Below are 46,191 nucleotides of genomic sequence, written 5' to 3'. Positions count from 1 at the left end.
TAAAAACAGCGGTGTTTAACGATACCAACGCGGATACTTTTGCACAGGTAGGTGAGACAATTACCTATACCTTTACCGTAACCAATACGGGTAACGTAACGGTTAACGGTCTTGTGATCAACGATGCCTTATTAGGTGTAACTAACTTAGCGGTAACGCCGGCTACATTAGCACCGGGCGCTATCGGAACGGCTACAGCTACTTATGTATTGACGCAATCAGACATTAATAATGGTCAGATTAGTAACACGGCTATTGCAAGTGGTACATCGCCACAGGGTAATCCGGTTCAGGATACCTCAGGAACCAGTACAACGAACGATACGCCAACGGTAACGACTTTACCGCAAAATCCACAGTTGGCTTTATATAAAGACGGAGTATATCAGGATACCAATGGCGATGGAATTGTAAACGTTGGTGATACAATTGCCTATACGTTCACCGTAACCAATACCGGAAATGTAACGATCACAAACATCACAATCAGTGATCCGATAGTAGCGGTAACCGGTGGACCTTTAAGTAGTCTGGAGCCGGGTATGACAAATAGCACGACATTTACAGCGTTATACACGATCACACAATCTGACATTGATGAAGGAGCAGTTTATAACCTGGCATTTGTTGAAGGTACGGCTCCGGATGGAAGTACGGTAGTAGAGGATTCGGAAGATCCGACACCTATTGATCCGAACGATCCGTTGGTAGATCCAGCTTGTCCGGATTGTACCGTAACACCGTTAATTCAGACACCGGGTATTGCATTGATCAAAACAGGTGTGTTTAACGATAACAACCACGATGGTATTGCTCAGGCCGGAGAAACCATAACCTACAGCTTTACGGTTACCAATACCGGAAATACAAGCTTGTCAAATGTAATGGTTACCGATCCGCTACCAGGTGTGGTCGTAAGTGGTGGGCCAATTAATCTGGCAGTAGGAGCAAGTGATAGTACGACGTTTACTGCGGTTTATGTAATCACTCAGGCGGACATTATTGCCGGTTCGGTAAGCAATCAGGCTTTTGTAAACGGAACGAGCCCGCAAGGTGAAGTGGTAACCGACAGTTCGGATGATCACGACCTGGTAGGAAACAATCCAACCGTAATAAAAGTAGATGGTTGTACGATCAATGTGTTTAATGCGATTTCTCCAAACGGAGATGGAAGCAACGATATCTTATATATCGCCGGTATCGAATGTTATCCGAATAACGAAGTATTGATCTTTAACCGTTGGGGTGTTCAGGTATTCGAAACCAAAGGATACAACAACAACGATAAAGTATTCAAAGGCTACTCAGACGGAAGATCGACGATTAGTTCGTCCGAACCATTACCGGACGGAACCTACTTCTATATCCTGAAGTATACCACAGCCGATGGGGTGACACATGAGAAAAACGGATACCTGTATAGTAATAGATAAATGAAGTCCCGGGGGAAATTACAGTACCCCGGGTTTATAAAACAAAATAAAAATGAGAACAAAATTTATACTTTTCGTTTTACTGTTAACCGGTATCGGTGGATTTGCCCAGCAGGATGCTCAGTATACCCAATATATGTACAATACCATTAATGTCAACCCGGCCTATGCCGGTTCCCGTGGCGTGATGAGTATTTTCGGATTACACCGTACACAATGGGTAGGATTGGAAGGGGCACCGGTAACAAATGCCGTGTCGCTCAATACACCACTTAATAATAGTAATCTCGGATTGGGTCTGTCTTTTGTAAATGACAGAATCGGGCCGGCAGATGAAAATGCGATTTCAGCAGATTTTTCATATACCATCAATACATCCGAACGCTTTAAGTTGTCTTTCGGTTTAAAAGCCACGGCACATTTATTAAATGTCGACTTTACAAAACTGAATATTTATGATGGGGCAGATCCACGTTTTCAGAATAATATTGATCATAAGTTTTCTCCCAATTTCGGTGCCGGAATCTATTTGCATTCCGATAAAACCTATGTAGGGATTTCAGTGCCGAATTTTTTGGAAACCAAACATTACGACAAAAGCTCACAATCGACAGCCAAAGAGAATATGCATTACTACCTGATCGCCGGACATGTGTTCGAATTGGGTTCCGATGTAAAATTCAAACCGGCTTTACTAACCAAAGTAGTAAAAGGAGCACCGTTACAGGTAGACCTGTCGGCCAATTTCCTGTTGTATGAGAAATTTACAGCCGGATTAGCCTACCGTTGGGATGCAGCTTGCAGTGCTATGGTTGGATTTCAGATTACAAACGGTTTGTTTGCCGGATATGCTTACGATATGGAAACCACAAAACTGGCTGACTATAATTCAGGATCGCATGAAATTTTCCTGAGATTCGAATTGTTTAACAGAAATAACAGAATAACGTCTCCGAGATTCTTCTAATTAATAAAAGGATTATGAAAAAAATAGTATTGCAATTCGGCTTGATGATGTTGGTTTCGACCGGAGTCTATTCACAAAGCGGGAAAATAAAAACAGCGAATAAGGAATATGATAATTATGCCTATATCGATGCGATTAAAACCTACGAAAAAATAGCCGACAAAGGTTATAAATCGGTAGAAGTGTTAGAAAAACTGGGCGATTCCTATTATTTTAACGGGAAATTGGATCAGGCTGCAAAATGGTATGGCGAATTATTTGCGCTGTCGCAGGATGTGGAAGCGGAATATTATTACCGCTATGCCCAATCGCTAAAATCGGTTGGGGATTATGAAAAAGCGAACCGGATGCTGGCTAAATTCCACGAGAAAAATGCCAGTGATATCCGGGGAAAAATGTACCAGAACCAAACGGATTATCTGGAAGTGATTAAACGGAATTCCGGACGGTTTACCATCGATAATGCCGGAATCAATTCACAATATTCCGATTACGGAAGTGCTTTTACCGGTGATAAAATGGTATTTGTTTCGGCTCGGGATACGTCTGGAGTGTTTAGCAAAAGAGTACACACCTGGACTGGCGAATCGTTCACCAATATGTATGCGGTAACGATCAATCAGGATGGCTCACTATCACAACCGGAGCGTTTTGCCAGAGAAATCAATACCCGCTTTCACGAAGCCACTCCGGTTTTTACCAAAGACGGAAATACCATGTACTTTACCCGTAATAACTTTAACAACGGAAAGAAAGGTAAAGATAATGCGAAAACAACCTTGCTAAAAGTTTACAGAGCGACGTTAAAAGATGGAAAGTGGACAAATGTGACGGAGTTACCGTTTAATAGCGACAGTTATAGTGTGGCGCACCCGACTTTAAGTCCGGATGAAAAAACACTGTATTTTGTTTCGAATATGCCGGGAACCTTAGGACAGTCGGATATCTTTAAAGTCGAAATTAAAACTGACGGAAGTTTTGGAACACCGCAAAACCTTGGGCCAACCATCAATACACCCGGGCGGGAAACCTTTCCGTTTGTGTCGGAAAATAATGAATTGTATTTTGCTTCCGACGGACATTTAGGTTTGGGTGGACTGGATATTTTTGTTTCAAAACCGACAAACGATGGTACTTATAAAAAGGTAATGAATATCGGTGCACCAGCAAATAGTCCGAAAGATGATTTTGCTTTCTTGATCAATCCTTCTACCAAAAAAGGATTCCTGACTTCAAACCGCGATGGCGGACAAGGAGCGGATGATATTTACACCTTTATCGAAAACATTCCGTTGCAATATGCCTGTGAGCAGTTGTTAGCCGGCGTGGTAACCGATTCGGAAACCGGTGCGCCTTTGCAAAATGCTACGGTTACTTTGTTTGACGAAAATTTTAAAGTTTTAAAAACGATCACGACGGATGCTAACGGAAATTACAATTTCGGAGAAGTGGATTGTAAACACAAGTATTTTGTAAAAGCCGAATTGCCAGAGTACAACACCCGTGAAATTAGTGTAATCATTCCGGAAGTTTCCGGAACAACCAATTTACCGGTTGCCTTGGATAAAACCGTTAAACCAGTACAAACCGGAGACGATTTAGCAAAAACATTCGGAATCAAAATCATCTATTTCGATTTGGATAAATGGAATATTCGTCCGGATGCTGCGGTAGATCTGGCGAAGATTGTAGAAGTGATGAAAGACTATCCGAAGATGAAAATCGATGTACGTTCGCATACCGATAGTCGTCAGACACATCAATATAATGAACGTTTGTCCGATAGAAGAGCAAAATCGACTATCGCATGGATGGTGAAACAAGGCATTGATCCTTCCCGTTTAACCGGGAAAGGCTATGGTGAGACACAACTGCTGAACAAATGTGCCGATGGCGTGCCATGTTCCGAAGCAGAACACCAGCTAAACCGCAGAAGTGAATTCATCATTATTTCAATGTAAGACAATAATAGATGAGTTTAGGACAATTAGTATCGTTACTCCTGCTTGTTTTCCTCTTTGTCTGTTCCGGACTAATAGTTGTTAACGGAATGATACACGATCGGGAAAAGGCTATGAAAATTGGTTTTGCAGGAGTCATTATTGCACTAATACTACTGCTCGGAAGCTATTGTGTCATTTTTAAATTCTGAACATACACCATTAAGTATATGTTATAAATTAGGTGCTAACAGAGTCGGGTTTTTCCGGCTCTGTTTATTTTTATAAAAACCGGAAGCCACCGTAAAACAATCCCAAATTATTATGATGGCATATAATAAATAACTACTTTTGGCACGTTTTTAATATACTTAACATAGAATAGTATGGTAAAAGATTTATTCGAAAGAATTCAAAGTAACAAAGGTCCTTTAGGAAAATGGGCTTCTCAGGCTGAAGGATATTATGTATTTCCGAAATTGGAAGGACAATTAGGACCTAGAATGCAATTTCACGGAAAAGAAATTTTAAACTGGAGTATCAACGATTATTTAGGATTGGCAAACCACCCGGAGGTTCGTAAAGTAGATGCGCAAGCGGCTTTAGACTATGGTGCGGCCTACCCAATGGGCGCGCGGATGATGAGTGGACATACCACTATTCACGAGCAATTGCAAAATGAATTAGCAGCTTTTGTTCAAAAAGAAGCTGCGTATCTGTTGAATTTTGGTTATCAGGGAATGGTGTCTATTATTGATGCTTTGGTAACTAAAAATGATGTGATTGTTTATGATGTGGATTCACATGCCTGTATCATTGACGGAGTACGTTTGCATATGGGCAAACGATTTACCTATAAGCACAACGATGTTGCCAGTCTGGAAAAAAACCTGGAACGGGCTACCAAAATGGCTACGGAAAACGGAGGAGGAATCCTGGTGATTACGGAAGGTGTTTTCGGAATGCGGGGACAACAAGGGAAGCTGAAAGAAATCGTAGCTTTAAAGGAAAAATATAACTTCCGTTTATTGGTAGACGATGCACACGGATTCGGAACACTGGGTAAAACCGGAGCCGGAGCCGGAGAAGAGCAGGGATGTCAGGATGGTATCGATGTGTATTTCTCTACTTTTGCCAAATCGATGGCCAGTATCGGAGCGTTTGTAGCGGCCGATAAAGACATTATCGATTACCTGAAGTACAATTTACGTTCGCAGATGTTTGCAAAGTCATTACCGATGATTATGACGGTTGGTGCTTTAAAACGTTTGGATATGTTGCGTTCCATGCCCGAATTGAAAGACAAATTGTGGGAAAATGTAAATGCACTACAAAACGGTTTACAATCAAGAGGGTTTAATATTGGCGATACCAATACCTGTGTAACTCCGGTTTACCTGGAAGGTAGTATTCCGGAAGCAATGGTAATGGTAAACGATTTACGTGAAAATTACGGTATATTCCTATCGATCGTAGTATATCCGGTAATCCCGAAAGGAATTATCTTATTGCGTATGATTCCAACCGCTTCACATACCTTACAGGATATCGAAGAGACGTTAAGTGCTTTCGAAGCTATTCGCGAAAAACTAACAAACGGAACCTATAAAAAAATCGCTGCAGAGACAACAGTTGACGTTAGCGCACAATAAGGTTTTTTTACATATAAATTTACGCGGCACCGGGAAATTTTTCGGTGTCGCGCTTTTTTTTACGATAAACAACCCTTTTTTTTAACATGAATTGGCTTAAAAAAGTCTTAGTTTTGCAACAAATAAATTAACTATGAAATTAAATAAATTAACAGGGATTGCCGTTTTGGCCCTTTTTGCAACTGTAATCGGGTGTCAGTCTGACGATACGAACGGTGTAAATCCTAACGGAGATGCTGATAAAGTTATCTTAAATTCAGACATTAATACTTTAAATCAACGTATTAGTTATTCTAATTCCGGAGTTTTAGATTTAGTTAATGGAGAAGGTAAAATGGCAGCTGCAGCTGCTAACGATTTTCCATTAGCTTTAGTAGCCGAAGTAAATCCTCCTTCCTACAACGGGAAAACATTAAAAGCAACGCACGTTGATATCAACGGAGTATATGCTTATGTTTCGTACAATACAGAAGGAGATACATATTTAGGTGCTATTGATGTGATCAATATCTCAAAACCGAATAACCCGCAGTTAGTGGTTCAGGCAATTTTCCCGAATAGCGACATTAACGCGATTTCATACAACGATGGATTTCTATACATTGCCGGTGCTTCTGGTGTGAATGCAAATTCTGGTATAAGTCCTGCTTTTGTAGCAAAAATGCCATTACAAAACGGATTGTTAACCAATAACTATGCAGCAACAAGCATTTTAGGTAATGTAACGATGGATATCTTCGCAAACAGCTCTAAATATTTTGCCGTTTCCGGAAATAATGGAGAATTGGTTCGTTATAATAAATCAAACAATACTTTCGAAGCTTCAATCCCGGTTTCTGATTTAAGAGCTTTAGGAAGTACCAACAATAAAATTGTAGTATTGAGTGGTACGCAAGGTGTTAAAGTGTATGATCAAAATTCATTCGCTTTACAAACATCTTTCGCAACCTCTCAGGATGTAGCCGAAGCAAAAAGAACAATCGATTTCTCTGATAGCCGCATATTGGTATCAGAAGGCTACAATGGTTTAGGGGTATATAACCTTAGCAACGGTACAAAAACGCAAACTATTGCTGTTCCTACGAATGTTGCTGGTGCCAGTACTCAGGATATCGTAACCAATGCGGTATCGGTTAACAACAATAAAGCATTTGTTGCCAATGGGGCTGCCGGTTTATATATCTACAACACTTCAGGATCGTTAGCACTTTTAGGATCATTAGGTTTAAATGCTTCTACTCCTAACGGTTCGGCTAACTATGTAAAAAGTTCTGGTGACTATATTTTCGTAGCAAACGGTAACGGTGGATTGAAAATCATCAAAATGATGGCTGCACCGGTTAGCTCAATTGACTGTACTAGTTTCCCTGCTTATCCAGGAGACCAATGGTTAAATGTGAACTCAGGTCAAAACCTACAATACCAGGGTTCTGCTGCTGTTCAAGGTGTTAACGTAAATGCAAACCTTACTTTCTGTGGTTCGATGTCGGTATCACAAGGTTTAAATATCAACAGTGGTGGCGTATTCTATATGAAAGGAAGTTTAGCACAAGGCCAGGCAAATAACCCTTATCAATCGTTAAATATTAATGCTAACGCAAAACTTAAAGTAGAAGGTAGTGTAGTAATTTATGGTAACTTAGTACTTAATAGTGGTGCAACATTAGAATTCGTAGGAACCGGATCTTCGATCACAATCCACGGAACGGTAACTAAAGGAAATAACGTAACAATTACAGGAACTTATACCGATACAAATAATAAATTAAATTAAGAATATCGGAACTCTCAAAAAAGGAAAAAGACTGTCGGAAGACAGTCTTTTTTTTGTTAAAACCTGACAGGTCTCTCAGCGTTTGGAATATAGACCTGTCAGGTTTAGTTTTTAGATTGAATAGGGTAAAAGGAAATGATCATCCTAATAGTTATTAAACCTGACAGGTCTTCTAGCGTTTGCAATATAGACCTGTCAGGTTTGGCATTTTAGTATAAAAAAGCTTTAAAACAAAAAAGAGACTATTATCTAATAGTCTCTTTTTATTATAAATCTTTACGGAAAGTTTTACGTCTTTTATGGATAATCGGACTAAAATTCTTCCAGAGTTGTTGTATCTTTTTGTTTTCTTCCAACTGCGGATTGGTTTCTACGGTAAGAATACCACGCTTGGTAAAAACTTCATACATCCTCTTTAAAATCAGAGCAGTTACACCTTTATTCTGATATTCCGGATCCACGCCAATCAGATAAAACTCAGCATGATCATTCTTTTTCATAGCGCGTAACAAATACAGGAAACCAAATGGGAAGAGTTTTCCATTGGCTTTCTGAAACGCTTTGGAAAATGAAGGCATTGTAATACCAAAGGCAATCATTTTGCCGTCTTTATCGGTTACGCAGGTGATAAAATCGGGATGGATAAACGAGATGTATTTTTCTTTATAATGATCAATTTGAAATTGTTCGATCGGAACAAAACTCTGTAATTCGGCGTAGGTTTTGTTTAAAAGTCCAAACATCTCATCGACATACGGAATAATATCTTTTGTCGATTTAAAATTCAGACTTTTTACGGCATAGCGTTGCTCGATAATACGCGACAATGGCTCAATTTTACCTAAGTCAACCTGTTTGGCATCGATTTTATATTCCAACCATTCCGCTTCTTTGGTAAAACCTAATTTTTCCAGATGTTCCGGATAATAGGCGTGATTATAAAGTCCAATCATTGTTGCTATCTGATCAAAACCTTCGGTTAGCATTCCGGCTTTGTCCATGTTCGAAAAACCCACAGGACCTTCCATATACTCAAGGTTGTGTTCTTTGCCCAGTTCGATCACTTTATCCAGCAGAGCTTTGGTAACTTCGATGTTATCGATCACGTCAAACCAGCCAAAGCGCACTTTCGATTTGTGTAGTGTGTTGACTTCCGTCCAGTTGATAATCGCAGCAATCCGACCGGCTAGTTTTCCGTCTTGATACGCCAGAAAATAGCGGGCGGTTACGCTTTTAAAAATATCATTTTTGGGATTAAAACTCTTTAGTTCATCTTTGATCAACGGAGGAACCCAATAGGGATTGTTTTTATATAACTGAAAAGGAAAGGTAACGAAATCGGTCATTTCCTTTTGAGTGAGGGCTTCTTTTATTGTAATCATTTTAAAATCTATTCGGGTTGCACTTCGTCAACACGTTTTTTCTTCTCTTCTTTTTTACCGCCTTTTTTGCCTTTTTCTTCTTTTCCGCTTTTGATTTCTACCGGTTTGTAGTTTTTATCAAAACGCCATGAAAATCCGATCCCGCCTACGATTAAAGCCGGTGTGTCTTTGATGTTTGCCCCGATGGAAGCATCGATCTGCATGTTTTTCTGAAGTAAATAAGCCGCACCACCTCTAAAAATCATATCGGAATAGTAATCGCTCTGATAACCCTGGTTTTCCAGAAAAGCCGACCATTTGGCGTTGATTCCGCGTGTTAACGTTAGGATATAGCCATAACTCTTATAATCGGAAATAAACTTGTCAGCGATAAAGTTTCCAACCAACACCCATTGAGCACCAAAATGGTTTTGGGTAATTAACATCACCCGCGGGCTAATAGACGGTTCGTCCGGTATTTTATAATTGTCGGATAAGGCAAAATTCGCTCCGGCATATACACCAACGGCCGGAATAAACTGACGCCATTTAAAACGATGATTGGCTTTCCAACTATAGATGTTTACTTTGTCTTCATAATTTTTAAAGGGATCGTAAACCAGGTATTTGGCACCGATTAAAGCTTGTTTGATTCCCGAACGACTCGTTTCGGAATAATCGGTTTTGTAGTTGTCAAATTGATATTGAATGTCACCGATAAACTCCAATTGCTCCAGAATCGCGCCGTAACGCAAGCTCAATTCGCCCCCAAAACCGGACGATTTATACCCTAAGTATTTGTGTTTGTCGTTAATATAGTAGGTGCCGGCTTCGGCCTGAATTACCGTTTTTCCAACCGAAAAGGCACCGTGGGATTTACCCGGACGATTCGAGTTGATCTCGTCGGTAAACTGGGCGTAATGGACGGAAGTGGAAAACAGAAGCAGACCTGCTATCTTAAGTTTAAAATGCTTTATCATGGGTAAAAAGAGTTTTCAGTAACGTATAAACGTAAAATCAAATGTAGTTATTTTATTATTATTTTAAGAAATAGAATTTATTTTTAACCATTGGATTTAGTAAATTTGGAAAAAATTATAGATTATGGATACGGCATCATTTAGCGGTCTTGTAAAAACGTTGTTGTGGATTATTGTAATTTACTATGCCCTGAAATTTGTAATGAAACTATTGGCACCTTACTTTTTACAGCAGGTGGTGAAAAAAGCAGAAGAAAATTTCCAGCAGCAACAACACTATTATAACCAACAGCAAACGCAACAGCAACAAAATACACAATCCAACTTTTCGTCTGATAAACCAAAGGAAAAGAAAAAAGTTGGAGAATATATCGATTTCGAAGAATTAGAGTAGTGCTTAAAGCTACTCTTTTTCTTTTTTTACAATACTTTTATTTCTATTTTAGCCTACTATTATTAGGCTAAATTCGTTTTATGAAAAACCTTTCTAAATTTTATCCCCATGTACTGGCAGTACTAGGCTTTGTACTTATCTCTTTATTGTATTTTCATCCTGTATTGCAAGGGAAAAAAGTGTTCCAGTCCGATATTGCACAATATATCGGTATGGCAAAAGAGCAAAACGATTTTAGAAAAACGACCGGTGATGAACCGTATTGGACGGATAGCGCTTTTGGCGGAATGCCAACGTACCAGTTGGGGGCCAATTATCCTAATAATTTTATCAAACAACTGGATTCGGTAATCCGTTTTTTGCCGCGTCCGGCCGATTATCTGTTTCTGTATTTCCTTGGATTCTATATCCTGTTGCGCGTATTTCGTGTTGACAGTCTGAAGGCCTTTTTTGGAGCCTTGGCGTTTGGTTTTTCAACCTATCTGATCATCATTCTTGGTGTCGGACATAATGCAAAAGCCCATGCCATCGCCTATATGCCTATGGTAGTGGCCGGAGTGATTCTCGTATTCCGAAAACGCTATTTGGCAGGCGGAATACTCACCATGCTTGCTGCTGCGTTGGAAATCAATGCAAATCACTTCCAGATGACCTATTACCTGTTGTTATTCCTATTGGTAATCGGAATTTATTATCTGGTTCAGTATATTAAAAATAAAGAATACAAAGATCTTGGAATCATTGCCGCCACGTTTGCGATTGCCGGTATTTTAAGTATTGGTGTGAATGCCACGAATTTAATGGCTACTTCGGAATATGCCAAATACAGTACCCGAAGTGATAGTGAATTGACTTTTAATCCGGATGGGACTAAAAAGGAAAGCAGCAATGCGATGACCTACGAGTACATCACCGAATATAGTTACGGTATTGCCGAAAGTTTGAACCTGATTGCACCGCGATTATTTGGTGGTTCCAACCACGAAAATGTAGGTGTAAATTCACCGATGTATGAGTTTATCTCCAATCAGGGAGCTTCTCCGGAACAGGCAAAAGATTTTGTGTCGAGTGTGCCAACCTATTGGGGCGCACAACCTATTGTAGCTGCACCAGCCTATATCGGAGCGATTGTTTTCTTCCTGGCTGTATTAGCGTTGTTTATTGATAACCGAAAAATTAAATATGCCTTTCTGGCCGGAGCATTAATGTCGTTGTTTTTGTCGTGGGGGAAATATTTCCCGGCGTTAACCAACTTCTTTATCGATTATGTGCCAATGTATAATAAATTCCGCGCCGTGTCTTCAATTCAGGTAATTCTGGAATTGTGTATGCCCGTTTTGGCGGTTTTAGGATTGCAGTCTTTCTTTAAAGCCGAAGAAAAAGAACGTTGGAATGCCCTATGGAAATCGGGTGCTACGGCATTGGGTGTGGTAGTGGTATTGTTGTTTGCCAAAGGAATGTTCGACTTTACCGGTGGTAGTGACAGTATGTATTTAAAAGCCTACGGCGAAATGGGGCCTCCGTTTATCGACGCCTTAAAAGAACAACGTGCAGCGATGTATGTATCCGATTTATTCCGTTCGGGAGTATTGATTTTGCTAGCGGCTGCTATTTTATGGTTGTTCTCTAAAAACAAATTGTCTCAGGTAACAGCAGTGGTTTTGGTAGGCGTACTAATGGTTGGTGATTTATTCTTTGTGGATAAAAATTATGTAAACAGCGATAGTTTTGTATCGGCGCGTCAGGCGGATGTTCCGTTTGAAGCGACTCCGGCCGACGAACAGATTCTAAAAGACACCACGCACTACCGTGTGTTTGAAGTCGAAGGAAACATGTCGAGCGCACGAACGTCCTATTTCCACAGCTCGATTGGTGGTTACCACGCGGCCAAACCGCGAAAAATGCAACAGCTTTTTGACTATCAGATTGCGAAAAATAACATCGGTGTGTTAAACATGCTGAATGTAAAATATATCATCCAAAAAGACGACCAGGGTCAGGATATTCCACTCAAAAATGCGGAAGCCAATGGAAATGCCTGGTTTGTGAGTGAGGTGAAAAAAGTAGACACTCCGGATGCCGAAATGAAAGCACTGGACAAATTGGATACCAAAAAGACAGCCGTACTCAATCAGAAAGAATTTGCCAATGCGGTAAAAGAAAATTCATTCGTAACCGATTCGACAGCGACGATCAAATTAACACAATACAAACCAAACTACCTGAAATATACAGCCAATAATCCGAATACAGGATTGGCGGTTTTCTCGGAAGTGTATTACCCGAAAGGATGGAAAGCGACAATCGATGGTAAGGAAGTGCCACATTTTGCAGTAAATTATGTACTGCGTGCGATGGAAGTTCCAGCCGGAAAACATACGATTGAATTCAAATTCGAACCGGAAGTGATCAAAAAAGGAAGTATGATTTCATTGATCAGTTTTATCGCGATGGTAGCGTTAATCGTGGCCGGTATTTATTTTGACAAGAAAAACAAACAGCAGATCCCGTCGTAGTGATAATGAAGAAAGTACTGATTGTAACCTATTATTGGCCTCCGGCCGGAGGACCCGGTGTACAGCGTTGGCTGAAGTTTGTCAAGTACTTGCCGGAATTCGGCGTGGAACCGATCGTGTATATTCCTGAAAATCCAACCTATCCGTTACAGGATACTAAATTACGGGATGAAGTACCGCAAGGGGTAACGGTATTACAAAAGAAAATTACAGAACCGTATGCCTGGGCATCGGTGTTTTCTAAAAATAAAACCAAAAAAATCAGTTCCGGAATCATCCCGAACAAAAGGAAACAATCCTTCCTCGAACGACTGATGTTATGGACCAGAGGGAATTTGTTTATTCCGGATGCACGGGTGTTATGGGTAAAACCTTCGGTAACCTATTTACAACGGTATATTAAAGAAAACGGAATCGATACGGTTATTACTACCGGCCCACCGCATAGTTTGCATCTTATCGGGATGCATTTAAAAGAGAAAACGGGCATTCGATGGGTGGCCGATTTTCGCGATCCGTGGACGACTATTGGGTATCATAAAGCCTTGAAATTATCGGATTATGCCGCTCAAAAGCATAAAGATCTGGAGCGTAAGGTGATGCAGGAAGCCGATTTTCTATTGGTGACAAGTCGTACGACGCAAAAGGAGTTTGAGGCGATTACATCCAAGCCGATTCATGTGATTACAAATGGTTATGACGTGGAAAACGTAAACCGACTTCCATTGGATGAGAAGTTTTCATTGGCACATATCGGTTCGTTTTTGTCCGAACGCAATCCGCGGATTTTATGGAAAGCGCTTAGCGAACTAATCAAAGAGGAACCGGGTTTTAAGGAGCATTTTGAATTGAAGTTAATCGGTGCCACCAGTCAGGAAGTACTCGAAACCATCGAGGAGTTCCGACTTTCGCCGTATGTGAATAACCTCGGCTATGTTTCCCATCAGGAAGCGGTGCAACAGCAACGAAGTTCGCAGGTTTTATTGTTGGTTGAAATCGACTCGGAAGAAACCAAAAGTATTATCCCGGGCAAATTGTTCGAATATATGGTTTCCGAGCGACCGATTCTGGCAATTGGCCCGGAAGATGCCGATTTTGCCGGAATCATAAAACAAACCAATACGGGTGTTTTTGCCTTATACGATAATAAAGATTTGGTCAAAGAGACGTTATTGTCGTATTACAGACTTTATTTGGCGCAAAACCTAAAAGTATATCCGGTAGGCTTACAACAATACAGCCGTAGGAATCTAACCAAACAACTGGCCGATTTATTGAAATAGTATGGGAATTGTTATTAATCAATCCATAAAAAACACCATTATTACCTATATCGGTTTTGCAATCGGTGCGGCGAATACGTTGTTTATGTATCCGAAGTTCCTGGGTGAAACCTATTACGGATTAACGGGCTATTTGTTATCGTCGGCCAATATCATTATGCCTTTGATGGCTTTTGGCGTACATAACACCCTGATCAAATATTTTACCCATTATAAAACGGAAAAAGAAAAAGAAGAATTTCTGACACTGGTGTTGTTTCTTCCTTTTTTACTGATCATTCCGATGATGCTATTCGGGACTTTTGGCTATTCGGCTATAGCTTCCTTTTTATCCCGAAAAAATCCGATCATTTATGAATATGTCTGGCAAATTCCGGTTATCGGATTGTGTATGGGATATTTCGAGATTTTTTATGCCTGGGTGAAAGTGCATATGCAATCGGTTTTCGGAAGTTTTATAAAAGAAATTGCACTTCGTATTTTTATTACCGTTTTCCTGTTTTTGGTTTATTTTAAATGGATAACACCTGAGGCTTTTGTAAATTTCCTGATGCTGATTTACCTGGCGGTCATGTTGCTCATGCTGTTTTATGCTTTTAAAGTCAAACCGATCGTATTCCGGTTTAAATTGCCACACAATACCCGCGCCGTATTAGTGTATTCGTCGTTTATTATCCTGTCGGGTAGTATTGCAAATATGTTATTGGACGTCGACAAAAACATGATTGGTCAATATATCGCGATTGAGAATATCGCCTATTATTCGGTGGCGATTTTTATAGCGACGGTGATCTCCGTTCCGAGTCGGGCGATGCACCAAATTACCTATCCGATTACAGCCAAATTGATGACCGAAAACAAGCACGACGAATTAAACGATCTGTATAAAAAGACGTCAATCTCCTTACAGGTTGTGGGCGGATTGGTGTTTTTGGGAATTTTGGTCAATGTAAAAGAATTGTATACGCTTTTGCCGGCCAATTATAGCGGTGGGATTTTTGTGGTTTTTGTGATCGGATTGTCGAAATATTTCGATCTTCTTTTGGGGAATAACAATGCCATTATTTTTAATTCAAAATATTACCGGGCCGTTTTGTTTTTAGGATTGCTGTTGGTTTTCCTTACCGTAAGTCTGAATATGTATTTTATTCCACGGATGGGAATCGAAGGAGCGGCCATTGCCACACTGATTTCAATTACCTTGTATAGTCTGGCAAAATTACTTTTTGTGGTCGTTCGGATGAAGTTATTTCCGTTTTCGAAAAAAACATTGTATTCCTTAGCCATCTCATTAGGATGCTTTTTTGCGTTCTATTACTGGGATTTTCCGTTTCATGCGGTGATCGGCATTCTGTTAAAATCAACATTGATTTCAGCGGTGTATTTGTATCTGAATTATATCTTTAAAATCTCCGATGATATTAATTTCGTATTGGATAAAGTCCTGACGATGGTTCGGTTAAAACGAAAATAAGAAAACCCGTTCGGCCAAAAAAGCGTCGCGGGTTTCTTCAAACTAACCAACCAAAATTTTAATATAAAATCGTCTTATTTATTTGTCTTTTATTTCTTTGATGTCACTATCGGTCATTTTCGCTTTCGTACCGTCGGCTCTGTAATAATAGTAATCATCGTTATTGTTTTGCCATGATCCGCCGGTGTTATAATCGTCTTCCGGGTAATAACCGTTGTTCGTATTGTTACCAGCCGGAATATAGGCATATCCTTGAGAATCACGGTTTACATATCCGCTGATGTCTACGATTTGTCCTCTTCTGTTATAGAAAATACGCAAACCACCTACCTGAGATAAAGCAAAGCTGTTATAACTCATATAAACGGTTCCTACTCGTTTTACGCGGTTCGCACTGTCGTAGTTGATAAAAACGTTACCTACGCGACGTACGCGTCCGAAGTTGTCATGTTCGATACGGATGCCATAGTTTGCAGCCGTATTGTAATAACGCGGATTACGTGGATCGGGTGTACCATAAGTGGTATTGATCACACCGCGTCTTCCGTTTCGGTATACTACGGTTCCGCTGGTTTCCGGTTGGGTGTTGAAATCGAATTCCCCATTCGGAAAGATGTAAAACGCAATACCACGTTCCATAAACATAATCGGTTCGGCATTTCTGTAATCGATTCCATAACGCGGACCGTTGGTTTTTGCATCAGAAAAAACGGGATTTTCAGATGCCTGAGCCATACTTCCCACCAGGAAGATACTGGCTACTAAAAGTGTAATTTTTTTCATAATACCTAATTTTAATAGTTTCCTACTCGTATAGTTTTTCGGATCCACTTACCGGAATCGTTGTTGAAGTATTCCGTTGCTTACCTAAATTCAATTTGCGTGCCAAAACAATAATGGAAATGTGACTTTTTTTAGAAATCCCTGTAATTGCTTGTGTTCCAACTGCTGTTAAAAATGAAAAAAAAATATTTTGTAAGTTTTTTAATAAATTCACGTAAATGTGAAATTAAAATTTACTATATTCGTTAACCGATATATCGAGAATAACCTATTAAAAAACCTAAATCTTTACCAATAAAATGAAAAACTTAACTAAAAGCGTGATGCTTTCTTTAGTCGCGGCCGTGTGCGGTACGGCGACCCAGGCGCAGACCTTTAAACAGGAGTACGCCGACATTGCAAATCAGGCGTCGCAATCCGGAATTATAACGAATCTGACGGAATTTGAAAATTTCGGTCTGAAATACCGGGGTACCGTAAATCAGGCAAATACTTTACAATGGCTTAAAAATAAATACCTGAGTTATGGCTATACAACGAGTGAATTATCGGAAGATACCTTTAGCTATTCGGGATCCACGTGTAAAAATTTAATTGTGACTAAAATGGGTACGGTTTATCCAAATACCTACGTAATTGTTTGCGGACACTATGATACGGCAGTTGGAAGTGGTACCAACGATAACGGTAGTGGTGTAGTTACCATTCTTGAAATCGCCCGATTGTTGCAAAATATCCCGACGGAATATTCGATCAAATTTATCAATTTTAGTGGGGAAGAAGACGGATTATTAGGAAGTACGCATTATGTGACGTCGGTGGTTAATGGAACAACGCCTAAGATGGATATTAAGTTGGTCTTTAATATTGACGAAATCGGAAGTGTTGCCGGTATCGTAAACGATAAGATTGTTTGCGAACGCGACCTTTTTGCACCAACTTCAAATAATGTGGCTTCCGATGTGGTTACAAGAGAATTAATGGCTTGTACGGAGCTTTATTCGCCTTTAAAAGCAGAATTGTCGTATGCATATGGATCGGATTATATGCCATTTCAGGAAAACGGAGAAGTGATCACCGGATTTTTCGAACATTATTATTCTCCTCATGCCCATACTACCCAGGATTTATTGGTTAATCTGGATACCACATATGTGTATAATGTGGCGAAAGCGGCTATTGGAGCGACGCTTCACTTTGCCAAAGCTACTATTCCGACTCCGGAAACAGAAAATGCTACTAAGGATTTTAATGTGAGCTTTTTCCCGAATCCGGTTAAAGATCGTCTAACGATTAATAAAGGAAAACTAACAGCCAATGCGTATACCTTTACCATTGTGGATATCCATGGAAATCGGGTGTTGAACCAACACGTTACCAATGCGGAGTTGTTGGAAACGGTTGATATTTCAACACTGAAAAGAGGAATCTATATGGCTGTTCTGGAAGCCGATACGCATAAAATTACAAAAAAGATTATGATTGAATAAAAAATACAAAACTGATAAAAACGATCCGGCTTATGTCGGATCGTTTGCTTTTATCTGAAGCTTATAACAGTTTCGTTTTTAGTGATTTGAAAAAAGTAGTTACTATTTTTAATGCAAAATACAGCTAGTCTGAAAAATTAGTATCTTCGTTGACCGGTTTACCGGTAATAACCCATTAAAAAAAGAAGAACTAACTAAAAAAATGAAAAACTTAACTAAAAGTTTAATGATTTCATTGCTGGCAACTGTATATGGGAATACAACCCAAGCCCAAACCTATATACAGTCCTATGGCAATGTTGTCAATCAGGTTTCTCAATCCGGAATTCTGACGAATCTTACGGAGTTTGAAAACCTTGGGGTCAAGTACCGCGGAACCTTGGCACAGGCCAATACGTTGCAATGGCTCAAAAACAAGTACCTGAGCTACGGCTATACGGCGAGCCAATTAACGGAAGATACTTTTACCTATTCGGGGGCGACCTGTAAAAACCTGATTGTTACAAAAATCGGAACGGTTTATCCGAATACCTATGTAATTGTTTGTGGCCATTATGATACGATTACCGGAACGGGAACGAACGACAACGGTAGTGGTGTATCAACAATACTGGAAATCGCCCGACTGTTGCAAAATATTCCAACCGAATATTCGATTAAGTTTATCAATTTCAGTGGCGAAGAAGACGGATTACGTGGAAGTCAGAATTATGTGAGTACCGTTGTGAACGGAACCACGCCAAAAATGAGTATCAAATTGGTATTCAATATCGATGAAGTTGGAGGAGTTGCCGGAATGTTGAATAATACGATTACCTGCGAAAGAGATACCGGAAATCCATCGGCTAATAATGCGGCTTCGAATACGATCACTAATGAGTTGATCAAATGTACACAGTTGTATTCGCCTTTACAGACAAAATTGTCGTATGCCTATGCGTCCGATTATATGCCTTTCCAGTCGAACGGCGAGATCATCACCGGTTTTTTCGAAACCAATGAAACCACACATGCGCATACCACTCAGGATTTGTTGGTGAATATGGATCCGGCTTATGTGTATAAGGTGGCTAAAGCGGCTACAGGTGCTACGTTGCATTTTGCGAAAGCAACTACTACAGCAAGTTTAGGAACCGATGCCTTTGAAAAAGATTTTAATGTGAGCTTTTTTCCGAATCCGGTAAAAGATTACCTAACGATCAATAAAGGAAAACTGGAAGTAAACGAGTATGTTTTTACTTTGGTGGATCTTAACGGAAAACAAGTGTTGCAACAAAATGTTACTAATGCCAAACTGTTGGAATCGGTTGATATCAGTAAGCTAAGCAAAGGAATCTATATGGGAATACTCGAAACCGGAGAATATCGTATTTCGAAAAAAATAGTAATTGAATAAAAAAATGGCCGATTTTTAATCGGCCATTTTTTTTATCTTATAATTCTGGTTTTTTCAGAGATTTTCTCATCGTAATTTTTTATAAAAAGATCGATTTGACTTTCATCCAATGTGCCTTCTGGAGTTAAAACGCCATTTTTTAAAAGTAATTTGATCGCGTTATAAATGTTTCCGCCTCGAATTTCGGCTTGTTCTCCTTTTGTTAAGAATTTAATCTGTGTATAGTCATCAGCTATTTCCATATGAGTACCACCATCATTCTGTACCAATATTATGATACGCTTATTCGTGTTTAATTCGGACAGTTCATATGCAACGGCACCGAAAGCACCACCTTTCTCACAGGATAAAAATTCTTTGTCATCCAAAAAGATTTTTTCCTTTTTCAGTTTGATTTTTTGAGAAAAGCCCAAAGAGGTGATAAGGCATAATAAAAAAGTTAAAAAATAACGATTCATAATTTGTTTTTTAGGTTTAATGTTTTTTTTGTCAAAAAATACTTTCTTTTTTGAAAGATTGCAAATTAAAACAATTTTGAAAAGTCTGGCAATTAAATTTATCGGAATTAATTTAAACCTGACAGGTTTCTTATTACCATAAAAAAATCCCGTTTCATTTGAAACGGGATTTTTTTATGGTTACAATTTCTCTTTTAGATACTTACCGGTTTCGGAGTTTTTGTTTTTGGCAACTTCTTCCGGCGTACCGAAAGCGATCAGTTTTCCGCCATTTTCACCACCTTCGGGACCAATGTCGATAATATAATCGGCACATTTGATCAGATCCAGATTGTGTTCAATTACAATAATGGAATGACCTTTATCGAGTAGGGCATCAAAAGAAGCCAATAGTTTTTTGATATCGTGGAAATGCAAACCGGTTGTTGGTTCGTCAAATACGAATAATGCCTTTTCTTTGGTAACCCCTTTAACCAGAAACGAAGCCAGTTTGATCCGTTGTGCTTCTCCACCGGAAAGGGTAGAAGACGACTGACCCAATTGTACATATCCTAATCCTACATCCTGTAAGGGTTGCAGCTTTTGTGTAATTTTGGTTTGTTTATGCTCATTAAAAAAAGCAATCGCATCGTCGATAGTCATCGTTAACACATCGTCGATATTTTTGTTTTCAAAGTTTACTTCGAGTATTTCTTTTTTAAAGCGTTTTCCATTACAGGTTTCACATTCCAAATGGACATCGGCCATAAACTGCATTTCAATCGTCACAGAACCTTCTCCTTTACAGGTTTCACAGCGTCCACCATCTACGTTAAACGAAAAATGTTTGGGTTGATACGCGCGCATTTTCGAAACCGCTTGTTTGGAAAACAAATCCCGGATATCGTCATACGCCTTGATATAGGTAACCGGATTGGAACGGGAACTCCGACCAATAGGATTCTGATCTACATATTCGATATGTTTGATATGCGAATAACTACCTTTTAATTCGCTAAACTGACCGGCTTTTTCGCCCACGCCTTCCAGTTGTTTTTGCAAGGCCGGGAAAAGTATCTTTTTGACCAGTGTACTTTTGCCACTTCCGGAAACTCCGGTGATTACCGTAAGGCATTCCAATGGGAAGGTGACATCGATGTTTTTAAGGTTGTTTTCACGCGCTCCGATAACATCGATATGATTTTTGAATTTGCGTCTTTTTTTAGGAACTGCGATTTCCATACTTCCGTTGAGATATTGTGCCGTAAGCGAATCGGCTTTCAGGATTTCATCATACGTCCCCTGTGCCACCAGATGACCACCATAGGTTCCGGCTTCCGGTCCGATGTCGATAATCATGTCGGCTGCTTTCATGATGTCTTCATCATGCTCTACTACGATTACAGTATTACCCAGATTGCGAAGGTCTTCCAGTACCTTGATCAAGCGCTCGGTATCTTTTGGGTGTAAACCGATACTTGGTTCATCCAGAATATACATCGATCCAACAAGACTACTTCCCAATGATGTGGCCAGGTTGATACGTTGTGATTCTCCTCCGGATAAGGTAGCCGAATTTCGGTTTAACGTCAGGTAATTTAAGCCCACTTCATCCAAAAAACGCAAACGGTTATTGATTTCAATTAGCAATCGTTTGGCTACTTTTTCGTCGTATTCGGACAAGGTTAGCTCTTTAAAGAATCCAATCAGATTTTTAATCGGAAGATCAACCAGATCGGATATGGTTTTGCCTCCCACGTGTACGTAATTGGCTTCCGGTCGGAGACGTTTTCCTTTACAAACGTTACATTTTGTTTTACCACGGTAACGGGATAGCATTACCCGGTTCTGAATTTTATAGTTCTTTTCTTCCAGTTCCTGAAAAAAGCCATCCAGTCCGGTAAAAAAACGGTTTCCTTTCCAGATCAGGCTTTTTTGTTCTTCCGATAATTCGAAAAACGGTTTATGAATCGGGAAATCAAATTTATAAGCATTGTTTACCAACTGATCACGGTACCAGCCCATACTTTCGCCACGCCACGGATAAATGGCGTTTTCGTAGACCGAAAGTGCGGTGTTTGGAATTACGAGCTCTTCATCGATACCAATTACATTCCCGTAGCCTTCACATTTCGGACAGGCACCATACGGGTTGTTAAAGCTAAATAAATGGACATTCGGCTCCAAAAAGGTGATGCCGTCCATCTCAAAATTAGTACTGAAAACAATACGTTTTTCAGTATTGAGTTCCTGTAAATAACATTCACCTTTACCCTCGTAAAATGCGGTTTGTGCAGCATCGGCAAGACGATTGAAAAATTCTTCGTCGTCTTTTACAATGATTCTGTCAATGATCAATAATACATCCTTATGATCTAAACTATGTTGATCAATTTCATCGAGGCGTACCATTTCGGTATCCACCAAAATACGGGCAAAACCCTGTTGCAGTAAAACTTTTAATTTGTCTTCCAGCTTACGGCCTTTTTCCAGGTGAATTGGAGCCAATAGCATCCATTTGCTATCCAAAGGGAGCTTTTTGACTTCGTTTACCACATCGGTAACGGTATCTTTTTTAACTTCTCTGCCGGATACGGGAGAAATGGTTTTTCCAACCCGGGCATAAAGCAGTTTTAAATAATCGTAAATCTCGGTCGATGTGCCAACTGTCGAACGGGCATTGGTCGTGTTGACTTTTTGTTCGATAGCGATGGCTGGCGCAATTCCTTTGATGTATTCCACTTTGGGTTTGTCCAGCCTTCCTAAAAACTGACGGGCATACGAAGACAAACTTTCTACATAACGGCGTTGTCCTTCGGCATATAAGGTGTCGAAAGCCAGACTTGATTTTCCGGAACCGGACAGACCGGTAATCACAACCAGTTTGTTCCGCGGGATCGCTACATCGATATTCTTTAAATTGTGTAATTGTGCCCCTTTTATGATAATATTTTTTTTGGGCTCCAGTGTGGTAATGTCAGTTTTCATAGAATACAAAGATAAGCAAAAACAGCATTTTACGATAGAATATTGTGTTTCCCGAAAAAAAGTTACTTCGGTTATAAGACCCCGGTAAAAGCAGGGGATATCGTTGAAAATTCTTTAAGAAACAACGGAAATTACTATAGGAAAATATGTTAATTTTTAGAATTGGCTAGTATTGTAATAAAAAATTATGTTATATTTGGCTTAATATTAATTCCAATTTAACATTCGCCTATAGGATAAAAATACTTTTTAGACACAATTTCTCAAAAATTCCAAACCAAAAACTAAAAGGTATTGTTATGGCTAATGTTGTACTTCCAGACGCTGTCTTAGTGAAAAATTATGTAGGTGGTGATGAAACCGCTTTGGCTACATTAATTGAAAGACATCAGTCCAAAATTTATGGCTTTATTTATTCTAAAGTAATGGACAGGGAAATAACAGAAGATATTTTCCAGGATACTTTTATTAAAGTCATCAAGACACTAAAATCCAAAAATTACAGTGAAGAAGGTAAATTCCTGCCTTGGGTAATGCGTATTTCCCATAATCTGATCGTGGATTATTTTAGAAAATCGAAAAAAATGCCATACCACAGGGAAACGGAAGAGTTTTCTATTTTCTCCATCATGACGGATAATAGCCCGAATGTTGAAAACAGAATTATCAGCGAACAGGTTGAAGTCGATTTACAACGCCTGATCGAAGAGCTTCCGGAAGATCAGAAAGAGGTACTGGTAATGCGTATGTATCAGGATCTTAGTTTTAAGGAAATTGCCGATCTTACCGGGGTGAGTATTAACACCGCTTTAGGGCGTATGCGCTACGCGTTAATGAATCTTAGAAAAGTAATCGAAAAAAATCAAATAGTTTTGACAAACTAAACAATATTAGAGCTTGTTTTGCGTTATTATGTATATCCTAAATCGCAAATATGGCAAAACTTTACTCTAAGAAAAAAATAGCAAGTCAAACAATGTTACCTAAAAAAGAAACTATAAGTTTTTTACTCAGCTATTCAAAAGCGCTGACTATTGTCAAAGTAGGTGATTTGACGTTTGAGTCTATTGCTAATTAAGGAACATCCCGATATAGTAAATATCGGGATGTTTTTTTATGGTTTCGATTTAACTTTAGACTTGTAATACTCGTCAATAACCGATTTCCGCCCTATGGTTTGCGTGATAATGTCTTTTTCGAGATTCCATCCTCTGGCCGGCGAATACTCCCTGCCATACCATATGATTTGTAAATGTAGATCGTTCCATAATTCCCGTGGAAAGATACGTTTGGCATCTTTTTCGGTTTGCTGTACGTTTTTTCCATTTGAAAGGTTCCAGCGGTACAGCAATCGGTGAATATGGGTATCAACCGGAAAAGCCGGAACACCAAATGCCTGCGACATCACAACACTGGCCGTTTTATGGCCTACAGCCGGTAACGCTTCCAGAGCATCAAAATCCTGAGGTACTTCGCCATTGTGTTTTTCAATCAGAATCTGCGACAAGCCGTAAATTCCTTTCGATTTCATCGGTGAAAGTCCGCAGGGACGTATGATTTCTTTGATTTCTTCAACACTCATTTTTACCATATCATACGGATTGTCGGCCCTGGCAAATAGCAAAGGTGTTATCTGGTTGACGCGCACATCGGTACATTGTGCCGATAATAGCACGGCAATCAACAGCGTATAAGGATCTTTATGGTCTAAAGGAATCGGAATTTCCGGGTAGATTTCGTTTAACGTTCTTATAACAAATTCGACTTTGTCTTCTTTGGTCATTTTTTCTACTTTTATAAAAACAAATATACGGTTATGACAACATTAATAAAAGGAGATAAGGCTCCGAATTTTTCAGGAGTGGATCAGGATGGGAAAACACATACACTGGCCGATTATAAAGGGAAAAAACTGGTTGTGTTTTTTTACCCTAAAGCCAATACGCCGGGATGTACCGCGGAGGCTTGCGATTTAAGAGATAATTTCGAACGCTTTAAAGCGAATAATTACGAATTGTTAGGGGTGAGTGCCGATAGTGCCAAAGCGCAGGGAAAGTTTAAAGATAAATATGAGTTTCCGTTTCCGTTACTGGCCGATGAGGATAAATCGGTTATTCAGGCTTTTGGCGTTTGGGGACCGAAAAAGTTTATGGGAAGAGAATACGACGGAATCCATCGTACTACATTTGTGATTAACGAAGAAGGTGTGATCGAAGAGGTGATTACTCAGGTAAAAACCAAAGCACATGCCGATCAGATTTTAAAATAAGGATAAAAAATAAAACCTGTCAAATAATCTGACAGGTTTTGTTTTTTTTAATAGGTATATTTTGATGTTTCTGTTTTTATTGATCACCACAACTAAAGAGATGGTCTTGTTTGATCAATTCCGAAATTCCTTCTGGTAGCATTTCTTCCCAACCTTCTTGTCCGTCGTGAATCATTTTTAAAACCTCACGGGAAAAGATTTTAAGGTGGTCTTTGTCGAAATCGGTAATGTCAACCACTTTGCCGTTGTAAGCAAAAAACTTATATAATTCTTTCATACGCGGGTGTACTTTCAGGTTTTGTGAGGTGATCACATTTCCATCTTCATCTTCCATCGGATACAGGAATACTTTTAAATCGCGATAGAATAGTTTACCGAAAGCTTCCAGAATTCCACCACTAAGATGGCGATAGTATTTTTCATCGAAAATATCAATCAGATTGCTAACGCCCATGGCTAATCCCATTCGGGCTTTGGAGTATTCGGAGAAATATTCGACCACTTTATAATACTCCTGAAAGTTCGAAATCATAACCGTTTGTCCTAACGAACAAAGTAATTCGGCACGATCCATAAAGTCACGCTCATCGATTTCGCCTTCCGAACGCAGATTGGATAATGTAATTTCGAAAATAACCATCGTATTATCCTTATCTACTTTTTTCTCCTGAAGGAACATCTCGTACGATTTCTGGTACATGTCCATATTAACCTTGGTTACCGGGCGGAAACTTCCGCGTAGCGCCAGAATGTTTTTACGGTATAAGATTGTTGCCGGAAGTACGTTATTACCATCCGGACCAAACATCACGGCATCGGTCATTCCGTTTTTAACAAGCTGTAAACTCATCAATCGGTTGTCGACGTCTTTAAAACGCGGACCGGAAAAATTGATCGTGTCAATTTCCAACTGATCTTTGTCCAGGTGATCGTATAGGTAACGCAGTAATTTTTTTGGATCGTTGTATTTGTAAAAAGCCCCGTAAATAAGGTTAACACCTAAAATTCCTAGCGTTTCCTGTTGTAATCGTGAATCACTTTCCTTAAAACGGATGTGAAGGATAATCTCGTTGTAGTCTTCCTCCGGATCCAGTTGGTATTTGATACCTACCCATCCGTGGCCTTTATATTGTTTGGCAAAGTCGATAGTGGCTACGGTATTCGCATAACTAAAGAACATTTTGCTTGGGTGTTTGTCTCTTTTTAAACGCTCTTCCACCAGTTGAATTTCGTGAGAAAGCATCTTTTTTAAGCGGCTTTCAGTAACATAACGTCCATCATCTTCCACGCCATAAATTGCATCACTAAAATCTTTGTCGTAGGCCGACATTGCTTTTGCGATAGTACCGGAAGAACCTCCGGCTCTGAAAAAATGCCTTACCGTTTCCTGTCCGGCACCGATTTCGGCAAATGTCCCGTAAATGTTTTTGTTAAGGTTAATACGGAGTGCCTTCTCTTTAAGGGCCGGAATGTGTTCAATTTCCCGATCGCCTTTAAGTGTAATTTCGTTATCTGTGTTTTTCATAAATGCCATAATACTGCAAAGTTAACAAAATAGGGGGTCTAATAAAAGCTAAATAATCCTATTTTTAATGTTAAAAAAGGGTTGCGTAGACCTTGTAAACAGTATTACAGTACTTTCTGCGATGTTACCATGTGTATTTATAACAATGCCGATCAGATAAGACCGGCATTGCCAAAAATTAGTTATAAAGATTGATCCACTAATTTTAGCGAAAAATTGAAAATAATACTTTGTTCGCTACTTATAACAGACAAAAGTTTCTTCTAAATGTCTCAAATGTTCCGATTATTTCTGTTTTTATCATTGTGTATTCCAGAAAGAAAAAGTAGCATCAAGGTTGTTTTCTGTCGAATTGACAAACATCGTTTTGATTTTGTCTCTCCAGGCGTTCCAGGTTTTCTGATTCTGCAGTGCATCTTCTATCTGACGAATGGTATAACCCGATACCTGATCCTGATAGGATCGCGTTAGTGGTGTAAATGGATTTGAATCGGTAAAGTAGTATTGGGAAATCCGTGTTTTATTTCCGTCTAAAGCATCGTGAACCATTCCGGTATAACGCAAACGATTATATGTCGTTTCATAATTCACATAGACCATACGGGTTAAACTTCTTTCGACACCACGCGCCCATGATTCTTTTACAATTTTTTCGGTGTTTGTAAAGTTGGAGCCGCTGCTCATACTCCAGTGCGAAGCATGCGCCAATTCGTGTATGGTGGTTGCATAGGTGTCAAAACGCTTATTTTGCGGATTGTATATATGGATATGACTTCCTAGTCCTAAAAAGCGTCGGGCAGGATTGGCATTACCATCGAAATCGGTATTGACTTCATTTATCGCTTTGATTTTTAACTGGGTTTTCCAGAAACCGTTTTGTGGAGGTCTTCGTAATCCCAGGATGTTTTTGTAGTAATAGTGGTGCGCGGCACGGAAAATAGTCGAGTAGAAGCTGTGAATGCTTGTAGTACCATGATGTACATCCCAGTTACCGGTTTTTTTAGGCCCGTCTAGTTTAGCCGTTGAAAAAAGCCACCCTTTACGGATTTCAAAATCGTATCGTTCGTATTTATAACTGTAGTTGGCCGGATTTCGGAAGGTTCCGTCACAACTATAATATCCGGCGGAGTTAACAAAGCCAACGTGAGTGGTAAACCATCTGCGGGCTTCTACTTTTAAGCCTTCTACACCAATAGTGCCCAACAGATCGTCCTGCATCGTGATGCGACCGGCTGGTCTCCATTTGCTGCGGGAAGCCAATCCTCTTTCTTCCGGTTCCAGATTACCGGTAAGTAATAACGAATGCTCAACAAGCTCTTCGGCTGAAATACCGTTTATTTGTACCGGTGACGGAACTTCTCCTTTTCCGTCTACAATTTTATCTTCATCCGGAATAAACAATTCGGCTAATATCTCATGTTGTACATCCGGCATTGGATGATTTACAGGAATAGCGGCATATTGAAAACCTGGTTGATCATCAGGAATACCTTCGTCCCGATAGCTACTGGTGTCGTAACCTTCCGGAAAGGCTACATCTAGTGGATAATTATACACAACAAGCGTGGAGTCTTGTTTTAATAAATCCATGGTGTCTTCGTTTTCGGGTTTAAATTTTACATAAAAATGGGTTGTAGTTATACCCGAAATTTCTTTGGCTCTTTCAATGTCGCCTCCGGTTCGAAGATCGGCGTAGGCGTGGAGCATGTTGGCCACCGAATAGGGGTTTTCCAATTGTACCGCTTCATCGGGTAAGCGTTGCCCTACATTTGTTGTTGCGGACGAATCTTCGGTCCAGTCTTTGTTGTCGCAACTGCCCAATACAAGTAGACCAGTTGCTAAAATTCCCAGAAAAATTTTTTTCATTTTTTGTTTTTAAGGTTAATAGTAAGGTGTTAATCGTTATGCGTGATATAGTTGATTACCATTCGAAACCAATTCCGAAACCGATATATCCGGCCAGTCGGGTGATGGTTTCGCGGCTAAAGCTGTTGTTACTGTTACTGGTAGCGATTATTTCCGGATTGCTGATGTTGAAAATATTATTGCCTTCGATCCAGTATTTAAAACGAGCTTTCGGTTTTTTACAGGTTAGTTTAAAATCAGTTTTAAAAAACTGACGCTCACTATCGGTAGTCGAAAAATGCTCCAGACTATTGTCCAATCGGTAATTTAGACTTTCATTAATTTGTCCGTTAAAATTTAGAAATGGCGTCCATTTACGGGTGTAAATTTTGCTGTCAAAGAGTTGGTAATGTGTTTCATAATTCGAATACTGACTGCCTGCTTCGTAATTGAACCAGCTGTCTTTAAAAGAACTGATCAATGAAAAACGTACCGAAAAATTATTGGTTCGGTAATCATTTTGCTGATCGCTTATGAAGTTATAGCTCTCGGTAAGCAAATAGGAAAATGTCGCTTTTGCTTTGGATTTGAGCGGCTTTATACGTTGCTCCACACTTATCAGATTGTTCCAGGAATAACCGCTGGCATCGTTCCGATAAGCGATATAGTTGTAATTTCCGGCATTGATACTGTTGCTGGTGTTTTCATTTTTGTTGCGGGAATAGGACGAATTGGCCAAAAATAAAAAGCCATTGTAAAGGTCAAACTTGAAATAGTTGAGCGACAGTATATTTTGTTCAAATGGTTTCTCGAATACAATAGAGCTAGGGTTGTAATAATTCCGATAATCGTCGGCATATAGAAAATTGTTTTGTATGTCGCTGGCATAAAAACTAATGTTTCGGTTGTAGCTTAAACTCAGATAATGCAAATCGGTAAAAGCGAGTTTGACTTGTGCAAATGGTAGCAGATAGGCTTTAGTGGCGCCAGATGGCTCTAAAAAATAATTGCGGAATTCCAGTTTGGCATTGTATTGTAACAGGGAAACCGCCTTTTTAACCGATACGTCTGCAAAGGCATAATTACTATTTCGGTTAATTTGCGGCTGACCAGTGGCTAATGCTGATTGCAGGAGTTCTAAAGACGAACGGTTCCAGATAAAGCCGGCATTACCACGTGCAATATGATCACTTATTTTTTGCGTGTATTTGCTAAAAACACCGATTTCATTACTCTTAAAAACATATTCCTGATCAAGCCGCTGATAGGGCGGAAGCAAGGTTTGCTGGTCGGAGAGAAAATCATAACGATTGTCTTGTTTTTTAAATTCCTGATAAGCATTTATCGAAAGTAATTTATTACGGGCGAGCTTGGTAACATAGCTCAATTGTTGCCCGAAATTAAGTTTAATCGCTTTGTTACTTTCTTCAAATTCCTGCGGTTGACCGTTTAGAATGCTTTCGGTGTCCCGTTGGCCTTTGTCGTGTCCGGAATCCAGAATGGCCGAGTAATTAATCAGGTTATCTTTGTTTGGTTTGTACTCCAGATTTACTTTTGTCTGATTAAATAAAAAAGTCATCTTACCGGCAATAGCATCCTGAGATTGTAGGGAATTGGCAGTGTTAAAAAAAGTTTTTTCAACCCAACGTTGTTCGGTAAAACGGGATTGATTTAAAATGCTAAAAGCGTTAATACTCAATTTATCCGTTGGCATGGCACTGATGTTAAGTGCCGCGGTATGCGAACGACTGGTTTTGTTATTTTCGTTGGCAACCAGAAATTTTGGGATTTTCCCTGCTCCGAAAACCGGATTGCCCATGTCGTTGTTCCGGATATCAGATTTGATGTTGCCATCCATATCCATATAATCCCGAAGACTAATGGCTTGCTCGCCCAGATTATTACTGTCGAGAATAGCACTGGCATTAAATTTTGGCATAAACCGAAACAGGTTGCTATGCACTTTATACCGATCGTCATAAGCAGATAGCCCGGTAATATCACCGGTTATTTTACCAAGGTATTCTTCTTTGATATGGATGTTAAGCGCTTTTTTATTGTTCGTTCCTTCGATGTCTTTTATGGCGCCAAAGGTTTCATAATTGTTGATCAAATCAATATCATCAATCATTTTAGCATTTAGATTTTCGGTGGCCATTTTATGGTTTTTACCAAAAAAAGGTTTTCCATTAATCAGTAATTCTTCGATGACTTTTCCCTGGGATTTTATTTTACCATTATCGTCAATTTCAAGACCGGGAAGTTTTTCGATAATGTTTTTAAGCTTTTCTTCGTTTCCGGTAGTGAAAGCGTTGATGTTGTAACGAATCGTATCGCCTTTTTGCTGTGCTGCGGCGCGCGAACCCTGTACGATTACTTCGTTGAGTTGTTTGGATTTAGGACGTAGTTTAATTGGAAGCTGGATTTCCGTTCCGGAATTGGAAACAGTGAGTTGATGATATTCCGGATCATATGCAATATGATTGATTTCCAGTGTATAATTTCCAGGTGGTGGTGGCGCTAAGGTAAATTTCCCGCTATCATCGGATAATACATAGCTTACAGTAGCATTCGTCTGACTGTCGATGAGTTGCAGGGTTGCCCCGGAAATGCCCTTATCTGACTGGTAGTCGGTTAGGATACCGGTAATGTTCTGGGCATTTAGGAGCGTAGGTATAACTAGAATAAGCAGTACAAAAAAAGTTCGGATCATTTAGTTCTGGTTTAACACATTCCCCATTCCTCTTTTTAGTTGATCAACTTTTTCGTTTCGGTCTTTTATATAGTTTTCTTTGGATATTTTTTGTCCTTTAGAAGGTTTTTCAAAGTCAAATTGCGCTATCGATGCGACTTTTATAGCATGATACGTTTTGGTATCCGTTGTCAGGTCGATAATTAATCCGGGTAATCCCCAGTAGTCTTTCGGGCCGTCATTTATCGGAAGGGAAGGCGCGTACCAGGCGGTAACGTTTTCACCGTTTACAACCGCTGTGGCTTTTTTACAATTGAATTCGCCAATTTTTTTTGTTTCATTGATCAATTTCCAGTTGATTTTTTCCAGTTTGTCCGAGACAAGGAAAGCTTTGCCTAACAGGTCGGCTTCCTGAAGGTATTCGTTTGTTTTTTGATTTTTATAAATACCACCACTTTTCTTACCAATGTTGACCGTTTTGAATTTGGAGTTGCTTTCATTTAATTCACTGTCTTTTTCGGAAGTGTCATTCGCATTTTGTTCGTTATACAAGGAGATACCATCTTTGTAGTATAATGTAAATGTTTTAACCTGTGAGAGGTATTTGGATACACGTTCGCGTGTTGCCGGATCGGTTACATTTTTTAACTGGTTCTCAATATTTGCTTGTTCTTCGTAGGTTATTTTGGAGGTTTGTGCCGTGATAGTCTGATTCATGCCGATACTGGTTAGTAGGATAAAAATGTAACGTTTCATAGGAATATTATTTATTGAGGCTTGATTTGTAACTTTTAGTGTGATTTAATCAAAAATATGATATTTTGACTAAAAAACAAAATGTCTGTTATAATAATAACAGACATTTTGCGAATATTACTAGTTAATTACCAAATATACGTGGTACGTGCCAATATAAACACCATCCACGTATACATCGTAAACGCCCAAATAGATTGCTTCTCCAACTTCATCAGCAGTTTGGCCTAATACCATGTTGCTGGTTAATTCGATTGAAGGATTCGCATTTGGTGCTACATTTCCTGAAGTTGCTGCTGAAGCAAATACACAAGGCAGAATCATTGCTGCCATCAAAATAAATTTTTTCATAATTAAAATTTTTTGATAATTAGTTGAAAACAAATCTATTGAAAAATTATATTCCTTTTCTTGGAAATAAGAAATTTGGTCTCATTTTTATTAAATTATCATTGTCAAAAGATTAATTAATGGTGCAAAATGTGAATATTTTAAAAAATCAATCTGTTTTTTTAGATATTCTGAACAGGGAAATTGGTTATATTTTTGTTTTAATAGGTTTTGTATTGTTAAAAAATATCAATTTCGTTTTAAAATTAGTGTTGTTTGGTAATTCGTAACAAAATGATAAATAATTTCATTTAAAAATACTTTTGTGAAATCAGGTTGAATAAAATACAGATAGTAATAAAAAAATACACAGACATAAAAAAACCGCTTTTCTAAGCGGTTTCTGTATAAAGGTATTTTAAGAACTATTTTTTTGCTTTTTCAGCAGCTTCATAGCCAAAAGCTACAATTTGTGCTAACGCATCTAAAATGGCTTGTTTTCCGTCGGGTTGGTTAACATCAATACCGCAAATCGTAACGCCATTGGTCTTGGCATGTAGGGAAAGATAGTAGATTCCGCCAATCATTACGGCTGTTATAGCTCGCATATTAACACCGGTTCCTTCAAAATAGGGATCCGAATATTTGAATAGTTCTTCGCCTACTTTTTCTCGTAATTCGGCAATTTCAATTAAAAGCGGGTTAACTTCACTAAGTTCCCAAAGGATCATTTTTTGCATCTCGACGTCTTCAAGAAAGGCATTAAAATGACCTTGCAAAAAATGTTGACCATCCGTTACGCTGACGTGATTCTGCGTGATGATGTCTGGAACTATTTCATCGTCATACGAATTCGCCCAGTAATCCCGTTTCCTGATATAGGTTTCAATAAGATTGTTTACATCACCAAAATACGCGTAAATCAGTTTACGGTCTAAACCTGCAGCTGCTGCTATTTTTGCAATAGTGAGACCTGTATAACCTTCCGATCTCAGGACAATTCCTACTGCATCAACAAGTTTTTGCATCGTTCGGGCTTTTTCCTTTATCGGACCCTGCGATACTTTTCTTTTTTTGGGTTGACTTTCTTCCGGTTGCTCCTTATCTTTCATGATCGTCATTGATTTGCAGTGCAATATCCGACTTTTTAACTAAAAAGTCAAGTGGTTTCGAGGTTTATGTGTTGTTAGTGGCTTACTAGTCGTTTTGTCAGACCCTATTACTCGAATGTAAAAGAAAATGTGAACTATTGTACGTGTTGTTTTAAAATGATTTTGATAAGCTGTGATCTCCCGTTATTATTAGGATTGGCTCTAAATTTCTGAAACTATTGTTTTTTAACACAGGGAGTATTCACTATTTTAAAAGAGAGATTCTTATTTTTGTAAAAAAGAAGACTACTTTGAAAGTATATTTTTTGGGTACGGGAACCTCACAAGGGATTCCTGTAATTGGAAGTGATCATCCGGTTTGCCTGAGCCGCGATACAAAAGATAAACGATTACGGGTTTCCGCTTTACTAAGCTGGGAAAACCAGTCTTATGCTATTGATTGTGGTCCGGATTTCAGACAACAGATGCTGGCGGCCAATTGTCGTAAACTCGATGGTATTTTGTTTACACACGAACATGCAGATCATACAGCAGGACTGGACGATATCCGACCGTTTAATTTCCGACAGGGCGACATGCCAATTTATGGACATAAAAGAGTAATTGAAAGTCTGAAAAGACGTTTCGATTATATATTTGAAACCGAAAACCGCTATCCGGGTGCGCCATCCGTAACGGTAACAGAAGTGGAGAAGGATTCTGATTTCGAAATCGGTGGTAAAAAAGTGATTCCGGTAAATGCATGGCATGCCGACTTACAGGTGTTTGGCTATCGGATAGATAATTTTGCCTATCTGACCGATGTAAAAACGATCGAACCCGAAGAAATCGAAAAATTAAGAGGATTAAAAGTCCTTGTTGTAAATGCACTCCGGATCGAACCCCATATTTCCCACTTTAATCTCGAGGAAGCACTGGCGTTTATTAAATTAATTCAGCCCGAAAGAGCTTACCTGACACATATCAGTCATCATATGGGATTCCACGAAGAAGTGCAGCAAACTCTGCCGGAAAATGTATTCCTGGCCTATGACAACCTAGAAATTGTAATTTAACCACTATGAAAAAAGCAATACTTTATCTTTTTATCCTGTCATTACTGTTTAATATTTTTCAGTATATGAACTCGAATAAAATCCTCAAAACACAAGGTCAGGAACTCGAAAATGCCAAAACACGTATCACAAAAGTTCGGGATTCCATCACTACACTCCGGGAAGAAAAAAACGACAGTGATTATTTTTCTCTGGATTATGACGATGATGCACAGGAATATTTTTCACGCTATGATGTGACTAAAGTGGCTGCCAAAGTGAAAGAAGATCTGGTAACGCTTAACGATGCTAAAACAGGAAACCGTTTGGTACCATATGAGCCTATTAATGGAAATAAATTTATTATCAGTAAAATAAAAATACTAAATCACCGTTGGATTATAGCCGACTTTAACAGCGGATCGACTAGAGGAGAAGTCCTGTTAAAATATTTTCATAACGAAGATAAACCTACCGATTTCGAACGTATTGATGCGATTTTGTTTGCCAATACGGTACAATAATAGGATTATTTTGTAAATTTAAAGTTTCATTAGCGTCTCTTTTCGATGGCACTTTTGAAGCAAAACGATAATAGAATGAAAAAAATATTGCCCTTACTTTTATGCAGTTTTCTTTTCGTATCCTGTGATTATATCATGAAAAAACACGATGACGAAAAAGAGGTTGTAGTGAGTCCTAAACCGATGGTTCTGGGAACTGACCGGGACGAACACGGATGTGTTGGTTCTGCCGGTTATCGTTGGTCGGTACTTAAAAATGATTGTATTCGTGTGTTCGAAGAAGGTTTCCGTTTAAATCCGGTAAAAGAAACAACCGTTGACGAGGAAGAAGAAATCGAAGAACCAATTATCAGTGGATTTGTAACTTTCGAAAAAGATGGTGATCGGGCGGAGTTGTTTTTACCGGACAGTAATAATTCGGTTATCCTGACACGGGAAAAAGAAGGTAAACCGTATTACGGAGCAGGTTGGACATTGGAAACCGAAGGCGGTTTAAAACTGATCCAAAAAGGAATCCTAAAATATAAAGGTGCCTTAACTGAAGAAAAACAAGTAACGGGAAGTGATAATCCCGAACAATAAAAAAGTCCGGTGATTACCGGACTTTTTAGTTTATTATAAGGTTTGTTGTAACCAGTTTTTAAAATCGTAGAAGTTTTGCGGAGCGACTCCATGTCCTACAGGATATTCGTTATAAACGACATCCAATCCCAAAGCTTTTAAAAATTCAGGGGCTTTTCGGGCCCATTCTACCGGAATTACCTGGTCTACGGTTCCGTGGGAAATAAAAAAATGCAGTTTTGAAAGTGCTTTATCGGTATAACCATCAGCCAAAATAGCCGGATTGATGTACCCGCTTAAAGCCACTACACGTTGTATTTTTTCCGGATTGGATAAAGCAACGGCATAACTTAAAATGGCACCCTGACTAAAACCAACCAAAGTAACTTTTGTCGGATCAATAGGATAGGTTTCGATTAACTCATCGATAAATTTAGCAATACGATCACGGGATTCGATCGCCTCATCGTCATCCGAAAATTTATTGGCATCACTATCAAAGTGGATGCTATACCAGGCATTTCCGTAAGGTGGCATCGGATGCGGTGCCCGTGCAGAAATAACATAATAATTGTCCGGTAGTTCCGAAGCAAATGAAAACAGATCTTCTTCATTGCTGCCGTATCCATGCAATAGCAATAATAATGGATTTTTATCCGACTTGATTTTGGGTTCTCTAACGAGGTGAAATAACGATAGATTCATTTTATGTTTATGCTAAATTTTTAAACCAGTCCTGGAAGTATTTTCCCAGGATAGGAGTGATTTTCATTTCATTTTGGAAGGCGCCAACGATTCCGTAGGCCCAAAGCACAAAAAAGAAGATAAAAAATGCAGAAGAAGCCATCCAGCTATCGGCATATCCTACAAAATAAGCCAGGACATAAAAAGCCAGGTGTGTACCAAATGCCTGACGAATGTGAAAACCGGCAAATGGATTTTTAGTTTCCAGATTCATAAAAATAGCAATAATGGTTCCGATAATGGTGATATAGCTGATGATAGCTGTTGTTTTGCCTTGTTCTACAGTATTTTGCATCTTTTATTCGTTTAGAATTAATTTTCCGTGGTTGTAAATTCCATAGGCTTTTCCTTTCATCGGTTGTCCCAGAAAAGCGGAATTTTTAGATTTGGAAAGAATATGGGCTTTGGTAAATTCCCATGTTCCTTCGGTTGTAAATAAACTCAGACTCGCTTTGTGATCGACGTTTATCGACTGTTTTTTTAATCCGAATAGTGCTTTTCCGGCGGTTAAGCGGGCTACGATAATGTCAATTGGAAGTACAGCAGCTAATGCTCCGAAAGCACTTTCCAAACCAATAGTTCCGTTTTTGGCATTGTCGAATTCCATTTTTTTATGTTCGATATCCAACGGATTGTGATCGGAAGTGATCATGTCGATCGTGCCATCGATAACGCCGGCAATCAGGGCTTGTCTTTCTTGTTCGTCGCGTAAAGGTGGTGTTACTTTATAACGGGTGTCAAAACCAGTTAGTTTTTCGTCGGTCATTACCAAATGGTGTACCGCAACGCTACAGCTCACGTTTAAACCTTTCGCTTTGGCTTCGCGTATTAAAGATACGGATTTTGCCGTAGATACGGTTGGGATATGTAGTTTTCCACCGGTGTATTCCAACAGGAAAAGATTACGGGCTACGTGGATTTCTTCGGCTAGTGTCGGAATTCCTTTTAATCCAAGGCGCGTACTCACGATACCTTCGTTTACCACTCCGTTTCCTTTTATTTTTTCATCCTGACAATAAGCGATGATCAGGCCGTTAAAATCCTGAGCATATTGCAGTCCGATTTTTAACAGGTTGGCGTTGTCCAGACTTTTGTTATAATCGCCAAAAGCCACGGCACCAGCATTGGTCATGTCGAATAATTCGGCCAGGTCTTTTCCTTCGCTGTTTTTGGTCAGTGCGCCAATCGGATGTAATTGTGTGGCAGCTTCCCGGGCTTTGTGTACTACAAAATTAACTTCGGTCTGATTGTCCACTACAGGAGCGGAATTGGGTTGTAACGCTATATCGGTAAAACCGCTTCTGGCGGCAACATTCAGTCCGTTGGCAATCGTTTCTCTTTCTTCATAGCCTGGTTCGCCAAGCGATACGGAGCTGTCAAACCAGCCTTGGGAAACATGGAGATTTTCCAGTTCGATAACGGCGGCGCCTTCTTCATTCGAAAGGTTCGATCCGATAGCACGGATACTACCATCGATAATTTTCAGATCCGTTTTTTGGTTGTGATACGGACTGTCGGTATCGATGATCGTTGCGTTTTTAAGAATTACATTCATTTTACGAATTTTTGGATCAGTAGTTCTAGTAATAAAAATAGTAGTGTTGCGATGATAAAATATTTCCAGGCTTCACTGGCTGTTCGTGTCGAATGGATATCGTTGTAAACAGTGGCAATGGAGTCGGTTTTGATATAGTTATCGTAAATGTTTTCGTTGTGCAGGCTCAGATCGCTTTCGGTACGGGCATGATTAAAACTGATGTTTTTCAAAATCGTATTCCCTTTCGCGATAGCATAATTTCCTGATTGTTCCGGATAGTCTCCAAAGGACAGTTTGATCTTGTTGTTTAGGATCTGTTGCATGGGGATAAAATCCGATTTTTCGTTTTGAACGGTTATCACTTCATCTTTCGATAATATAACGTCCAATATCAGACTTTGATTGTCTCCGATAGTAAATTCGGATATTCCGGTTTTCTGATTATTTTGTGCCATGTTGTAAAAAGTAGGTACAATTAACGGGGAGTTTTGGAAGTTACTGTTTGTTTTATTTATCGGCGCAGCAAACAGGTATAGCATTCCGATTTTATTGGTTACCGAGCTCAAAAACGGCGACTGATCGTCGTAACTTAAAATACCGGCCGGATTACCGCCAATCGTAAAAGTAGTATTGACTTTCGGATATTGGAAGTTATCGGTTTTCTTTTCGAATACGGTTTGGTATAGCGGATGGTTAAAGGCTATTTTCGTGATTTGTTTCGGTGTATTTTGTAAGGAACCGATTTTGCTGATTCCGAAATTCCCGGAAAATGAAGTCAGATTTTGTACCGATGTTTCCGTTGCCGGGATTACCACAATTGTACCTCCTTTGTCGTAAAAAGCCTTTAAAGTAGTGGTCAGTGCCTGCGGAATTTCTTTTAATTCGTTTATAATAATCGCGTCTTGTTTGTCGAGTGCATTATAATCAAGTGTGCTTAAAGTAGTATTTTTATATTGGAATTCATCCGGAGTGTAAATCCGTGATAAAAATGCATTTTTGTCGGCATCACCGATAGCAATCACATTGGATTTTTCCGGTTTCGAAATGCTGAAATAATACGTATTGTCGTAGGTCAGGCTGTTGTCTTCCAGAGAAACATAACCGTGGAAATCTTTTTTCGGAAGATTGAATACAATATTTTTTTTCGGGGTATCAAATGCAATCACGGTTTTGGCAACCAGATTTTTACCGTTATAAACCGCCATTGGGATTTCGGATTGTAATTCGCCATAAGCACTTAATGCTACTTTGATCTCGTAAAAATCATCGGATTGCTGGTTGATCGAAACCTTATCGATACTGATGTTATTTTTGTTTTCAGCCTTTGGAATGATACAATAAACCGGACTTTGTTCCTGGATGACCACCGCGTTTTTATCGGCTTGTACGGCATCGGTAATGATCACAATATCTTTCGGAACATTGGGTTTTTTGGCTTCGACTTTGTTTCGTAAAAAATCAAGTCGGAAAGGAACCGAACTGTACGATAATGATTGTAACTCTTTTTGGATCGAACGGATATCGGTATCCCAAAACGCTTCGGTATTGGTGACTAAAGAAAACCGCTGATTGTCCGGAGTGTTTTCCAAAAGATCCTGTACGGCTCGTTTTAACAATTCACCGCGATTACCTTTGGCTTGCATCGAAAAGGAATTGTCCAATAGGATTACCATTTCGTTGGCTGTATTTTTGGTGTCTTTTGCGTTAAAAAATGGTTGTGCAAAAGCCAGAATCAAACAGGTTAGCAATAGTAATCGCGTACAAAGCAATAACCATTTTTTTATTTGCGAACTCTTTCGTGTCTGGATACTGACTTCTTTCAGGAAGCGAACATTGGTAAAGTATTCTTTTTTAAAACGACGCAATTGAAATAAATGAACCAGAATTGGTATAACCAATAGAAAGAGGAAATACAGAATTTCAGGATGTTTGAATTGCATTGTATTTTAATGTTTGTCAAAAATAGTAATTAGTTTTTAGTTTTCGACATTACTTCGGGTACCAATTATTTCTTTTTTCGTTTGGCAGCTCTGTTCTTTTCTACAGCACGGTTACGCGGTTTTGTTTTTCGCGGGTTTCGTTTGCCCGGACCACCAAGGTTTACTTTTTTATTTTTGTCGGATTTATCGTGAAAAGCACCGCCTCCTTCAAGTTTAGTTCTTTTTAAAAGGAATTTTACTTTTTGTTTTTCCTTTTCAAACTCCAATCTTTTTTCTTCTATTGTTACGGATCCCGGAATTTCCAATATTTCCAGTTCTTTTTCCATTAGTAATTCGGATTCAACCTGGAATTCTTCTTCTTTCGGATCGATGAGGCTAATGGCAATACCTTCTTTATCGGCACGACCGGTACGTCCGATTCGGTGGATATATTGTTCCGGAACTTCCGAAAATTGCATGTTAATCACATGGGTAATATCCGAAATATCCAATCCACGCGCCATAATATCGGTGGTTACGATACCGCGAAGGTTTCCTTCCTGGAATTCGGCCATCGTATTCAAACGGTAATTCTGGGATTTGTTGGAGTGGATTACTCCAAACTGACCGGGAAAGTCTTCGTCCAAATGTTCCATAAGGATATCGGCAACCCTTTTGTTATTTACGAATACCAAGATGCGTTCCAGACTATCGTCTTCCGTTAGTAAATGTTTTAAAAGATTTACTTTGGTTAAGAAATTCGGTACATGGTATGCAATCTGACGTATTTTTTCCAATGGTGTTCCGGATGGAGCTAAGGAAACTTCTTCCGGAAAATCGAAATATTCGTCCAGTAATTCATCCACTTCATCCGTCATGGTCGCCGAGAATAAAATATTCTGACGTTTCGGTTTCATCATCGATAAAATAGACGTGATCTGAAAGCGGAATCCTAAGTTCAGGATTTCGTCAAACTCGTCAATGACCAGCTTTTGCATTTCGTCAAAACGAACAACATTATCCAATGCCAGATCCATTAATCGCCCCGGGGTAGCTACCAAAATGTCTACACCTTCGTAAACGGATGTTTTCTGTGTATTGATGTTTACGCCTCCGTATACGCCCAATACGCGAACAGACATGTATTTGGATAGCTTTTCAACTTCTTCAGCCACCTGAACCACCAATTCTCTCGTTGGTACAATGATCACTACTTTTGGCGTATGTGTTGGCGTAAATTTCCACTGTTTTAAAATCGGTAACAGGTAGGCAAATGTTTTACCCGTACCGGTTTGGGCAATTCCCATCATATCCCGTCCCGACATAATTACCGGAAAAGAACGCTCCTGAATCGGAGTAGGCGTGGTCAATCCTATTTCGTCTATAGCTTTTTGTAAGGATTTGGGAAGATTAAATTGCTCAAAAGTGGTCATATAGTGTTTATTTTGGGCAAAGATACAACATTTATTTTTTTATGGGATTTCGGTATCAACAGGGTATTAATGGGCTACTGATTCTTTTTGAAGCTAACTTTATACGTACAACGCGTCGCCCCGGAAACAATATGATCCAGACGTTCTATGGTTGTTTTTTCGCCTAAAACAGCCTGAAATGTTTCTAACTCGGATTGGCAAAACCCCTGACATATCGTAGCTGCAGCGCAAATCGGGCAATGGTTTTCGTATATCAAAAAATGATCATCTTCCTGGGTATAGCCGGCCATATAACCTTCGTTGTTCCGGATTTCGGTTAGAATCTGAATGCGTTTTTCAAGTGCGTCTATACCCGATACGGCGTTTAGATAGCTGTTCCGGATTTCTGCGGAATGGGCTTCGATAACGGCATCTAGTGCTTTTTCGCCAAGTATTTCCCTTGTTTTCTGAATCAGTTTTACCGTCAAATCCGCATGCGTATCCGGGAAACGGGAATTACCGATAGCGGTAAGCGACCAGATCTGCTGCGGTCGGCCGCGTCCTTTGGAAACCGTTTCCGATAGTACCAATCCTTCGGAAGCGAGCTTTAAAATATTAAAACGCGCGCCTTCTGTGGTTACATTCAGTTCTTTGGCCAGGGTTATAACAGAAAGCGGGCCTTTGGTTTTTAGTATCCATAAGGCTCTTTCGTTTTCCGGTAATTTAATTTCCATAATAAACAAAGTGATTATTTGGTTTATTAGGCAAATTTACTACATTTGCTTCAGAATCAAAAATAATAAACAGCGATTGTACCTAAACAGGATTAGCGCGAAATTTGTGGGTTGTAGCTATCCATAAGTACAATCGGATTCGTTTGGATTATGACTGAAGATACGACTATAGAAAATAAAGTGACGGCTTCCGGGATTTTACGATTGGATTTAGAAGCCTACCGTCCCGAGATGACTTTTGTAACATTTGATATAAAATCCTACTTATATGAGGAGTTGATCATTGTGGAAAAAAGTTTCAGAACTGCGATGGATTCCGTAAATTGGGAAGACTATTCCGGTAAAGCGGTGTCGGTAGTTTGTTCTGTTGATGCGATTATTCCGCAATGGGTTTATATGTTGATCACGACAAAATTAAAGCCTTTTGCGGTGTCAATTGCCTTTGGAACAGAAAAGGAACACCTGATAAAAATTTGGGAAAAGTCGGTAGAAAATGCCGATTTGTCTTTGTATTTTGATAAAAAAGTGGCTGTTAAGGCCAGTGAACATATACCGGATGCCCTTTATATTTGCGTAAGCACTATTCTGGCCGGTAAAGTGGCTTCGTTGCTATATGGCGAACCAGGATTGCCCAAAGTGATCCGGAAATATTAACCAATTATTGTGATTTATGAACGTACTTGTATTTAATGGCGCGTTGGAAAGAAGATCCAATGCGACCTCACATAAAATTGCCGATTATTTTAAAACCGAATTCGAAGCGACCGGTGCAAATGTTACCGTTTTTAATCTGCCGGATTCCGGGATTCCACTTTTTGATGTAACACTGAATACGGTTCCCAAATCGGTTGAAATGATGGCGCATGTATTTCGCCATGCGGATATACATATCTGGCTCACACCTTTGTACCACGGCGGAATGACCGGTGTGATGAAAAATTGCCTTGACTGGCTGGAAGTCAGTTCGAAAGAAACGACACCGTATTTAACGGATAAAACGATCGGGTTTGTTTGTTGGGCCGATGGCAGTCATGCGATGAATGGTATTACGAATATGGATGCCGTGGCGAAATCATTACGGGCCTGGACGTTGCCTTTTAGTATTCCGGTTGCGCGTAAAGCGTTGTACGACCACGAAGGCGCGTTTACGGACGAGTACCGTCAGAAATTTGATCAAATGGTGAAATTACTGGTGAATTGTAAGCATCATAAACCAGTATAATTCAACGAACAGTTGGTATCGTTTTCGTGATACCGATAGCTGAATCCTAAAAAAAAACCGTAACCTATTGAGAATTCTCAATAGGTTACGGTTTTTGTATTTGTATCGTTTTTAAATGTTGTATTTCCGTTCAAAAATCAGTAAGAAAGAGTCATTTATGCTATTGTTTTTTAATGTTTACGGAACTTTTGGTAAACGTTTAAAAAATGAAAATTATGAGATTCGTCACTATTGTAAAAAAAATGGGAGTTCCTTTTTTAGGAATACTGTTGTTTGTTTCGTGTGGTTCCGATGATTCCGAAATTGCCAGAAGCGGTTCCGGTTTAAGTCAGGAAGAGAAAAATTATAAAAAAGAATTGATCCTAGCAAAATTTAAAGAGTTGGGATTAAATCCGGCCAATGTATCGTTTACAGATGAGATCGATCCAAATAATTGTATAATGCTGAAATCATTGGATGATTTAGAAAAGATATTTCCAAAAGAAACTATTTTAAAAGAAGAAGAGATGTTGCCTGTGTTGGATACATTACAGGATAATAATACAGCTGCCAGATATGGAGGTGACTGGGATTGGGTTGATTATTGTTATTATTCCGGGCAATTTCCGGTTAGTAATGCTTCATTTATGAGTATGTTTCTTAGTTTTAATTATAGTAGGAGTTTGTTAGATGCCAGGCAATTTGATGCCATTACCAATGTTTTTACGGATATTATAGGCTTCACATTTGGAGCATCCTATAGTCAAAGTTTTTATCATTTTAATATAGATAGAGGAGCACCTTACGAATTAACTGTTGAAGGCATTTTAAGCTATAATATTGGTTTTGAAGCTTTGGGGACAGTTTATAGGCGTAGAATGATAACTAAAGGAAGATTTTCTCCTCCACTCGGTAAATATGGAGGACACACATCATTTGCTTTTTTTACAGCATATTTTAAAGACATGGAATAGATTACTATTTAAAATATAAAGAAAATGTTGTTAGATATATGTTTACAAATGATTATGCCACTTTTGGCTGTATTTATCATCTTTAGTTTGTTTCGACTGAGTAAATCGAGATTGGAGTCGGACAGAAAAATTATCTGGTGTATACTGATACTTGCCTTTCCGGTTTTGGGAAGTCTGGCCTATTTTATTGTTGGAAATAAATAAGCATATAAAAATTAATCAGCTATATTTTGTGATAATTTAGTTTTTTATTTAGAATGATTCTTATTAATTTTGCCCAACTGTGATTTTGCAGTAGTTGCAGTAAAAACGGTATCATTCAAAACCAAATTATCATGACTATAAACATCAAACAGCTATTTATCGCTTCGATAACACTGGCTTCCGTAACGCTTCACGCGCAACAAAATGTATTTTTAGAGCGCTCTTTCTGGAAAAAAAATCCTGACATTACCACTATAAAATCGGAAATCCAAAAAGGCGGAAATCCTTCACAGCTTAACAACAATGCTTTTGACCCGGTGGTATTTGCCATAACCGAAGGGGTTTCTAACGACGCCATCAAATTTTTATTATCGCAAGAAGGTAACGGTGTAAATAAGCTAACGCACGATGGTAGAACCTATTTGTTTTGGGCAGCTTATAAAGGAAATGTCGATCTGATGGAGTATTTATTAAGCAAAGGTGCTAAAACCGATATACAGGATGACAAAGGGTATACCCCATTGAATTTTGCCGCTGCAAATGGCCAGGCAAACACCAAAGTGTATGATTTATGCCTAAAAAACGGAGCCAATCTGAAAAAAGATGTAGATCATGAAGGGGCTAATGCACTTTTATTAGTTGCAGCTTATGATAAAGATTTTTCTTTGATCAACTACTTTGTGAATAAAGGATTGGATCTTAAAAGTACCGATACCAATGGAAATACAGCTTTTAACTATGCCGCCAGAACCGGAAATATCGAAACCTTGAAAGCGTTGTTAAAAAAAGGAGTGAAGTTTAACGATAACGCGATGATCTTTGCCAGTCAGGGAACACGTGGTACAGCAAATACTCTGGAGGTATATCAGTATCTGGAAGAATTAAAAATTAAACCGACAGCTACCGGTAAAAACGGAGAAACCGTTTTACATGCCATCGTAAGAAAAGACAAACAAGGTGATATTATTAAATATTTCATGTCTAAAGGTGTCGATATAAACCAACCGGACAAAGATGGTACTACCGCTTTTATGAACGCAGCAGCCGGTAACAGCGATCTTGAAGTGCTAAATATTTTACTACCTTCGGTTAAAAATATCAATCAGACGAATAAAAAAGGAGCAACCGCATTATTATTAGCGGCACGTTACAATTCTCCGGAAGTGGTTCGTTTGTTGTTAAGTAAAGAGGCCGATGTAAAAGCAGTGGATGCCAATGGGGATAATGTAGTAGCCTATTTAATGCAATCGTATACACCGCAAAAAGAAGAGTTGTTCCGCGCCAAATTAAAAACAATAGAACAAACCGGATTGAATGTTGCTACGCCTCAGAAAAACGGAAATACATTGCTACATATGGCAGTTGCAAAAAACGATATGTCGTTGATCAAACTTATCGAAGGCTATAAATCGGACGTAAATGCTAAGAATAAAGAAGGTATGACTGCTTTACATAAAGCGGCTTTGGTAGCGCAGGACGATACGATTTTAAAGCATCTGATCAACAATCTTGACGCTAAAAAATCAATCCAGACCGAGTTTAAAGAAACAGCCTATGACCTGGCTTCTGAAAACGAAACATTGACTAAAAATAAAGTATCACTAGATTTCTTAAAATAAGAATATGAAAAAACTGTTTAAAGTAGCCCTTATCCTTGCGTTGACATTTTGTTCGGGAGCAACCATAATGGCGCAAAAAACCGGATCATCGAAATACAAATGTATGGTTCAGATGACAAATTATCCCGGTGAAGGTGCTTATATTGTGGTATCGTTAATCGATCCGAAAGGAGCCTATGAAAAAACACTTTATGTGATGGGTGATGATAAAAAATGGTACAAGGACCTGAAAGAATGGCATAAATTCCAGACTAAAAAACCGGCCAATCTTAGCGCCATTACCGGAGCATCGGTTTCGGGTGGGGAACGTAGTATTACAGTACTGGAATTA

The 46,191-nt window shown here is 39.2% G+C and carries 41 protein-coding genes (1 of these 41 cut by a window edge); 23 read left to right on the top strand and 18 right to left on the bottom strand.

What is annotated here, in order from left to right; all coding sequences use genetic code 11:
- The 5 genes from E6C50_RS04710 to E6C50_RS04690 all read left to right on the top strand — a co-directional run.
- A partial coding sequence (locus E6C50_RS04710; RefSeq protein ID WP_136402031.1) for a DUF7507 domain-containing protein occupies nucleotides 1–1,433 on the top strand: 1,433 nt, incomplete at its 5' end.
- A gap of 52 nt (nucleotides 1,434–1,485) precedes the next feature.
- Nucleotides 1,486–2,400: a PorP/SprF family type IX secretion system membrane protein gene (locus tag E6C50_RS04705; RefSeq protein WP_136402030.1), complete on the top strand. Its 915-nt coding sequence runs from the start codon at nucleotides 1,486–1,488 to the stop codon at nucleotides 2,398–2,400.
- Between the two features lie 14 nt (nucleotides 2,401–2,414).
- Entirely contained in the window at nucleotides 2,415–4,361 is a 1,947-nt protein-coding gene (locus E6C50_RS04700; RefSeq protein ID WP_136402029.1) for an OmpA family protein, read from the top strand.
- A 365-nt stretch (nucleotides 4,362–4,726) separates the two neighbouring features.
- Nucleotides 4,727–5,992: an aminotransferase class I/II-fold pyridoxal phosphate-dependent enzyme gene (locus E6C50_RS04695; protein ID WP_136402028.1), complete on the top strand. Its 1,266-nt coding sequence runs from the start codon at nucleotides 4,727–4,729 to the stop codon at nucleotides 5,990–5,992.
- Nucleotides 5,993–6,125: 133 nt separating this feature from the next.
- Nucleotides 6,126–7,766 carry an LVIVD repeat-containing protein gene (locus E6C50_RS04690; protein WP_136402027.1) on the top strand — a complete coding sequence of 547 codons (1,641 nt, stop codon included), beginning with the start codon at nucleotides 6,126–6,128 and terminating at the stop codon, nucleotides 7,764–7,766.
- 266 nt (nucleotides 7,767–8,032) lie between these two features.
- On the opposite strand, the gene E6C50_RS04685 is transcribed toward E6C50_RS04690, so the two are convergent.
- Both E6C50_RS04685 and E6C50_RS04680 read right to left on the bottom strand, forming a co-directional pair.
- Entirely contained in the window at nucleotides 8,033–9,148 is a 1,116-nt protein-coding gene (locus tag E6C50_RS04685; RefSeq protein WP_136402026.1) for a GNAT family N-acetyltransferase, read from the bottom strand.
- Nucleotides 9,149–9,156: 8 nt separating this feature from the next.
- Nucleotides 9,157–10,107: a transporter gene (locus tag E6C50_RS04680; RefSeq protein WP_136402025.1), complete on the bottom strand. Its 951-nt coding sequence runs from the start codon at nucleotides 10,105–10,107 to the stop codon at nucleotides 9,157–9,159.
- A 124-nt stretch (nucleotides 10,108–10,231) separates the two neighbouring features.
- On the opposite strand from E6C50_RS04680, the gene E6C50_RS04675 reads away from it, so the two are divergent.
- The 4 genes from E6C50_RS04675 (at nucleotide 10,232) to E6C50_RS04660 (ending at nucleotide 15,774) form a co-directional block, all read left to right on the top strand.
- Complete coding sequence (locus E6C50_RS04675) at nucleotides 10,232–10,501, top strand: DUF4834 family protein (protein ID WP_136402024.1); 270 nt, start codon at nucleotides 10,232–10,234, stop codon at nucleotides 10,499–10,501.
- Nucleotides 10,502–10,581: 80 nt separating this feature from the next.
- Nucleotides 10,582–13,017 carry a YfhO family protein gene (locus E6C50_RS04670; protein ID WP_136402023.1) on the top strand — a complete coding sequence of 812 codons (2,436 nt, stop codon included), beginning with the start codon at nucleotides 10,582–10,584 and terminating at the stop codon, nucleotides 13,015–13,017.
- Nucleotides 13,018–13,022: 5 nt separating this feature from the next.
- Nucleotides 13,023–14,300 carry a glycosyltransferase family 4 protein gene (locus E6C50_RS04665; protein WP_136402022.1) on the top strand — a complete coding sequence of 426 codons (1,278 nt, stop codon included), beginning with the start codon at nucleotides 13,023–13,025 and terminating at the stop codon, nucleotides 14,298–14,300.
- A gap of 1 nt (nucleotide 14,301) precedes the next feature.
- Nucleotides 14,302–15,774 carry a lipopolysaccharide biosynthesis protein gene (locus tag E6C50_RS04660; protein ID WP_136402021.1) on the top strand — a complete coding sequence of 491 codons (1,473 nt, stop codon included), beginning with the start codon at nucleotides 14,302–14,304 and terminating at the stop codon, nucleotides 15,772–15,774.
- A 78-nt stretch (nucleotides 15,775–15,852) separates the two neighbouring features.
- Here the strand turns inward: E6C50_RS04660 and E6C50_RS04655 are convergent, their stop codons facing one another.
- A complete protein-coding gene (locus E6C50_RS04655) occupies nucleotides 15,853–16,557 on the bottom strand; it encodes a hypothetical protein (protein ID WP_136402020.1) in 705 nt (234 codons plus the stop codon).
- A 299-nt stretch (nucleotides 16,558–16,856) separates the two neighbouring features.
- On the opposite strand from E6C50_RS04655, the gene E6C50_RS04650 reads away from it, so the two are divergent.
- Together E6C50_RS04650 and E6C50_RS04645 are read left to right on the top strand one after the other, a co-directional pair.
- Nucleotides 16,857–18,047, top strand: coding sequence for a M28 family peptidase (locus E6C50_RS04650; RefSeq protein WP_136402019.1), 1,191 nt, complete (start codon nucleotides 16,857–16,859; stop codon nucleotides 18,045–18,047).
- Between the two features lie 202 nt (nucleotides 18,048–18,249).
- Nucleotides 18,250–19,443 (top strand): M28 family peptidase, encoded by a 1,194-nt coding sequence (locus tag E6C50_RS04645; RefSeq protein WP_136402018.1) that lies wholly within the window; start codon nucleotides 18,250–18,252, stop codon nucleotides 19,441–19,443.
- Nucleotides 19,444–19,475: 32 nt separating this feature from the next.
- Here E6C50_RS04645 and E6C50_RS04640 read toward each other — a convergent pair whose 3' ends face one another.
- Nucleotides 19,476–19,901 (bottom strand): hypothetical protein, encoded by a 426-nt coding sequence (locus E6C50_RS04640; RefSeq protein WP_136402017.1) that lies wholly within the window; start codon nucleotides 19,899–19,901, stop codon nucleotides 19,476–19,478.
- Nucleotides 19,902–20,081: 180 nt separating this feature from the next.
- Nucleotides 20,082–22,868 carry an excinuclease ABC subunit UvrA gene (gene uvrA, locus E6C50_RS04635; RefSeq protein WP_136402016.1) on the bottom strand — a complete coding sequence of 929 codons (2,787 nt, stop codon included), beginning with the start codon at nucleotides 22,866–22,868 and terminating at the stop codon, nucleotides 20,082–20,084.
- Nucleotides 22,869–23,167: 299 nt separating this feature from the next.
- On the opposite strand from uvrA, the gene E6C50_RS04630 reads away from it, so the two are divergent.
- The gene (locus E6C50_RS04630) at nucleotides 23,168–23,752 is read left to right on the top strand and encodes an RNA polymerase sigma factor (protein WP_136402015.1); all 585 of its coding nucleotides are present in this window, start codon (nucleotides 23,168–23,170) and stop codon (nucleotides 23,750–23,752) included.
- Nucleotides 23,753–23,802: 50 nt separating this feature from the next.
- Nucleotides 23,803–23,946, top strand: a complete 144-nt coding sequence (locus tag E6C50_RS17595; protein ID WP_168732740.1) for a hypothetical protein — start codon at nucleotides 23,803–23,805, stop codon at nucleotides 23,944–23,946.
- A 36-nt stretch (nucleotides 23,947–23,982) separates the two neighbouring features.
- Here the strand turns inward: E6C50_RS17595 and E6C50_RS04625 are convergent, their stop codons facing one another.
- The gene (locus E6C50_RS04625) at nucleotides 23,983–24,651 is read right to left on the bottom strand and encodes an endonuclease III domain-containing protein (RefSeq protein WP_136402014.1); all 669 of its coding nucleotides are present in this window, start codon (nucleotides 24,649–24,651) and stop codon (nucleotides 23,983–23,985) included.
- Nucleotides 24,652–24,684: 33 nt separating this feature from the next.
- Between E6C50_RS04625 and bcp the strand changes: the two genes are divergently transcribed.
- Nucleotides 24,685–25,137, top strand: a complete 453-nt coding sequence (gene bcp, locus E6C50_RS04620; protein ID WP_136402013.1) for a thioredoxin-dependent thiol peroxidase — start codon at nucleotides 24,685–24,687, stop codon at nucleotides 25,135–25,137.
- 76 nt (nucleotides 25,138–25,213) lie between these two features.
- On the opposite strand, the gene E6C50_RS04615 is transcribed toward bcp, so the two are convergent.
- From E6C50_RS04615 to E6C50_RS04590, 6 genes are all read right to left on the bottom strand, one after another.
- Nucleotides 25,214–26,662, bottom strand: coding sequence for a TonB-dependent receptor (locus E6C50_RS04615; RefSeq protein ID WP_136402012.1), 1,449 nt, complete (start codon nucleotides 26,660–26,662; stop codon nucleotides 25,214–25,216).
- Nucleotides 26,663–26,962: 300 nt separating this feature from the next.
- Complete coding sequence (locus E6C50_RS04610) at nucleotides 26,963–28,528, bottom strand: hypothetical protein (RefSeq protein ID WP_136402011.1); 1,566 nt, start codon at nucleotides 28,526–28,528, stop codon at nucleotides 26,963–26,965.
- 55 nt (nucleotides 28,529–28,583) lie between these two features.
- Nucleotides 28,584–31,220 (bottom strand): carboxypeptidase-like regulatory domain-containing protein, encoded by a 2,637-nt coding sequence (locus E6C50_RS04605; RefSeq protein ID WP_136402010.1) that lies wholly within the window; start codon nucleotides 31,218–31,220, stop codon nucleotides 28,584–28,586.
- Nucleotides 31,221–31,955 (bottom strand): GLPGLI family protein, encoded by a 735-nt coding sequence (locus E6C50_RS04600; protein WP_136402009.1) that lies wholly within the window; start codon nucleotides 31,953–31,955, stop codon nucleotides 31,221–31,223.
- 120 nt (nucleotides 31,956–32,075) lie between these two features.
- A complete protein-coding gene (locus E6C50_RS04595; protein ID WP_136402008.1) occupies nucleotides 32,076–32,288 on the bottom strand; it encodes a hypothetical protein in 213 nt (70 codons plus the stop codon).
- Between the two features lie 422 nt (nucleotides 32,289–32,710).
- Nucleotides 32,711–33,397 carry a TetR/AcrR family transcriptional regulator gene (locus E6C50_RS04590; RefSeq protein ID WP_168732739.1) on the bottom strand — a complete coding sequence of 229 codons (687 nt, stop codon included), beginning with the start codon at nucleotides 33,395–33,397 and terminating at the stop codon, nucleotides 32,711–32,713.
- Between the two features lie 290 nt (nucleotides 33,398–33,687).
- Here E6C50_RS04590 and E6C50_RS04585 point away from each other — a divergent pair, with 290 nt between their 5' ends.
- The 3 genes from E6C50_RS04585 (at nucleotide 33,688) to E6C50_RS04575 (ending at nucleotide 35,537) form a co-directional block, all read left to right on the top strand.
- Complete coding sequence (locus tag E6C50_RS04585; protein ID WP_136402006.1) at nucleotides 33,688–34,452, top strand: MBL fold metallo-hydrolase; 765 nt, start codon at nucleotides 33,688–33,690, stop codon at nucleotides 34,450–34,452.
- A gap of 5 nt (nucleotides 34,453–34,457) precedes the next feature.
- Complete coding sequence (locus E6C50_RS04580) at nucleotides 34,458–34,955, top strand: hydrolase (protein ID WP_136402005.1); 498 nt, start codon at nucleotides 34,458–34,460, stop codon at nucleotides 34,953–34,955.
- A 75-nt stretch (nucleotides 34,956–35,030) separates the two neighbouring features.
- On the top strand, nucleotides 35,031–35,537 hold the full coding sequence (locus E6C50_RS04575) for a hypothetical protein (protein WP_136402004.1): 507 nt from the start codon (nucleotides 35,031–35,033) through the stop codon (nucleotides 35,535–35,537).
- 33 nt (nucleotides 35,538–35,570) lie between these two features.
- Here the strand turns inward: E6C50_RS04575 and E6C50_RS04570 are convergent, their stop codons facing one another.
- The 6 genes from E6C50_RS04570 to E6C50_RS04545 form a co-directional block, all read right to left on the bottom strand.
- Nucleotides 35,571–36,221, bottom strand: coding sequence for an alpha/beta hydrolase (locus E6C50_RS04570; RefSeq protein ID WP_136402003.1), 651 nt, complete (start codon nucleotides 36,219–36,221; stop codon nucleotides 35,571–35,573).
- Between the two features lie 7 nt (nucleotides 36,222–36,228).
- Nucleotides 36,229–36,555 carry a hypothetical protein gene (locus tag E6C50_RS04565; protein ID WP_136402002.1) on the bottom strand — a complete coding sequence of 109 codons (327 nt, stop codon included), beginning with the start codon at nucleotides 36,553–36,555 and terminating at the stop codon, nucleotides 36,229–36,231.
- A gap of 3 nt (nucleotides 36,556–36,558) precedes the next feature.
- Nucleotides 36,559–37,815 carry a dihydroorotase gene (locus E6C50_RS04560; protein ID WP_136402001.1) on the bottom strand — a complete coding sequence of 419 codons (1,257 nt, stop codon included), beginning with the start codon at nucleotides 37,813–37,815 and terminating at the stop codon, nucleotides 36,559–36,561.
- Entirely contained in the window at nucleotides 37,812–39,737 is a 1,926-nt protein-coding gene (locus E6C50_RS04555) for a vWA domain-containing protein (protein ID WP_136402000.1), read from the bottom strand. Before E6C50_RS04555 ends, E6C50_RS04560 begins: the two co-directional genes overlap by 4 nt.
- Nucleotides 39,738–39,802: 65 nt before the next feature.
- Nucleotides 39,803–41,149, bottom strand: coding sequence for a DEAD/DEAH box helicase (locus E6C50_RS04550; protein ID WP_136401999.1), 1,347 nt, complete (start codon nucleotides 41,147–41,149; stop codon nucleotides 39,803–39,805).
- A 74-nt stretch (nucleotides 41,150–41,223) separates the two neighbouring features.
- Nucleotides 41,224–41,862 carry a helix-turn-helix transcriptional regulator gene (locus E6C50_RS04545; RefSeq protein WP_136401998.1) on the bottom strand — a complete coding sequence of 213 codons (639 nt, stop codon included), beginning with the start codon at nucleotides 41,860–41,862 and terminating at the stop codon, nucleotides 41,224–41,226.
- A gap of 150 nt (nucleotides 41,863–42,012) precedes the next feature.
- On the opposite strand from E6C50_RS04545, the gene E6C50_RS04540 reads away from it, so the two are divergent.
- The 6 genes from E6C50_RS04540 to E6C50_RS04515 form a co-directional block, all read left to right on the top strand.
- The gene (locus tag E6C50_RS04540) at nucleotides 42,013–42,516 is read left to right on the top strand and encodes a DUF2480 family protein (RefSeq protein WP_136401997.1); all 504 of its coding nucleotides are present in this window, start codon (nucleotides 42,013–42,015) and stop codon (nucleotides 42,514–42,516) included.
- 16 nt (nucleotides 42,517–42,532) lie between these two features.
- Nucleotides 42,533–43,084 carry an NADPH-dependent FMN reductase gene (locus E6C50_RS04535; protein WP_136401996.1) on the top strand — a complete coding sequence of 184 codons (552 nt, stop codon included), beginning with the start codon at nucleotides 42,533–42,535 and terminating at the stop codon, nucleotides 43,082–43,084.
- A gap of 215 nt (nucleotides 43,085–43,299) precedes the next feature.
- Complete coding sequence (locus E6C50_RS04530; RefSeq protein WP_136401995.1) at nucleotides 43,300–44,037, top strand: hypothetical protein; 738 nt, start codon at nucleotides 43,300–43,302, stop codon at nucleotides 44,035–44,037.
- Between the two features lie 24 nt (nucleotides 44,038–44,061).
- A complete protein-coding gene (locus tag E6C50_RS04525; protein ID WP_136401994.1) occupies nucleotides 44,062–44,241 on the top strand; it encodes a PLDc N-terminal domain-containing protein in 180 nt (59 codons plus the stop codon).
- A gap of 131 nt (nucleotides 44,242–44,372) precedes the next feature.
- Nucleotides 44,373–45,860, top strand: coding sequence for an ankyrin repeat domain-containing protein (locus E6C50_RS04520; protein ID WP_168732738.1), 1,488 nt, complete (start codon nucleotides 44,373–44,375; stop codon nucleotides 45,858–45,860).
- Between the two features lie 4 nt (nucleotides 45,861–45,864).
- Nucleotides 45,865–46,191 carry the 5' portion of a DUF2271 domain-containing protein gene (locus tag E6C50_RS04515; RefSeq protein WP_136401993.1) on the top strand. Its footprint extends 165 nt past the window's final position, so the window shows 327 of its 492 coding nt (coding positions 1–327); its start codon is at nucleotides 45,865–45,867; its stop codon lies off the right edge, out of view.

Origin of the sequence: Flavobacterium supellecticarium (assembly GCF_004801375.1) — a bacterium.
GTDB classification, from domain to species: Bacteria; Bacteroidota; Bacteroidia; order Flavobacteriales; family Flavobacteriaceae; genus Flavobacterium; species Flavobacterium supellecticarium.
The sequence above is the reverse complement of the archived record's forward strand: the minus strand, read 5'-3'. Positions and strand labels throughout refer to the sequence as shown.

Bases quoted from the DNA above. Each gene is read 5' to 3' on its own strand.
- E6C50_RS04530 (WP_136401995.1), top strand. From the start codon at position 43,300: ATGAGATTCGTCACTATTGTAAAAAAAATGGGAGTTCCTTTTTTAGGA.
- bcp (WP_136402013.1), top strand. From the start codon at position 24,685: ATGACAACATTAATAAAAGGAGATAAGGCTCCGAATTTTTCAGGAGTG.
- E6C50_RS04610 (WP_136402011.1), bottom strand. From the start codon at position 28,528: ATGAAAAAAATTTTTCTGGGAATTTTAGCAACTGGTCTACTTGTATTG.
- E6C50_RS04560 (WP_136402001.1), bottom strand. From the start codon at position 37,815: ATGAATGTAATTCTTAAAAACGCAACGATCATCGATACCGACAGTCCG.
- E6C50_RS04565 (WP_136402002.1), bottom strand. From the start codon at position 36,555: ATGCAAAATACTGTAGAACAAGGCAAAACAACAGCTATCATCAGCTAT.
- E6C50_RS04595 (WP_136402008.1), bottom strand. From the start codon at position 32,288: ATGGCAGCAATGATTCTGCCTTGTGTATTTGCTTCAGCAGCAACTTCA.
- E6C50_RS04685 (WP_136402026.1), bottom strand. From the start codon at position 9,148: ATGATTACAATAAAAGAAGCCCTCACTCAAAAGGAAATGACCGATTTC.
- E6C50_RS04605 (WP_136402010.1), bottom strand. From the start codon at position 31,220: ATGATCCGAACTTTTTTTGTACTGCTTATTCTAGTTATACCTACGCTC.
- E6C50_RS04655 (WP_136402020.1), bottom strand. From the start codon at position 16,557: ATGAAAAAAATTACACTTTTAGTAGCCAGTATCTTCCTGGTGGGAAGT.
- E6C50_RS04670 (WP_136402023.1), top strand. From the start codon at position 10,582: ATGAAAAACCTTTCTAAATTTTATCCCCATGTACTGGCAGTACTAGGC.
- E6C50_RS04675 (WP_136402024.1), top strand. From the start codon at position 10,232: ATGGATACGGCATCATTTAGCGGTCTTGTAAAAACGTTGTTGTGGATT.
- E6C50_RS04640 (WP_136402017.1), bottom strand. From the start codon at position 19,901: ATGAATCGTTATTTTTTAACTTTTTTATTATGCCTTATCACCTCTTTG.
- E6C50_RS04660 (WP_136402021.1), top strand. From the start codon at position 14,302: ATGGGAATTGTTATTAATCAATCCATAAAAAACACCATTATTACCTAT.
- E6C50_RS04700 (WP_136402029.1), top strand. From the start codon at position 2,415: ATGAAAAAAATAGTATTGCAATTCGGCTTGATGATGTTGGTTTCGACC.
- E6C50_RS04630 (WP_136402015.1), top strand. From the start codon at position 23,168: ATGGCTAATGTTGTACTTCCAGACGCTGTCTTAGTGAAAAATTATGTA.
- E6C50_RS04520 (WP_168732738.1), top strand. From the start codon at position 44,373: ATGACTATAAACATCAAACAGCTATTTATCGCTTCGATAACACTGGCT.
- E6C50_RS04580 (WP_136402005.1), top strand. From the start codon at position 34,458: ATGAAAAAAGCAATACTTTATCTTTTTATCCTGTCATTACTGTTTAAT.
- E6C50_RS17595 (WP_168732740.1), top strand. From the start codon at position 23,803: ATGGCAAAACTTTACTCTAAGAAAAAAATAGCAAGTCAAACAATGTTA.
- uvrA (WP_136402016.1), bottom strand. From the start codon at position 22,868: ATGAAAACTGACATTACCACACTGGAGCCCAAAAAAAATATTATCATA.
- E6C50_RS04695 (WP_136402028.1), top strand. From the start codon at position 4,727: ATGGTAAAAGATTTATTCGAAAGAATTCAAAGTAACAAAGGTCCTTTA.
- E6C50_RS04705 (WP_136402030.1), top strand. From the start codon at position 1,486: ATGAGAACAAAATTTATACTTTTCGTTTTACTGTTAACCGGTATCGGT.
- E6C50_RS04575 (WP_136402004.1), top strand. From the start codon at position 35,031: ATGAAAAAAATATTGCCCTTACTTTTATGCAGTTTTCTTTTCGTATCC.
- E6C50_RS04545 (WP_136401998.1), bottom strand. From the start codon at position 41,862: ATGGAAATTAAATTACCGGAAAACGAAAGAGCCTTATGGATACTAAAA.
- E6C50_RS04600 (WP_136402009.1), bottom strand. From the start codon at position 31,955: ATGAAACGTTACATTTTTATCCTACTAACCAGTATCGGCATGAATCAG.
- E6C50_RS04645 (WP_136402018.1), top strand. From the start codon at position 18,250: ATGAAAAACTTAACTAAAAGTTTAATGATTTCATTGCTGGCAACTGTA.
- E6C50_RS04525 (WP_136401994.1), top strand. From the start codon at position 44,062: ATGTTGTTAGATATATGTTTACAAATGATTATGCCACTTTTGGCTGTA.
- E6C50_RS04590 (WP_168732739.1), bottom strand. From the start codon at position 33,397: ATGAAAGATAAGGAGCAACCGGAAGAAAGTCAACCCAAAAAAAGAAAA.
- E6C50_RS04690 (WP_136402027.1), top strand. From the start codon at position 6,126: ATGAAATTAAATAAATTAACAGGGATTGCCGTTTTGGCCCTTTTTGCA.
- E6C50_RS04535 (WP_136401996.1), top strand. From the start codon at position 42,533: ATGAACGTACTTGTATTTAATGGCGCGTTGGAAAGAAGATCCAATGCG.
- E6C50_RS04570 (WP_136402003.1), bottom strand. From the start codon at position 36,221: ATGAATCTATCGTTATTTCACCTCGTTAGAGAACCCAAAATCAAGTCG.
- E6C50_RS04625 (WP_136402014.1), bottom strand. From the start codon at position 24,651: ATGACCAAAGAAGACAAAGTCGAATTTGTTATAAGAACGTTAAACGAA.
- E6C50_RS04680 (WP_136402025.1), bottom strand. From the start codon at position 10,107: ATGATAAAGCATTTTAAACTTAAGATAGCAGGTCTGCTTCTGTTTTCC.
- E6C50_RS04665 (WP_136402022.1), top strand. From the start codon at position 13,023: ATGAAGAAAGTACTGATTGTAACCTATTATTGGCCTCCGGCCGGAGGA.
- E6C50_RS04550 (WP_136401999.1), bottom strand. From the start codon at position 41,149: ATGACCACTTTTGAGCAATTTAATCTTCCCAAATCCTTACAAAAAGCT.
- E6C50_RS04615 (WP_136402012.1), bottom strand. From the start codon at position 26,662: ATGAAAAACACAGATAACGAAATTACACTTAAAGGCGATCGGGAAATT.
- E6C50_RS04650 (WP_136402019.1), top strand. From the start codon at position 16,857: ATGAAAAACTTAACTAAAAGCGTGATGCTTTCTTTAGTCGCGGCCGTG.
- E6C50_RS04555 (WP_136402000.1), bottom strand. From the start codon at position 39,737: ATGCAATTCAAACATCCTGAAATTCTGTATTTCCTCTTTCTATTGGTT.
- E6C50_RS04540 (WP_136401997.1), top strand. From the start codon at position 42,013: ATGACTGAAGATACGACTATAGAAAATAAAGTGACGGCTTCCGGGATT.